This is a genomic window from Streptomyces sp. NPDC059875, assembly GCF_042731085.1.
GTDB lineage: Bacteria > Actinomycetota > Actinomycetes > Streptomycetales > Streptomycetaceae > Streptomyces.
Window position 1 is genome coordinate 1 of the sequence record NZ_JBHWJZ010000008.1, and the last position, 54,781, is coordinate 54,781.

Genomic DNA, 54,781 nt, shown 5'->3' on the forward strand with positions numbered 1-54,781 from the left:
AGGCTCCCAGTAGACGACTGGGTTGATAGGCCGGATGTGGAAGCCCAGTAATGGGTGGAGCTGACCGGTACTAATAGGCCGAGGGCTTGTCCTCAGTTGCTCGCGTCCACTGTGTTAGTTCTGAAGTAACGACCGTGATTATGCCCGGTTGGTCAACTTCATAGTGTTTCGGTGGTCATAGCGTTAGGGAAACGCCCGGTTACATTCCGAACCCGGAAGCTAAGCCTTTCAGCGCCGATGGTACTGCAGGGGGGACCCTGTGGGAGAGTAGGACGCCGCCGAACAATCATTGTGGGAAAGCCCCGCACCTTCTGGTGCGGGGCTTTTCTGCGTTCTGGATCAATCCGTGCGAGTTTCCTTCGCCGTTCATATCCGCTGGCCGTGCCGCTGCGATGCATGGTTCACTGCTGGGCTGTGGCGATATGGCGGCGTAAACAGAAGACCAGCGGAGCCGGACCTCTCCCGGGCGAGGCGCCCCCGTGTCCTTGCTGCGGTGGGTCTTTGGATGCCTCGGACCCTCGATTCAATATCTCCTTGCCGCAGCCTGTCGCAGCCCTGAGCGAAGCCGAGTACGAGCGGCACGTTCAGCTGGCCAACGACGCGGTCGTCGTGACCGACAACCTCGGTGGGTTCGCCCGAGCGCTCCTGCCCATCGGTCTCGACGACAACAGGACGACGACCATTGGCGTGTGGGTCTCGGTCGAGAGGGATGTCTTCGACCACATCGTCAGGGTCGGACGCGGAGAACTCGACTTCGACGAGATGCAGTTCGACGGGCGGCTCGCCAACGAGCTCGACCCGTGGGGAGACGAGATTTTGGGCAGGCCCCTCTCTGCCGGCGTCGACGTCCCTTCGAACGGGCGGCGCCGTATGCCTCACATCAAGTCGAGCCCTGACGCCCTCCTGACGCGCATTCTGACCCAACGCTGGGCTGCGGCGGACGTCCTGACCGGTTCGATGGCCTGGGCAGTCGACTACGACCCTCTGGCTCCCCGCGTCCATCACGGCCACTGAGTGAGCCTGCGCGTCCACGCGGGACGGTTCTCTCAGTACCAGAACGCCTTCACCACGGAGTGCTGCGCGTGGGCCGCGCGGTTGTAGAAGGCGCGGAGAGCCGTGTGGTGGGTGAGGTAGGTGGCCATGGCCGCTGCCTCCGGTTCGTCCCAGAGGGCGTACGGAGCCGTGAGGGCGGGGCCCGCCACATCCCACAGGGTGTCGAAGGCGGCATCTGTGAGGAGGTCCGCGGCCGTTGTCACCTCGGGTGGGGTGAGGATGGCGAACGGGGGCTGCTGGTTGGCGGGGTCGTGGATGATGCGGCCGCCGTAGACCGGGAGTTCGTGGGCGGGTGTGGCGCCGGCGCGGTAGAGGTCGTGGAGGGGACCGAAGTCCTTTTCGATCGACTCGGCGATGCCGGCCGCGTATTCGGCCTCGAGGTTCTCCCAGGCCGCCCGCATGTAGTCCGTCAGCCAGGCGTGGTCGTCCTGGATCTCGTGCTCCGCCGTGGCGCGGAGGTGCATGTGGAAGCTCATGGCCGGCTCGGCGTCACGAGTTGGGTGTCGTACGCCAGGATCACTGCTTGGACGCGGTCCCGGGCGCCCGTTTTCGCGAGGATGCGGCTGACGTGGGTCTTCACTGTCGATTCCGCGAGGTGGAGGCGGGTCGCGATCTCCGTGTTCGTCCAGCCCTGGGCGATGACCGTGAGGATCTCGCGTTCCCGGTCCGTGAGGGCCGACAGGCGGGGGTCCTCCCGGGGTGGGCCCGCGGCGGTCGGCAGGTGGTGGATGTACGCGTCCAGGAGGCGGCGGGTCAGGCTGGGGGCCACCACCGCGTCGCCGCTCGCGACCGCGCGGATGCCGGACAGGAGCTCCTCGGGCTGGGCGTCCTTGACCAGGAAGCCGCTCGCGCCGGCGCGCAGGCCCTCGTAGGCGTACTCGTCGAGGTCGAAGGTCGTGACGATCAGGACCCGGGTGCGGGCGCCGGTGGCGATGATGCGGCGGGTGGCCTCGATGCCGTCGAGGCCGGGCATCCGGATGTCCATCAGGACCACGTCGGGACGGTGCCGGTCCACCAGGCGGATCGCCTCGGTGCCGTTGGGCGCCTCGCCGACGACGGTCATGTCGTCCTGGCTCTCCAACAGCATGCGGAAGCCGAAGCGTTGCATCGGCTGGTCGTCCGCGATCAGCACCGTCGTCACGAGGGTGAGTCCTCCACGGGGAGTCGGAGTCGTACGCGCCAGCCGCCGGTCGGCAGCGGGCCCGCTTCGAGTGTGCCGTCGTAGAGCTTCGCACGCTCGCGCATGCCGGTCACTCCTTGGCCGGTGCCGGTGATGCCGTTCCCTTCGGTCCGTCCCGTGTCCGTCGTCTCGACCGTCAACTCGTCTTGCTCGTAGGAGAGAAGGACCGTCGACTCGGTCCCCGGGCCCGCGTGCTTCAGGGTGTTCGTCAGGGCCTCCTGGACGACCCGGTAGACCGTCAGCTGGGCGCCTGTAGCCAGGGGTCGGGCGTCGCCACGGATCTCGAGCCGTACCGGCAGGCCCGCTGTCCGTACGCCGGCGATCAGCGCGTCCAGGTCGTCGAGGGTGGGCTGCGGGTCGCGTACCGCCTCGCCGCGCAGGAGGCGGCGGAGTTCGGCGAGGGCCTGGCGGCTGGTGGTGCCGATGGCGTCGAGGGCCTCGGCGGCGCGCTCGGGGTTCTTCGCGGCCGCGTACTTGCCGCCGTCCGCGAGGCCGGTGATGACCGAGAGGTTGTGGCCGATGATGTCGTGCATCTCGCGGGCGATCCGGGTGCGTTCGGCCGCCGCCGCCAGCTGGGCCTGCTGGTCGCGCTCCACTTCGAGGCGGCGGGCCCGGTCGACGAGGGCGGCCGTGTAGTCCTTGCGGGAGCGGACCGCGATGCCGAGCAGGGCGACCATCGCGTACGCCCACAGGGTGGGGACGACCTGCTGGTCCCAACTGCCCTGGGGGTGGCGGATCGCGCCCACGACCAGGGGCGGGGTGAGCAGGGCGAGCGTCCACAGGAGAGTGCGCTGGGGCAGCCGTAGCGCGATGTGGAAGACCACGACCAGTTGGAGGAGGCCGGCCTGGAGGAAGGCGCCGGTCCAGTTGCTGACGAGGGACGCGCACGCCATCACGGCGAGGACGGCCATCGGGTGCCGGCGCCGCCACAGCAGCGGGAGGCAGAAGGTCAGGCTCATGGCCACGACCAGCCAGACCGGTACGGACGGGTCCCGGGCGATGTTCCGCCAGCCGCCCGCCGCGTCGACGAGGGCCGCCGCCGTCCAGAAGGCGGTGAGCAGCCCGTCCCAGACCCAGGGGCGGCGGGCGTCGAAGGCTCGTGCGCGCTGGGTCTGCCGCTGGATGTACCGGCTGAGCGGCTCCTCCTGAGTGGTCACCCGCTCATCCTCGTACGTCATGGGCTAGACGTCTCGGCGCTTCAGCAGCAGCGCCGGGACGATCAGGGCTGCCGCCGCCCACAGGCACAGGGCGAGCAGTGCGCCGCCCGGGGAGGCCGCGTTGGGCATCGGGTCGGCGGAGCCGAGGGCTCCGGCGGCCTGGGTGGGGAAGTACGTGATCGCGGTCTCGACGGCGTCGTACGGGAGCATGCCGAGGACCTCCGGCAGGATCATCACGCCGCCGATGAAGGCCCCGATTCCGCCCGGCACCGAGCGCAGCGCGGCGCCGAGGCCGAGGGCGATGAGGCTGAGGAGCGTGACGCCTGCGGCGTTGCCCGCGATGGCGGCGAGGACGCCGTCGTCGGTGAGGGAGGCCGCCTGGTCGGTGTCGGAGAGGAAGATCTGGGCGGTGAGGAAGGTGATCAGGGCGGTCACGAAGGAGACCGTGAAGACGACCGCCGTGAAGACGGCGGCCTTCGCCCACAGGACCGGCGTCCGGCGCGGTACGGCGGTCAGCGAGGCTCTGATCATGCCGGTGGAGTACTCGCCGGCGGTGACCAGGATGCCGAGGACGGCCAGGCAGATCCCGCCGAGCTGGGAGCCGTAGAGGGTGAGGACGACCGTGTCGACGTCGGAGTCGCCGCCGTCGGCGGTGTAGGTGGCGCCCATGAGGATACCGACGCCGAGGAGGAACGCGACCGAGGCGAGGACGGTGATCCAGGTCGAGCGGACCGTCCACAGCTTGTGCCATTCGGAGCGCAGGACGCGGGTGGGGGTGACCCGGTATGCGGTCGGTGTGCTCGTGGTCATGCTGCGGCTCCCTGGTATTCGACCGAGTCGTGGGTGAGGTCCATGAACGCCTGCTCCAGTGAGGCGGTCTGCGGGGTGAGTTCGAAGAGCGGTACGCCGTGGGCGGCGGCCGTGCGGCCGATGTCCGCGGCTTCGATGCCGGTGATGCGGAGGGTGTCCGGGGCCGCCGTCGTGACACCGGCCTCGGGGAGCAGTTCGCGCAGCCGCGCCGGCTCCGGGGTGACGACCTTGACGGAGGCGCCGCCTGACTCCCGTACGAGCGCGTCGACGGTGGTGTCCGCGAGGAGCCGGCCCTTGCCGATGACGATCAGGTGGTCGGCCGTCAGCGCCATCTCGCTCATCAGGTGGGAGGAGACGAGGACCGTACGGCCCTCGGCGGCGAGGGACTTGAGCAGCGTACGGATCCACAGCACGCCCTCGGGGTCGAGGCCGTTGACGGGCTCGTCGAGGACGACCGTCTCCGGGTCGCCGAGGAGCGCGGCGGCGATGCCGAGGCGCTGACCCATGCCCAGCGAGAAGCCCTTGACGCGGCGGCGGGCGACCTCGGTGAGGCCGGTGAGGCCGAGGACGTGATCGACGCGGGAGCGCGGGATGCCGTGGGTGTGCGCGAGCGCCATGAGGTGGTGGTGGGCGGAGCGGCCGGGGTGGATCGATCGGGCCTCGAGGAGCGCGCCGACCTGGGTGAGGGGTGCGGGGTGGGTGGCGTAGGCGCGGCCGCCGATCGTGGAACGGCCGCGGGTGGGGGCGTCCAGGCCGAGGAGCATGCGCATGGTGGTGGACTTGCCGGCGCCGTTGGGGCCGAGGAAGCCGGTGACCGCGCCGGGGCGGACGGTGAAGCTGAGGTCCTGGACGACGGTCCTGGCGCCGTACCGCTTGGTGAGTTCGTGTGCTCGGATCATGTCCACGACGCTACGGAGCGGGCGGCGGCCGATCGTCCGACCGTGGGCGGGAGCGGGGCGGCTGACGTAGTACTGGGGTACGACGGGGAGAAACGGCTTGTCGGGGGTGGCGGGCGGCGGTGAGGATCGGCGGCATGGACTATCTGATTCGCGCGATCCGCGCCGACGAGTGGGAGAAGGCCCGGGAGATCCGGCTCGCCGCTCTCCGGGACCCGGTGGCGCATCTCGCCTTCCTGGACACCTACGAGGCCGCCGTCGCCCGACCGGACTCCTTCTGGCAGGAGCGGACGGAGGGCGCTTCCGAGAGCGGGACGAGCGTCCGGCAGTTCGTGGGGGAGGCCCGGGACGGGAGCTGGGCGGGCACGATCTCGGTGCTGGTGGAACGGCCGTCGGACGAGGTGCGGTTCGGGGCGCCCGCGAAGGTCGACCAGACGCACATCGTGGGCGTGTACGTACGGCCGGAGGCGCGCGGGAGCGGGCTGACGGAGCAGCTGTTCCGGGCGGGTGTGGAGTGGTCCTGGTCGCTGCCGGAGCCAGCCGTGCGGCGGGTGCGGCTGTACGTGCACGAGAACAACGCGCGGGCCGCCGCTTTCTACCGGCGGTTCGGTTTCGCTGCGACGGGGGAGAGCGTGGCGATGCCGGGGGACGAGGGGGCGCGGGAGCTGGAGTACGAGTACCCGCGGCCGTTGGCCTAGGGCCTGTCCGGCCCTAGCTCCGGAGGGCCGGTACCTGGGCAACTCGTGGCTCCATCGCTCGGCGACCCGACCTACCCGCCGTGCCCCGGCGGTTCAGGGCTGGGGCAGTGGCTCCGGCCAGCGGGCGCGGGCCTGTTCCTGGGAGCGGAGCAGGACCAGGGTCGGCAAACCCTGGTCCTGGCCGCTTGCCAGCAGCTCCGGGAGCCGGGGAAGGGGAGCCACGGCGGCGACGTCGTCGAGGACGAGCGTCAGTGGTGGGTCGAGCCGACCGTCGGATGACCGTGCGGCCATGCGGCGGCCGTGCTCGACCACGCTTGCGGTGAGGGCGGTGAGCAGAGGCATCGCGCCGGGGCGGGTGCGCGGGTCCTCGATGGGTTCACCCACCACATAGAGAGTGCCCCCCTCCGCCACGAAAGATTCCAGCGTCAGGGAATCCGTTCGATTCGGGGTGCAGGCGTCCCTGATGTGGATCGAGGAGAGCGCGGAGAGCGCCCGGGCGGTCAACTCCTGGGCGATCTCGCGCCGTTCCGGATGCGCGGTGAGCGCGGACTCGAGGAGTCCGGCGTGGCCGGAGGCGGCCTTGGGGTGCGTACGGAGGATCCGTACGGGTTCGTGGGCGCCGGCGCCCTGGGCCCAGCGGTGGACCTGCTTGAAGGGGCGGTCGTCCAGGGCGGCGGCGTGCAGCCAGCAGCGCAGGAGCGTTTCGGCAGTGTCGGCCACCGCGGCGTCCAGGCGGGACGGCGGGCGTACGGGGGCGAGCAGGGCGACCGCCCGTTCCTGGGCCGTGGCCGGGTCCTCGCAGCCGGCGGACGGGGACCAGTGGAGGCGGGCGGGGGTGTCGCAGAGGTGGCCGGGGTCGTAGACGAGGACGGGGCCGAGCTTGCCGCGGGCGTCCTTGGTGCCGGCCCAGAGGGTGGGGTCGGAGGTGACGACGAGGACGGCGCCCTCGGCGTCCTGGACGGCCTGGAGCGCGGCGGGGCGGCGGGTGTCGGGGGAGCCGTAGAGGAGGCGGGGGGTGCGGGGCGCCGGGACGACGGCCTCGGTCGTGGGCGGCGGGGCGGCGGCCACCGGCGGGGGTGAGGCGGCTGGTGCGGCGGGCTGTGTGAGGGGCTGGGTGAGGGGCGGTGAGACCGGCTGGGCGGCGGACTGGGCGAGGGCTTCCGGTACGGCGGCGGCCACGGGCTGAGCCACCGGGGCCGGGGCGACCGGCTGCGCGACCGGGGCCTGGGCCTCCACGGCGACCGCGTAGGGCCGCTCCGTAGCCGCCGTACGGGACGCGGCCCGTCTGTTCGCTCGTACCGTTCTCCACCGCGCCAGCGTGCCCACCACGAACACCGTGAGGACCACGAGCACCATCAGTTCGCCGATGAGCAGCCCCCAGAACAGCCCGTACCCCGACAGCTCGCCCGCCGGAGTGTCGGGCCACGCGCCCGGCAGGTCCTGCGGGCTGCCGATCAGGGCGCGGACGGCCATCGGGGTCTTCGTGAAGGTGACCCCGGCCGGCCAGGCGCCCTTGGAGAGCAGGCCGGCCAGGCCGGTCGCCGTCCACACGAGCACGGTCAGCCCGAGGACGAAACCGACGAGGCCGACGACCAGTCCGTCCGGGATACCTCCTTGCCGCTGGTCCTTCTGCACGTCATGCCACCGTCGACTGGGAAGGGTCGTTCAGCTGCCGCTCGATCAGGGCCGCGCGCTGTTCCGTCTCCCACTCCAGTTCCGGGTCGATGGCCGGGTCGACGGACGGGTCGACGGACGACTCCGTCATGGCGCGGTCGGTGTAGACGAGCGGCCGTTCCTTCTCGGTGATGAGGTGTTTGACCACCTGCACATTGCCGTTGACGTCCCAGACGGCGATACCGGGGGTGAGGGTCGGGATGATCTCGACCGCCCACCGTGGCAGGCCGAGCACCCGCCCGGTGGCCCGGGCCTCGTCGGCTTTCTGGGCATAAATGGTCCGGGTGGACGCCATCTTGAGGATGGCCGCGGCCTCCCGGGCCGCCGCTCCGTCGACGACGTCCGAGAGGTGGTGCACGACCGCGACGAAGGACAGGCCGAGCCGGCGGCCGAACTTCAGCAGGCGCTGGAACAGCTGGGCCACGAAGGGGCTGTTGATGATGTGCCAGGCCTCCTCGACCAGGAAGATGCGCTTCTTCCGGTCGGGGCGGATCCAGGTGTGCTCCAGCCACACGCCGACGATCGCCATGAGGATCGGCATGGCGATCGAGTTCCGGTCGATGTGGGACAGGTCGAAGACGATGAGCGGCGCGTCGAGGTCGATGCCGACGGTCGTCGGGCCGTCGAACATCCCGCGCAGGTCGCCGTCGACCAGCCGGTCCAGGACGAGCGCGACGTCCAGACCCCAGGCGCGTACGTCGTCTATGTCGACGTTCATCGCCTCGGCCGACTCCGCCTCCGGGTGGCGGAGCTGTTCGACGATGTCGGTGAGGATGGGCTGGCGGTCGGTGATGTGCTCGTTGACGTACGCGTGGGCGACCTTGAGCGCGAAGCCCGAGCGCTCGTCGAGGCCGTGGCCCATCGCGACCTCGATGATCGTACGGAGCAGGGCGAGCTGCCCGGTCGTGGTGATCGACGGGTCGAGCGGGTTGAGCCGGATGCCGGCGTCGACGGCGACCATGGGGTCGAGGCGGATGGGGGTTATCCCCAGCTCCTGCGCGATGAGGTTCCATTCGCCGACGCCGTCCTCGCCCTGGGCGTCGAGGACGACGACCTGGCGGTCGCGGAACCGCAGCTGCCGTAGGACGTACGTCTTCTCCAGCGCGGACTTGCCGTTGCCGGACTCGCCGAGGACCAGCCAGTGGGGGGCCGGGAGCTGCTGTCCGTACAGCTGGAACGGGTCGTAGATGTAGCCCTTGCCGCTGTAGACCTCGCGGCCGATGATCACGCCGGAGTCGCCGAGACCGGGGGCGGCGGTGGGCAGATAGACGGCCTGGGCCTGGCCGGTCGAGGTGCGGACGGGCAGACGGGTCGTCTCCACCTTGCCGAAGACGAAGGACGTGAAGGCTTCGGTGAGGGCGGAGAGTGGATCTCGCATCAGTCTGGCCCCTTTAGCGGCGGATGCCGGTCGCGAACGGCAAGGTGTTCACAAAGGCCCGGTGGTGCTCGCGGTCGCACCACTCCAGCTTCAGGTACGACTTGCCGGCGGAGGCCCTGATCGTGCGCTTGTCCCTGGCCAGGGCTTCGGGCGAGCGCGACGACACCGTGATGTACCCGACGAGGTTGACGCCCGCGGCGCCGCTGGCGAGATCTTCACCCCGCTGGTCGAGTCGGCCGTGCGCGGCGATGTCGCGGGGGTCGACCGTCCGGTTCATCTTGGCGGCGCGGGAGGCGTCCGCCTCGTCATTCGTCTTCTCGGTGAGCATGCGCTCGATGGCGACCTCGGTGGGTTCGAGGTCCATCGTCACGGCGACCGTACGGATCACGTCGGGGGTGTGGACGAGGAGCGGGGCGAGGAAGTTGACGCCGACGGGGGTCATCGGCCACTCCTTCACCCAGGCGGTGGCGTGGCACCAGGGGGCGCGGGTGGAGGACTCGCGGGTCTTGGCCTGGAGGTAGGTGGGTTCCATGGCGTCGAGTTCGGCGGGCCAAGCGTTTCGTTTCGTCATGGCCTGGATGTGGTCGATGGGGTGGTCCGGGTCGTACATGGAGTGCACGAGGGAGGCGAGCCGGGACTGCCCGAGGGGCTGGCGTACGCGGATGTCGGCCTCGGCCAGGCGGGCGCAGATGTCGGTGAGCTCGCGGGCCATGACGACGGCGAGGCCGGCGTCGCGGTCGAGCTTGCGGGCGCCGGAGGTGTGGCGGGCGGCGCGGGCCATCGCGTTGGCCTCGGCGGCGAGTTCGCGGGTGTAGTGCATGCAGGCCACGAGGTAGGCGCGGTGCTGCTCGCTGGAGGTGGAGACCATCGACTGGAGCTGTTCGTACGACTCCTGGAGCCAGGCCGGGGCGTGCGGGTCGCCGCGCTGGCCGACGTCCTTGGCGTGTGCGTCGGGGTCGGCGGGGAGGGTGCGGGCGAGCATCTGGAGGCGGGTGACGAAGCCGTCCCCGTTGGCGACGTGCTTCAGGAGCGTGCCGAAACGGTCCACCAGCGCTTCCTGGTCCTCGCTGTCGCGCAGGCCGACGCCGGGGCCCTCGATCTCGATGGCGGCGGTGACGGTGCGGCGGTCGGCGTGGAGGAGTACGGCGATCTCGTCGGGGCCGAAGGGCGCGGCGAGCCAGTTGATCCGGCCGATGCCGGGCGGCGGGCCGATCTCGACCTCACGGCCGTCGAGCCGGGTGCCGGACTCGGCGGCGGCGGAGCGGTAGGCGGTGCCGCGCTTCAGGCTCCGCTTGTAACTGCGATTGATTTCAAACCATTTGTAGAACGTGCGGTGCTTGTACGGGACGTACACGGCGGCGAGCGCCAGGACGGGGAAGCCGACGAGCAGCACGATCCGCAGGGTGAGGGCGGGGACGAGGAGTCCGCTCATCATGCCGAGGAACGCACCGGCGATGATCAGGGCGATCTCGCCGGTCTCGCGGTTCTTGCCGACGATCGCGTTCGGCCGGGCACGACCGATGAGATACGTGCGGCGGGGCGTGACCGGCTGGGACTGGGTCGTCAACGCCCTCCACCTCCAGAGTTCTTGCGGTTGCTGTGCGGGGTGCCTGATGTGGGGCTGCTGCTACGCGGCGGGGGTGCGGCGGAGGGGACAGATCCGCCGCCGCCCCCGGCCGAGCCCCCGCGGCTGCTGTGGGCGGCGACTCCGCCCGCGAGGGGGTTGGCGGGCCGTGCGGTGCTGCCGCTGTTCGGGGACTGGGTTCCGCCGCCGTCGCCGCGGGCGCTGTGGGTCTTGATGCCCTGGGAGACGAGGGAGGCGGGGGAGGAGATGACGGCGGCGGCGGCGTTCTCGCCGGCGCGGTGGAGGCGGTTGTTGCGGGAGGCGACGATCTCGTCGCCGAAGCCGGGGACGAAGCGGTAGATCATCGCGGAGGCGAAGATGGCGAGCAGGATGATCGCGAGTCCGGAGACGACGGCGGAGAACGAGTCGGGCCCGGTCCCGGAGGAGAGCGCTCCGGCGAGGCCGAGGACGATGACGATCACGGGCTTGACGAGGATCACCGCGATCATGATCCCGGCCCAGCGGCGGACGTGGCCCCACATGTTCTTGTCGACGAGCCCGGAGTAGACGACGACGCCGAGGAGGGCGCCGACGTAGAGCAGGACGGCGCGCAGGAACAGCTCGAGGTAGAGCACACCGGCGGCGAGGACGCTCACCAGCGACACGATGATCAGCATGATGGGCCCGCCACCGATGCTGTCGCCCTTCTGGAGGGCCGCCTTGAAGTTGCCGAAGAAGACGTCGGTCTGCTGGCCGGTGCCGGAGGCGATGACCTCGGTGACGGCGTCGGTGGCGTTGACGACGGTGTAGAGGATGAGCGGGGTGAAGGCGGAGGCGAGGACGGTCAGCCAGAGGAAGCCGATGGCCTCGGAGATGGCGGTGGTGAGGGGGACGCCGCGGATGGCGCGCTTGGCGACGGCGAGGAGCCAGAGGAGGAGGGTGAGGAAGGTGGCGGCGGCGAAGACGATGGCGTAGCGGCCGAGGAACTCGAGGTTGGTGAAGTCGACGTCGGCGGTCTCTTTGACGGCCTGGGAGAGCTTGTCGACGATGGCGACGGCGGCGTCGGCGCAGCCGCGGGCGAGGGAGGAGAGGGGGTCGAGGGCGGTGGTGGGGTCGTCCAGACCGGTACGACCACCGGAGCCGGCGTTCTCACCCTCCTCGCAGTAGTCCCTGGCCTGGCCGACGATGAAGTCGCACGGGTTGTTGCTGGCGCTCGGCGTGGGGGTGGGAGTCGGGGCCGCGTGGGCCCGCGTCGCCATGAGAACGAGCGCTGTGGGAAGAGCGGCAGCGATCGTGCTGAGCGAGCGGAGTCGGCTAGCGGGCATAAGTGAACCCTCCGTATCCCTCTACGGCTTTGGCGATGTCGTCCGCCGTGGAGGCACGGTTGTCACCGTTGACCGGAGTCGGGCCTTCGGCCTGCGTCGACGAGGCGATCTTCCAGTCGTTTTCGACCCACTTCAGCTTCTGGGTAATGGTGAACCAGGTGGTGGTGACCGGCTTGGTCGAACCCTCGCCGGCCAGGCCGACGAGCCCGGTGCACCAGACCTCCACAGTGGCGGAGTCGTTCGTGAAGTCCCGCACCTTCGCGCCGACCGGGATGGTGCGCGACACGAACGTCAGTCCGGCCGGTGCGGCGCCGTTCGCGTCGAGACCGACGTTCGCCATGAACCCCGGTGAGTAGGACTCGTCCAGTCTCTTCAGCAGGTCGGGAACGACGGCGGGGTCGTGAACGGCCTCGACGATGCCCCGCCGTGCTCCGGCCTGGAACATGTCGACGGAACCCAGCGCCACCGCATAGTTCGACGCCGCGCTCTGCGCACCCTGCTCGTCCCGGGCGAAGCCCGTCGGGATCTCGCCGTTCTTGCCCGTCACCGGGCGGACGCCCGTCGCTGCCGTCGGGGCCGGGTTGCCCGGGTTGTTGGTGGAGGACGAGGCGTTGTCGCCGTCGCCCGTGCCCGCGTCGCCTCTGTTCGCGAAGGCGATCGCGGCGATCAGGAGGACCACCACGCCCACGACCGTGATGAGCGACCGCGAGTTGCGGGCCGGGGGGCGGCGGGCGCCGCCGTAGACGTCGCCGGTGCCGCCCTCGGGGAGGCGCGTGCGGGTCTGGCCCGAGCCGCCGAAGCCGTCGTTGTCGTCGCCGAGGCTCATGGCAAGCACGCCCTCTCAACCGTGTGGTGACTGGACATCAGGAAAGGAATCGACCTCGGTGGTTAGACGGCCATCCCGTACACGATCGTGAACAGCGTCCCCAGCGATCCGATGATGAAGACTCCGGTCAGACCGGCCACGATCAGCCCCTTGCCCTGCTCGGCGCTGAAGGTGTCCCTGAGGGCGGTCGCGCCGATGCGCTGCTTTGCCGCACCCCAGATGGCGATGCCGAGGCAGAGAAGGATGGCCACGGCCATCACGACCTCGATCATCACCTTGGCTTCATTGCCCAGGCTCCCGAAAGGGCCCCAGTTGGGGGCGATTCCACCGATGATGGTGGTGATGTCGCCTTCTTCGGCCGCCAGGTACATGTAACTCACCGCCCCTGTTGGGTAGTTCGTCGCCCCTGCCGGATGGCATGGGTCATCGCCCTATCTTCGCTGATGAAACCGCTCGCGTGTGACGGCTTGACGGCTCTCTTTACCCGATTCCCGCACACATGGCCGAACCGACCGCCTTGACCTGCGACGGCGTGGCCGGTTTCTATGCGAAGAAGCGTATGGTCACTCTGTGTATCACGGAGGGTGACTCCGGGCAATGACTGTCGTTGTTGCACTCTTGGGGTGGTGGCGGGCCCTGGTCAGGCGTATGAGCCGATCAGGCGCGACAGGTGACGGCCCGCCAGGAGCAGAGGCGTCTCCGAGCGGGTGATCTGGGCGGAGACCTCGGCGCCCTCCAGGGTGTTGATGACTGTGGCCGCGAGGGACTCGGCCTCGGGGTCGGGGAAGCCGCAGCCGAGGAGTTTGTCGGCGACCAGCCGCTGCCAAGACCGCAGGGCCTCGGCGCAGGCGCGTTGGATCGGGTTGTCCGTGCCGAGGGTCTCCAGGGCGGCCGCGGTGACCGGGCAGCCGTCGGTCCAGCCGGAGGCGCGGAGTTCGGTGGCCAGCAGGCGGGCGCAGGCGTCGACCGCGGCGCCGGGGGCGTCCTCGCTGTCCAGGGCGGTGCGCAGCAGGGCGGCGAACTCCTCGCGGCCGTGCTCCATCGCCGCCACCGCCACCGCTTCCTTTCCGCCGGGGAAGAAGTGGTAGACGGAGCCGAGGGTGGCCTCCGCCTCCTGGGCGATCTGTTTGATGCCCGTGCCGACGTAGCCCTGGCGCTGGATGAGGCGGGAGGCGGCGACGACGATCCGGTCGCGGGTGCCGCTGGTGCTGCTCGCGCTGCTGGTCTGCATGCGGCGAGTCTAGTCAGTCGTTAATTAGAGCGTTCGTTTTAGAGCTGTGCTAGCTTCGGTCCCGTCGCTGGATAGAGCGTTCGTTCTAGTCCTCGAGAAGGGGATTTCCGCATGCGCAAGAACTCCGTCACCGTCATCGGGCTCGGGCCCATGGGTCGCGCCATGGCCGGCGCCTACCTCGACCAGGGTTACGACGTCACCCTCTGGAACCGCACCGCCTCCCGTGCCGACGAGCTCGTGCGCCGCGGCGCCGTTCTCGCCGCCTCGCCCGCCGAGGCCATCGCCGCCAACGAGGTCGTGGTGCTCAGCCTCACCGACTACGAGGCGCTGTACGCCGTACTGGACGGCGTCGACCCCGCGGTCCTGGCCGGCCGCGTCCTGGTCAACCTCAGCTCCGACACCCCGCGCCGGGCCCAGGAGGCCGCCGACTGGGCGCGGGAGCGCGGCGCCGTCCAGCTCACCGGCGGCGTGCTCGTGCCGCCCTCCGGCATCGGCAGCCCCGGCTCCTCCACCTTCTACAGCGGCCCGCGCGAGGTCTTCGAGGCCCACCGCCCCACCCTCGAGGTGCTCACCGGCACCGACTACCGAGGCGAGGACCCCGGACTCGCCGCGCTCTTCTACCAGCTCAACATGGTCATGTTCTGGACCGCCCTGAGCTCCTACTGGCAGGCCCTCGCCCTCGCCGACGCGCACGGCATCAAGGCCGCCGACCTCCTCCCGCACGCCCTCGGCGCCCTGGACCTGAAGCAGTTCCTGGAGTTCTACGCACCCCGCGTCGACGCGGGCGACCACTCCGGGGACGTCGACCGGCTGGCGATGGGGCTCGCCAGCGCCGAGCACGTCCTGCACACCGTCCTCGATGCCGGCGTCGACGGGACGCTTCCGGCCGCCGTCGTCGACCTCTTCCGGCGCGGGGTCGAGGCGGGACACGGCGGCGACAGCAGCTCGAGCCTCGTCGAGGTGCTCAAGCGGCCCGCGAGCTGAGTACCCGTCCTCACCGAAGGTGAGTAGGACGGCAGAAGCGCGGGGGGCCGTCGGCGCGGTCCACTGGGGACATGACGACGAATCCGTTCCCGCGGACCCCCGCCGGTCCCCGAGCCGCCGGTGCCCGACCCGCCGCGCGCGCCTGGCGGGTCGCCGCGCCGCAGCCGGGCGACCGTGACGGCAACGCGTGCGTGCCCGGCGCCGTCGCCGGCGCGATCGCCGTCCTGACCCATGTCTTCTGGATGCTCGTCCTCGGCTTCTCCACCATGGCCACCGACGGTTGCGGCCCCGACGACTGCGCGCCGTCCGTCACGGTCCCACTCACCGTCATGTACGCCGCCCATGGCGCGATCTACGTCCTCACCCCGCTCGCCGTGATCGCCTCCCTCGTCCTTCCCTGGCGGCGCCGCTGGCGCCGCACGCGCGTGTGGCTGGCCGTCCTCTCCCTCCTCCCGCAGGCCGCGATCGTCGGCAGCCTCACCGCCCTGCTCGCCCTCGCAGAGTGAGCGGCGCGTCACGGAACGCCCCCGCGGGCCGCCCCGCCGCCTAGACTGACCCGGGGCGTACTGCCAGGAGCCGAGGGGTGGTTGACGGTGCGTAAGGCGCGCAAGGCGTGGCTGGTGGCCGCTGGGGTCTTCGGGGTGTGCCTCAGCTTCGTCGCGCTGCTCGTCGTGGGGACCTACTCCGCCGCCGCCGGCCTTCTCGGTGGTGCGGGGGACGCCAAGAACGGCACCGTCGGGCTGGCCAAGGGGGCCGTGCCCGCCGCGTACCAGGGGCTGGTGCAGAAGTGGGGGAACCTCTGCCCCGCCATCAATCCCGCCCTGCTCGCCGCGCAGCTCTACCAGGAGAGCGGCTGGAACCCGCGGATCGTCTCGCCCGCCAACGCCATGGGCATCGCCCAGTTCATCCCCGGCACCTGGGCCGGTCACGGGATCGACGGCGACAAGGACGGCGACCGGGACGTCTGGGACCCGGCGGACGCGATCCCGTCCGCCGCCTCGTACGACTGCGAGCTCGCCGGCTATGTGAAGAAGGTGCCGGGCGATCCGACGAACAACATGCTCGCCGCGTACAACGCGGGGGCGTACCGGGTCATAAAGTCCGGCGGGGTGCCGCGGATCAGCGAGACGCAGAACTACGTACGGATCATCCGCTCCCTGGAGAAGAGCTTCGCGCGGCCCCTCGGCCGGGTCGACCCCTCGCGGCAGGCCGCCGGGGCGATCCACTTCGCGCAGGAGAAGCTCGGCACGCCCTATCTCTGGGGCGGTACGGGAACGGCGGCGCAGAATGGCCGATTCGACTGCTCCGGGCTGACGCAGGCCGCGTACCGGACCGTCGCGATCGAACTTCCCCGCGTCGCCAACGACCAGTACAACGCCGGGCCCCATCCCTCCCGGGACGAACTGCTCCCCGGCGACCTCGTGTTCTTCTCCGACGACCTGACCAATTCGCGTGCCATCAGGCACGTCGGTATCTACGTCGGCGGCGGCTACATGATCGACGCGCCGCGCACCGGCGCCGTCATCCGCTTCACCAAGATGGACACGCCGGACTACTTCGGTGCGACCCGGGTCACCCAGGAGGGCGCGGCGGCGCTCCCGACCCACCTGCCGCAGCGCTGACGTTCTGTCGGACATGGCCGGAACTCTCCGTAAAGCACAGGCCCTGAGCTGCGACGACGTGTCACTCTTCGGTAACGTCGTGGCGATCTTCGAGGAAGAGCGGAACGCACGCCTCAGGAGGTTCGTTCCCTGAGTCGACCGCCCACGGTCGACTCACGTGACAAGGCAAGGGGCCGCAGCAGATGGCTGGACTCGCATCGGACGGTTCGAACCCCGATGTCAGCCTGCTCTACGACATCAACGGGCTGGCGCGGGAAGCCCCGCCGTGGTTCGACCGTGTCATGGAGTTCGTCGGCGAGTACGGGATCATGCTCGGCCTCGTCCTCGTCGCGCTCTGGTGCTGGTGGAGCGTCCGCCGGCGCGGCACCCTCACCGACTCCGTCGCCGCCGTCACCGGTCTGGTCTGGGCCCCGCTGGCCGCCGGTGTCGCGCTGCTCGTCAACATCCCCATCCGGGGCTTCGTCGAGCGGCCCCGGCCGTTCAAGGACCATCAGGGTCTCGACGTCCTCGTCGACGGCAAGACCGACTTCTCCTTCGTCAGCGACCACGCCACCCTGGCGATGGCCATCGCCGTCGGGCTCTTCGTCGCGCACCGGAAGTTCGGCCTCGCCGCCATCGGCCTCGCCTTCGCCGAGGGCTTCTGCCGCGTCTACATGGGCGTGCACTACCCGACCGACGTCATCGGCGGCTTCGCCCTCGGTACGGCGGTGGCGCTGCTCCTCGCGCCCGTCGCCCACGCCCTGCTGACCCCGGTCGTCTCCGCCGTCGCCCGCTCCCGGCGCGGGGCGTGGCTGGTCCGGTCCCGGAGCGCCGCCGAGCGGTGCCCGCTCCCCGAGACGCTCGACATCCCCGAGCCGCGCATCGGGTCCGGCGAGAACGACCTGGCCGCCTGAACGACCCGGCTGCGTGCGGGCCGGCAGGACCGGCCGGTCTAGGCGGTCTGCTGCCGCTCCGTCGCCGTGTGCATCGAAGCGTCCGACCTGGCCTTCTCCCGTGATCTTCGCGCCGGCCCCGTCCAGCCACAGCTGCACCGGGCGATCGCGAACGCTCCGCGCTCCGTCGTGGTCGTGTCATGCGGGGCCTGCTGATGCACGGATCCACCGTACTGCGCGTGACGGGTGGCCCGGGACCGTCGTTAGGCGGGTCGGGCGGTCCCGGACAAGCAGCGGTACGGCGTTGGGGGTTGGCAGGCGATGGTGGTGCAGCGGTACGGGCGTGGGGGCGGCTCCCTCGCCGTCGCGGCGGCCCTGGTCGGGGCCGTGGCCACGGGCGGGTGCTCCGCCCCCGAGGACCCCAAGCCGGGTGGCGACCCGACGAAGACCGTGCGGGGCGCGTCCGAGGTGCTGACCCGGGCCGGTACCGCCAAGGCGAGCACGAGCATGGAGATGGCGGCCGGCGGGACGCGGGTCACGATCCGCGGCGAGGGCGGGTACGACTTCCGCCGGCGCACCGGCCGTCTCCAGGTCGTGCTCCCCAAGGACGCCGCCGGGGCCTCCGAGCACCGGCCCATCACCGAGCTCCTCGCGCCCGGCGCTCTCTACATGAAGAACCGCGGCGCCGGCGTTCCGGCCGACAAGTGGGTGCGGGTGGACACCACCACCCTCGACGACGGCAACCTCGTCACCGGCGGGGCCACCGACCCGGCCGCCGCCGCCGAGCTGCTGCGGGGCGCACAGCAGGTGACGTACGTCGGCGAGGTCGACCTGGCAGGGGTGAAAGTCAGCCACTACCGCGGGGTCACGGACATCGCCGTGGCAGCCCGGGCCGCCTCGCCGCAGGTGCGCGGGGCGCTGGCCGCGGCGGCGAAAGGGTTCGCCAAGGACACCGTGCCCTTCGACGCGTATCTGGACCACGACGGCCGGCTGCGCAAGGTGCGCCACCAGTTCAGCTTCGCCAACAAGGGGCGGACGGTGGCCGTCGCGTCGACGACCTTGCTCTACGGGTTCGGCACCGCCGTCGACGTACGGCTGCCGAGCCGGAAGGACATCTACGCCGGGAAGATCGAGGCGTAGCCGGGGTCGCGCGCAGGCCATTCCCAAATGGTCCGGACGTGTCATGCGCGGTGCGTGGTGCGCTCCCTACGCTGGGAGACCGACGCCGGCAGGAAGAGGTGAATGCGCGTGGCTCCGCCCAGTACCGCGACGATGCCCACTGACCAGGACTGCGTCGCTCTCGCCGAGATCGAGCTGTGCGGTGAACTGATCATCGCGGCGTCGGCCACCGACGGGGAGCGGCTCAGCGTCGACCGTATCGACGAGGTGTTGAGGGTCGCGGCGGAGCGAGCCGACCACTGCTGATCGGCCGTGCCGATCGACCGGGGCCGGTCGCCGGCCCCGGTCTCTCAGGTACGCATCATCCGCGCGATGGCCTTGGTGGCCTCCTCGACCTTCGCCTCGATCTCGTCGCCGCCCTTCATCGCCGCGTCGGCGACGCAGTGGCGCAGGTGCTCCTCCAGGAGCTGGAGCGCGAAGGACTGCAGGGCCTTCGTGGAGGCCGAGACCTGGGTGAGTATGTCGATGCAGTACGTGTCCTCGTCGACCATCCGCTGCAGACCGCGGATCTGGCCCTCGATCCGGCGGAGCCGCTTGAGGTGCTCGTCCTTCTGCTTGTGGTAGCCGTGCGTCGGCGTGTGGGCCTCTGCCGGCTCGACGGTGTCGGGGGTGGTGACCTCGGCCGCCTCGGTGGTCGTCATCGCGTCCTCCCGTTGTCCAGAAAGGGTGTGTATACCCCTCGTGGGTATATGGTACCGATCCCCGCCGGTCCGGGCGGGGGCCCGTGCAGATCACTGTGCCTGATGGGCGACACTGAAGGGACGCCGGTTAGCCGTGGCCGGATGATGCGCCTAGCATCAGCCTGACCGATTCCAGTACCCCGAGGACCCCACGTGCGATTTCGTCTGACCCCCAGGGAGACGAGCTTCTACGACATGTTCGCCGCGTCCGCGGACAACATCGTCACGGGCTCCAAGCTCCTTATGGAACTGCTCGGAGCGGACTCCTCCGCCCGGGCCGAGATCGCGGAGCGGATGCGGGCAGCGGAACACGCCGGTGACGATGCCACCCACGCGATCTTCCACCAGCTCAACTCCTCTTTCATCACGCCGTTCGACCGTGAGGACATCTACAACCTCGCGTCCTCCCTCGACGACATCATGGACTTCATGGAGGAGGCCGTCGACCTGGTCGTCCTCTATAACGTCGAAGAGCTCCCCAAGGGTGTCGAGCAGCAGATCGAGGTGCTGGCCCGCGCTGCCGTGCTGACGGCGGAGGCGATGCCGAACCTGCGGACGATGGACAACCTCACCGAGTACTGGATCGAGGTCAACCGGCTCGAGAACCAGGCCGACCAGATTCACCGCAAGCTTCTGGCGACGCTCTTCAACGGCAAGTACGACGCCATCGAGGTGCTCAAGCTGAAGCAGATCGTGGACGTCCTGGAAGAGGCGGCCGACGCATTCGAGCACGTGGCGAACACGGTGGAGACCATCGCGGTCAAGGAGTCCTGAGGCTTCGTGGACACCTTTGCGCTGATCGTGACCATCGGTGTCGCGCTCGGCTTCACGTACACCAACGGTTTTCACGACTCCGCGAACGCCATCGCCACCTCGGTCTCGACCCGCGCGCTGACGCCGCGGGCCGCGCTCGCGATGGCCGCCGTGATGAACCTCGCCGGAGCGTTCCTCGGCAGCGGGGTCGCCAAGACGGTGAGCGAGGGCCTGATCGAGACGCCGCACGGCGACAAGGGGATGGGGATCCTCTTCGCCGCGCTCGTCGGCGCGATCATCTGGAACCTGGTGACCTGGTACTTCGGTCTGCCGTCCTCCTCCTCGCACGCGCTGTTCGGCGGCATGGTGGGCGCGGCGCTGGCCGGCGGTACCGAGGTGATCTGGTCGGGCGTGCTCGACAAGGTCGTCATCCCGATGTTCGTCTCGCCGGTCGTCGGTCTGGCCGCCGGTTACCTGGTCATGTGCGCGATCATGTGGATGTTCCGCAAGTCGAACCCGCACAAGGCGAAGCGCGGTTTCCGTATCGCCCAGACGGTGTCGGCGGCGGGCATGGCCCTCGGTCACGGTCTGCAGGACGCGCAGAAGACGATGGGCATCGTGGTGATGGCGCTCGTCATCGCGGACGTGCAGCAGTCGGGCGACGACATCCCGGTGTGGGTGAAGATCGCGTGCGCCGTGATGCTGTCGCTCGGTACGTACGCGGGTGGCTGGCGGATCATGCGGACGCTCGGCCGGAAGATCATCGAGCTGGACCCGCCGCAGGGGTTCGCGGCGGAGACGACGGGGGCGTCGATCATGTTCGGTTCCGCGTTCCTCTTCCACGCGCCGATCTCGACGACGCACGTCATCACGTCCGCGATCATGGGTGTGGGTTCGACGAAGCGTGTGAACGCGGTGCGGTGGGGGGTCGCGAAGAACATCGTCCTGGGGTGGTTCATCACGATGCCGGCAGCCGCGATCGTGGCGGCGCTCAGCTTCTACGTGGTGCAGCTGTTCTTCGGCTGACAGGCCGCGAGGCCCCTGGGCGGAAATGGTTGGGCCCGGCTCTCCTGTAGGAGAGCCGGGCCCTTCGTCTTGCGGTGGCACCGCCATGCAGCACCGCAGGACGCCACGCGGCGGAGCCGCATGGTCTGTGGGCTATCCGAAGCGGCCGGAGATGTAGTCCTCGGTCGCCTGGACGCTCGGGTTGGAGAAGATGCGCTCGGTGTCGTCCAGCTCGATGAGCTTGCCCGGCTGGCCCACGGCCGCCAGGTTGAAGAACGCCGTACGGTCCGAGACGCGGGCGGCCTGCTGCATGTTGTGCGTCACGATGACGATCGTGAAGCGCTCCTTCAGCTCGCCGATCAGGTCCTCGATCGCCAGGGTCGAGATCGGGTCGAGGGCCGAGCAGGGCTCGTCCATCAGCAGGACGTCGGGCTCGACCGCGATCGCGCGGGCGATGCACAGACGCTGCTGCTGACCGCCGGAGAGACCGGAGCCCGGCTTGTTCAGGCGGTCCTTGACCTCGTTCCAGAGGTTCGCGCCCTTGAGGGAACGCTCGACGATGTCGTTGAGCTGGGACTTCTTGTACTTGCCGTTCAGCCGCAGGCCCGCCGCCACGTTGTCGAAGATCGACATCGTCGGGAACGGGTTCGGGCGCTGGAACACCATGCCGACCGTGCGGCGCACCGCGACCGGGTCGACGTGGGAGCCGTACAGGTTCTCGTCGTCCAGCATCACCTTGCCCTCGACGCGGCCACCGGGGGTGACCTCGTGCATGCGGTTCAGGGTGCGCAGGAAGGTGGACTTGCCGCAGCCGGAGGGGCCGATGAAGGCCGTCACCGAGCGGGGCTCGACGGTCATGGAGATGTCGTCGATCGCCTTGTGGGCGCCGTAGTACGCGGAGAGGCCGCTGACGTCGATTCGCTTGGCCATATCAATTCACTTCCAGAGGTGGTCGCTGGTCAGCGGCCGGTCTTGGGGGCCTTCCAGCGGGCGATGCCGCGGGCCACCAGGTTGAGGATCATGACGAAGGCGATCAGGACGAGCGCGGCGGCCCAGGCGCGGGCCACGGCGGCGTCGGTGCCGACCGCGTACTGCTCGTACACGTAGAGCGGCAGGGAGGACTGAGCGCCTTCGAAGGGGTTCGGGTTGATGAGCTTCGTACCGAACACGAGGAGCAGGACGGGGGCCGTCTCGCCGGTGATGCGGGCGACCGCGAGCATGACGCCCGTGGTGATGCCGCCGATCGCGGTGGGCAGGACCACCTTCAGGATCGTGCGCCACTTCGGGATGCCGAGGGCGAGGGAGGCCTCGCGCAGCTCGTTCGGGACGAGCTTGAGCATCTCCTCGGTGGAGCGGACCACGACCGGCATCATCAGGATCGCGAGGGCCATCGCGCCGGCGAATCCGGAGGGCCCGAAGCCCAGCATCAGATTCCAGGTGGCGAGGATGAACAGACCCGCGACGATCGACGGGATGCCCGTCATGACGTCGACGAAGAAGGTGACGGCCTGGGCGAGCTTCCCGCCGCCGTACTCGACGAGGTAGACCGCGGTCAGCAGACCGATCGGCGCGGCGATCAGGGTCGCGATGGCGACCTGCTCGATCGTGCCGAGCAGCGCGTGGTAGACACCGCCGCCGGCCTCGGCGTCGAGGACGCCGTTCATCGAGTGGCTGAGGAAGTACGGGTCGAGTACTTCCAGGCCCTTGCTGATCGTGACCCAGGCGAGGGAGAGCAGCGGGATGACGGCCAGGATGAAGCAGACCCAGACGAGGCTGGTGGCGACCCGGTCCTTGGCCTGGCGGGAGCCCTCGACCTTGGAGGTGATCGCGTACGTCGCGAGGACGAAGAACAGCGCGGCGATCAGGCCCCACTGGATGCGGCTGTGCCAGCCGGCCGCGAGACCGAGGCCGACAGCGGCGGCGATCGACCCTATGGCGGTGGCGAACGGGGTCCAGCGGGGGAGCCGGGCGTGCTTGAGCGGGTCGTGCGTGACGACGCTCTTCACGGGCGGGCGGTCCTGTATGGCGTGGCTCATGCGTTGGCCCCCGAGTACTCCTTGCGGCGGGCGATGATCCACCGGGCCGCGCCGTTGACCAGCAGGGTGATGACGAAGAGGACCAGGCCGGAGGCGATCAGCGCGTCACGGCCGAACTCGTTGGCCTCGTTGAACTTCGCGGCGATGTTCTGGGCGAAGGTGCCGCCGCCCGGGTCGAGGAGGTGGCCCGAGAGGACGAAGCTGGGGGAGAGGACGACGGCGACGGCCATCGTCTCGCCGAGTGCGCGGCCCAGGCCCAGCATCGAGGCGGAGATGATGCCCGAGCGGCCGAAGGGGAGGACCGACATGCGGATGACCTCCCAGCGCGTGGCGCCGAGGGCGAGGGCGGCCTCTTCGTGCATCTTCGGGACCTGGAGGAAGACCTCGCGGGTCACGTTGGTGATGATCGGCAGGATCATGATCGCCAGCAGGATGCCCACGGTGAACATGTTGCGGGCGACGCCGTCGCTGGCCTTGTCGAAGATGTACGTCCAGCCCAGGTACTCGTCGAGCCACTGGTTCAGGCCGTCCAGGTACGGGACCAGGAAGATCGCGCCCCAGAGGCCGTAGATGATGCTGGGCACGGCGGCGAGCAGGTCGACCACGTACGCGAGCGGCTTGGCCAGCTTGCGCGGGGCGTAGTGCGAGATGAACAGCGCGATGCCGATCGCGACCGGCACGGCGATGACCATGGCGATGATCGACGAGACGACCGTGCCGAACGCCAGGACGGCGATGCCGAAGACGGGCGGGCTGCCGGCCGGGTTCCACTCGAAGGTGGTGAAGAAGTTCGTGGAGTCCTGGGAGATCGCGAGGACGGCGCGGTAGGTGAGGAAGCCCGCGATCGCGGCCATGATCACCAGGAGCGTGATGCCGGATCCGCGGGACAGACCGAGGAAGACCCGGTCTCCGGGACGGGTCGCGCCGTTGGCGCGCCCCTTTTCTATGGGTGGTGTGGTTGTCGTAACCATTCTGACTCTCCGGTCTGCGGAGCCTGTACGAGGTGTACGGGGCTCCTGGCGGCGGTGCACCGGATGCCGGGGCCGGTCCGTCGGTGGTGGCTGACGGACCGGCTCCGGCCGGGGATCAGGACAGGGTGGGGACGATCTCGCGGACCTTGGTCGCGATCTCGGCCGGCATCGGGGCGTAGCCCGCGTCGGAGAGGACCTTCTGGCCGTCCTCGCTGATCGCGTAGTTCAGGAACGCCTTCAGGGTCGGCAGGGTCTCCGCCTTGTTGCCCTTGTCGCAGGCGATCTGGTACGTGACCAGGACGAGCGGGTAGGCGCCCTCGGCCTTGGTCGCGTAGTCGAGGGAGAGGGCCATGTCGCTGCCGGTGCCCTTGACCTTGGCGGCGGCGATGGCCTTGGAGGCGTTCTCCGTGGTGGCGGCGACCGGGGCGGCGGCACCGGTGTTCACCGAGACCGTGGAGATCTTGTTGGCGGTGGCGTAGGAGAGCTCGAAGTAGCCGATGGAGCCCTCGGCGTCCTTGACCGCGGTGGCGACACCGGAGGAGCCGTTGGCGGCCTGGCCACCCGGGGCGGGCCACGACTTCGACTTCGGGTCGTGCTTCCAGTCGGCCGGGGCCGCGGTGGAGAGGTACTTGCCCAGGTTCTGGGTGGTGCCCGACTCGTCGGAGCGGTGGAACGCCTGGATGTTGCTGTCCGGCAGCTTGGCGCCCGGGTTCAGCTTGGCGATCGCCGGGTCGTTCCACTTCTTGATGTCGGTGTTGAAGATCTTGGCGATGGTGGAGGCGTCCAGGACGAGGTTGTCCACGCCGTCCAGCTTGTAACCGATGGCGATGGGGCCACCGACCATCGGGAGGTTGACGCCCTTGCCGGTCTTGCAGATCTTCGCGGACTCGGCGACCTCCTCCTCCTTCAGCGCGGAGTCGGAGCCGGCGAAGGCGACCTGGCCCTGGTTGAACTTGGTGATACCGCCGCCGGAGCCGATGGCCTGGTAGTTGACCTCGACGCCGTCACAGGCGGCCTGGAAGTTCTTGACCCACAGGTCCATGGCGTTCTTCTGAGCGGAGGAGCCCGCGGCGAGGAGCTGGCCCTTGGCGCCGTCGCACTTGATGTTCGACGCCGCGGCGGAGGTCTTGTCACCGTTCGGGGTCTCGCCGGTGTTGTTGTCCGAACCACACGCCGAGAGGACGAGGGCGCCGGAAACGACGAGGGCACCGATCGCGGAGGCGCGAAGCCCGTTCTTGCGCGAAAGCTTCACTTTCGGGTGTTCCTTCCAGAAGCCGCCTGCCGGGGACCGGGTGTCCTGAACGTTCTACGGCGGCGTGTGTCGGGGCTGTGGGTGCAGCGCTGTGCGTGTGCACCTTGTACGGCCGAAATTAGGCAGATCAGGTGAAGCGGCCGACGGGGGAGAGTGAACGGAAAGTGAACCGTGCCGGAAGGCGCGGTGCGGGGCCCTTGGGCGGGCGGCGACCGGGGGCCCGAAGGGGGCGCCGGGGGGCGGGTGGGCGTCATCCCACGAGCGCGTCCAGGAGTTCCCTGTCTCGCGGCTGGGTCAGGCGGCGGCGGGCCTCCGGCGGTGTCAGCCAGGTCATGCGGTCGATCTCCCTCGACGGGGTGAACGTGCCGCCCAGGGACTCGGCCGACCAGTACGTGACCTCCTTCGGGCGGCCGTTCGCCAGGTAGCGGGCCGTGGGGAGGCGGGGGCCCAGGACGCAGGACTGGCCCGTCTCCTCCCGTACCTCACGGATCGCACACTCCTCGGCGGTCTCGCCGCGCTTCAGCTTTCCCTTCGGGTGCGACCAGTCGTCGTACTTGGGCCGGTGGACCAGGGCGATCTCGATGCCCTGGCCCGTCGGAGCGGGGCGCCACAGGACGCACCCCGCCGCGAGGATCACGGGACCGGCGCCGTGGTGGGCTGCCAGGCGCGTTGGAAGGCGAAGCGGGCGGCCTCGACCTCGTGGCGCTGGTCCGCGTGGAGGACGCCGAGGGCGTACGCGGTGGCCGGGGCGATCCGGGGGGTGCGGGCCGCCGTGGCGGCCGCGGCGGCGGCCTCGGAGGCGTCGCGGTGGCGGTCGAGGGCGTGGCCCGCCTCGCGGAGGACCGGGTCGGGGTCGGTGCCGTGCAGGACCTCGCAGGCGTACCGGTGGAGGCGCAGCAGCAGCCGGGTCTGGTGCCAGGGCGCGTCCTGGGCCTCGCCGGCCGCGAGCGCCAGGGCGTCCGCGTTGTACGGGTGGGCCGCGCGGGCCAGCGGCAGCCCGGCCACGGCCTCCGCGAGGCGGAGCTCGACGACCGTGGCCGGTGCGTCGAGGACCTCGATCGCCGGGGCCGCCCCGGCGGGCCCCAGCGGTACCTCGGAGGCGAGGAGCGCGACGGCGTCCGCCACCGCGTGGAAGCGGGAGGAGCCCAGCGCCTGCAGGGCCGCCGAGTGGGCTCGCGTACGGGCCAGGGTGAGCTGGCGTTCGAGCAGGGCGCCCGCGCGGGCGGCGCCGACCGTCATGCCCGGGCCTTCGGCGCCGCGCGCGGCGGGCACCGGCCCGGTGCCGCCGCTCGACAGGCGGGACAGCGCGTCCAGCAGTCGGACGAGCCGGGAGGCGCAGGCGTGCTCCAGGGCGAGCGTCCCCGACAGCCAGGCGAGCTCCGTGCGCAGCTGGTCGGCCCAGGCGGCGTCGAGGAGCGGCCGGAAGGTGTGCAGGGTCCCGCTGATGCGGCGGGCGGCCGCCCGGAGGGACCGGGCGGCCTCCTCCGAGCCCGTCGTGTCCGCGCCGCTCTCGGTGTGCAGCCGCAGGCCGCGCAGGAAGTCGCCGGCCCGCGCCTGGAGGTAGGGGGAGAGGACCTCTCCCGCGGTGACGCCCGTGGCGGCGGAAAGGTGGTCAGGGTTGTGCACGCCGGCGCCTCCGCGCGTCGATGAGCATCTCCTGGACGTGCCGCAGCGGCTGGCCCTCCGGGTCGGTCGCGTGCCGCGTCCAGTTCCCGTCCGGACCGAGGTGCCAGGAGGAGGTGGTGTCGGACATTCCGGTCTCCAGGAGCCGGGTCAGGGCTGCCCGGTGGGCCGGGTCGGAGACCCGGACCAGGGCCTCGATGCGTCGGTCCAGGTTCCGGTGCATCATGTCGGCGCTGCCCAGCCAGACCTCGGGCTCGCCGCCGTTGCCGAAGGCGAAGACCCGGGAGTGCTCCAGGAAGCGGCCGAGGATCGAGCGGACCCGGATGTTCTCGGAGAGGCCGGCGACGCCCGGGCGGATCGCGCAGATGCCGCGGACCCAGATGTCGACCGGGACGCCCGCCTGCGAGGCCCGGTAGCAGGCGTCGATGATGGCCTCGTCGACCATCGAGTTGACCTTGATCCGGACGTAGGCCGGCCGGCCCGCCCGGTGGTGGGCGATCTCCTTGTGGATCCGGGAGACCAGCCCGTCCCGGAGGGACTTGGGCGCGGTGAGCAGCCGGCGGTAGGTCTCGCGGCGCGAGTAGCCGGAGAGCCGGTTGAACAGGTCGGAGAGGTCGGCGCCGACCTGCGGGTCCGCGGTGAGCAGGCCGAGGTCCTCGTAGAGCCGGGCCGTCTTGGGGTGGTAGTTGCCGGTGCCGACGTGCGAGTAGCGGCGCAGCACCTCGCCCTCCTGCCGGACGACCAGCGACAGCTTGCAGTGCGTCTTGAGGCCGACGAGACCGTAGACGACGTGGCAGCCGGCCTCCTCCAGCTTCCGCGCCCACTTGATGTTGGCCTGCTCGTCGAAGCGGGCCTTGATCTCGACGAGGACGAGGACCTGCTTGCCGCTCTCGGCGGCGTCGATCAGCGCGTCGACTATGGGGGACTTGCCGGAGGTCCGGTACAGCGTCTGCTTGATCGCGAGGACGTCCGGGTCGGCGGCCGCCTGCTCCAGGAACGCCTGGACGGAGGTGGAGAAGGAGTCGTACGGGTGGTGCAGCAGCACGTCCCGCTCGCGCAGCGCCATGAAGATGTCGGGGGCGGAGGCCGACTCGACCTCGGCGAGGTCCCGGTGGGTGCCGGCGACGAACTTGGGGTACTTCAGCTCGGGCCGGTCCAGGGAGGCGATTCCGAAGAGGCCGGTGAGGTCGAGCGGGCCGGGCAGCGGGTAGACCTCGGCGTCGGAGACCTTCAGCTCGCGGACGAGCAGGTCGAGGACGTACGGGTCGATGGACTCCTCGACCTCCAGGCGGACCGGCGGGCCGAAGCGGCGGCGCAGGAGCTCCTTCTCCAGGGCCTGGAGCAGGTTCTCGGCGTCGTCCTCCTCGACCTCGAGGTCCTCGTTCCGGGTCACCCGGAACATGTGGTGGGCCAGCACCTCCATGCCGGGGAAGAGCTCTTCCAGGTGCGCCGCGATGACGTCCTCCAGCGGGACGTAGCGCTGCGGGGAGGCCTCCAGGAAGCGGGAGAGCAGCGGGGGCACCTTGACGCGGGCGAAGTGGCGGTGGCCGCTGACCGGATTGCGTACGACCACGGCGAGGTTCAGGGACAGGCCGGAGATGTACGGGAAGGGGTGCGCGGGGTCCACGGCCAGCGGGGTGAGGACCGGGAAGATCTGCTGCCGGAACAGGGTGAAGAGGCGCGCCTGCTCCTTCTCGGTCAGGTCGGGCCAGCGGATCAGGTGGATGCCCTCGTCGGCCAGGGCCGGGCTGACGTCCTGCTGGTAGCAGGCGGCGTGCCGGGCCATGAGCTCGCGCGAGCGGGTCCAGATCAGGTCGAGCACCTCGCGGGGCTGCAGTCCGGAGGCGGAGCGCGTGGCGACGCCGGTGGCGATCCGGCGCTTCAGGCCGGCGACGCGCACCATGAAGAACTCGTCGAGGTTCGACGCGAAGATGGCGAGGAAGTTAGCCCGTTCGAGGAGGGGTGTGGTGGGATCCTCGGCCAGTTCGAGGACCCTTTCGTTGAACGCGAGCCAGCTGCGTTCGCGGTCGAGGAAGCGGCCCTGGGGGAGCTCGCCCTCGGCGCTGTCGTCCTCGTACGCGTCGAGGTCGGTGTCCAGCTCGGGCGCGAGGTCCGAGGCCGGGCCCGCGTTGACGGCGTGGGAGCGGTGCGCGGCTATGGAACCGACGGACGGCTGGGCGGTCGGCTCGCCGTTCTCGGCGCTCTTCGCGGACGTCTTCGCGGACGGCTTTGCGGGCGTCTTCGCGGACGTCTTGGCGTTCTTCGCGGACGGCGTGGCGGAGGACTGGACCGGGACCTCGGCAGGCTGCTGGCTCATGGCCCCATTCTTCCGCGCGAAGGGGTGGTCGGGCGCGTCGGAGCGGGCCGTGGGCGAGGGAAGTCTCCCTTTGGGGAGCCCCTTGGCGAGAGGAGGCACGGCGGGCTTCATTGCGTGAGCGTCGCAAGCGCGTCTGAATGGCCGGTAACGACGACATGACGTGCGGGAATCGGGGGCGGGGCCCCTCAAGGGCCCCGCCGACCGATTCTCGGTGGCTTGATTCCTACGTTACGTGTGCCGGGCGGCGGCTACGGGTGCCGGGTGCGCAGGACACGGAAGGCGGCGAGCAGGGCGAGGGCGGCGAGGGCGAGGACGATGCCGGTCTCGATGAGCTGGGTGGGCCAGAAGTGGGTGGAGGGGTGGTAGTCGACGTACTGGCCGGTGACGCCCTTGCCGGCGTAGCAGGTGTCGGCGTTCTGCGACCCGTCGTAGCAGGACCATTCGGCGATGCGGCGCCCGTCCGCGGTGAGCAGGCCCATGTCCATCATCAGTCCGTCGGCGGGGATGAGGAGGGGCCCCGACTGCGAGCTGATCGGTCCGGTGACGGTCCGTACCGGCAGGAAGTCCCAGCGCAGCGCGCCGAGCACGGCGAGGACCAGGCCGGTGAACAGGCCGGTCGCCGTCATGGCGACGAGTGTGCGCCGGATCAGCTGCCCGAGGAGCGCGCCCACGGCGACGGCGAGGAGCACGTACGCGACGAGGACAATTCCGGTCGCCTCGTACGGGCCGCGGTCCGACCAGTTCAGCTGCCAGGTGCCCGAGACCCGGCCCCAGCCGATCCGGTAGATCACCATGAGGGCGAGGGTGACCACGAGCGCGGCGGCGGCCGCGGTGAGGATCTTCGCGCGGAGCCACTGCGTGGGGGTGACGGACTGGGTGAGCGCGAGCCGGTACGTGCCGCTCTCCAGCTCGCGGGCGATCAGCGGGCCCGCGACGAAGGCCCCGACGACGAGGGGCAGGAGGACCATGCCGATGCCGGCGTACTCCATGGCCAGGCGCAGGATGCCGAACCCGCGGTTGTCGTCGGAGGGGATGCTGTAGCCGTCCTCCACGTACGTGTCCGCGGTGGAGGCGTCCCACAGCCGCAGCCCTGCGAGGACGGCGAGGGACAGGGCCGTCGCGGCCGCCGCCACCCACAGGGCCCGCCGGTGCTGGCGGACCGTCACCCAGTGGGTGCCCTTCAATGTGACGGCGCTCATGCGGAGGCTCCTTCGGGGGTGGTGCGGGAGACGCGGAGGTGGGCGAGGAGGAGGTCTTCGAGGGACGGGGCCGTCGCTTCCCAAGGCCCTTCGACCGGACCCTCCCGCCGGATGAGCGCGGTGAGTTGGCGTCCCGTCGTGCGGGATTCGATCACGCGGTGCGGGGCGAGGTCGGCGACCGGGCCCCGGAGCAGGGTGTGCGCGGCGAGGAGGTCGTCGATGGCGCCGTCGAGGCGGACGCAGCCGCCCTCGACGAGGAGCAGGTGGTCGCAGGCGCCCTCCAGCTCGCCGAGGATGTGCGAGGACATGACGACCGTCGTGCCGCGTTCGGCGGCGTCGGCCATCAGGACCCCCATGAGCTGGTGGCGGGCGAGCGGGTCCAGGTCGGCCATCGGCTCGTCGAGGAGCATCAGTTCCGGCCGCTTGCCGAGGGCCAGGGCGAGCGCGACGCGGGTGCGCTGGCCGCCGGAGAGCGTGCGGACGCGGGCGGCGGGGTCGAGCTCGGCGGTGATCCGCTCGGCGATGGCCCCGTCCCAGCGGCCGGGGTTGAGCTCGCGGCCCATCCTGAGCGTCTCGGCGACGGTGAGCTGCGGGTAGAGCGGCTTGTCCTGGGCGACGTATGCGAGGTTCTCGCGGGCGGGGGCGTGGATCGTGCCCTCGGTGGGCCTGATCAGTCCGGCGGCGAGGGCGAGGAGCGTGGACTTGCCGGCTCCGTTGGGGCCGACGACGGCGCAGACGCGGCCGGTGGGGAGGCTGAAGGAGCAGTCCTTCAGGGCCCAGCCGGCCCCCCGTCCGCCGTACCGCTTGCCGAGGCCCTCGGTGCTCAGGGCCGTACCACTGGTCATGCGTCCCCCTCGAAGAATTCCTTCAGTACGGAAGTGAAGAGCGCGGCCACGTCCTCGCGCTCCAGGCCGTCCTCCCGCGCCCGGCGCGCCCAGTCGGCGAGTTCGCCGCGCAGGGGCGAGTCGGCGGGGCCGGTCCCGAGCGTCGCGCGGACGAAGGTGCCGAGGCCGCGGCGGGCCTCGACGAGTCCTTCGCGCTCCAGCTCGCGGTAGGCCTTGAGGACCGTGTTCGGGTTGATGGCCGTCGCCTCGACGACCTCGCGCGCGGTGGGCAGGCGGTCGCCGGGTTCCAGGACGCCCATGCGCAGGGCCTGTTTGGTCTGCTGGACGATCTGGAGGTAGGTGGCGACTCCACTGCGCCGGTCGATCCGGTACTCGAGCACGTTCCCCTTCACCACCCTTTCACTAATCAAGTAGTGAAAGGGTGGTGGAAAGAAGGGGCGGTGTCAACCGCCCCCTTCTCACCGCGTGTTCAGGACTCCGTCAGGTCCGTTCAGGACTCCGTGCGGTACATCAGGTCCACCTCGTGCGTGACGAAGCCCAGCCGCTCGTACACCGTGACCGCCGCCGTGTTGTCCGCGTCCACGTAGAGCATCGCCGTCGGCAGTGTCTGCGCCGCCAGGTGCCGCAGCCCGATCGCAGTGAGCGCCTTGCCGAGGCCGCTGCCCTGGGCCTCCGGCAGGATCCCGACCACGTACACCTCGCCGAGCTGCTCCTCGGCGTGCACCTTCGTCCAGTGGAAGCCGATCAGCCGGCCGTCCTTCTCCGCGAGGAAGAAGCCCTTCGGGTCGAACCACGGCTCGGACATGCGGTCGTCCAGGTCCCGCTGGGTGAGCGAACCCTGCTCGGGGTGGTGGGCGAAGGCGGCCGCGTTGACGGCGAGCCAGGCCGTGTCGTCCTGGCCGGGTACGAACGTACGGACGGTGACGCCCTCGGGCAGTACCGGCTCGGGGATGTCGAGCGGCACCAACGGGCGGCGCAGCTGGCGCAGTTCGCGGAACAGGGTCAGGCCGAGCACCTGGGCCAGGTGCCGGGCCGCGGACTTCCCGCCGTGCGCCCACACCCGCAGCCGCTTCCCCGAAGCCGCGAGCAACGCCGTCCCGAGCGCCCGCCCGTGGCCGCGGCCGCGGTGCGAGGGGTGCACGACCAGCTCGGCCGCCGGGGCCTCCACCGGGTCGGTGTCCTCCAGCTGGGCGTAGCCGTAGAGGTGTGATCCGACGGTGAGCAGGAAGTGCCGTACGCCCTCGCGCCTGCCGTGCCGCAGATACAGCCGCCCCTGCTCGGACACGGCGTGCATGCCGTCGGCGCGGTCGGCTGCTTCCAGCAGGTCGAGGACGTCCTGGACCTGCTCGGGGGAGAGCTCGTCGAGGGTGAGGATCTGCCGGCCGGGTTCGAGGGCCGGTGCCGCGTCAGGAGTCATGCCTCCGAGCCTACGGCCAGGAGTCATGCCTCCGAGGCTACGGAATCAACCTAGTTGTAACCCGGTACCCCCTGTTGCGCTACGCGCGTTGACTCTAGGCTGCGCTGGCTGGTCAGCAGTCGAGTTGGCGCCCCACGAGGGGCGCGGGGACAAGGGGAGCAATGGGAGCGACACCGAAGAAGAAGAGGACGGCGCGGCGGATACTCGCCGTGGGTGCGGGGCTCGCCACGGTCGGCGCGCTCGTCGCCGCGCTGCCCGCGGGCGCCTCGGGCACCAAGGACAGCGGCGGCGGCCACGGGCGCTACGTCGACGTCCAGCTGCTCTCCTTCAACGACCTGCACGGCAACCTGGAGCCGCCGACCGGCTCGTCCGGGCGGGTCACGCACACCAACGAGGACGGCACCACCAGGACCATCGACGCCGGTGGCGTCGAGTACCTCGCCACGCATCTGCGGCAGGCCCGCGAGGGCAACCGGTACTCCGTCACCGCCGCGGCGGGCGACATGATCGGCGCTTCCCCGCTGGTCTCCGGGCTCTTCCACGACGAGCCGACCATCGAGGCGCTCAACCGCCTGAAGCTCGACGTGAGCTCCGTGGGCAACCACGAGTTCGACGAGGGCGCGCGCGAGCTCGCCCGCATGCAGGACGGCGGCTGTCACCCGACCGCCGGCTGCTTCGAGGAGGGCGAGGAGTTCGAGGGCGCGAACTTCCCGTACCTCGCGGCCAACGTGACGAACGAGAAGACCGGCAAGCCGCTGCTCGACCCGTACTTCGTCTGGGAGCGCAACGGGGTCAAGATCGGCTTCATCGGCGTGACCCTGGAGGGCACGGCGAACATCGTCTCGGCCGAGGGCATCAAGGGCCTGAAGTTCGGCGACGAGGTCGAGACGATCAACAAGTACACCAAGATCCTCGAGCGCAAGGGCGTCAAGTCGATCGTCGCGCTGCTCCACGAGGGCGGTGCGCCGGCCTCGGGCTCGTACAACTACGACTGCGACAGCCCCGGCCCCGGCGACGGCATCTCCGGTCCGATCGTGGACATCGCCAAGAACGTCAGCCCGCAGGTCGACGCCCTGGTCACCGGTCACACGCACCAGGCGTACGCGTGCACCATCGCGGACCCGGCGGGCAAGCCGCGCACGGTCACCTCGGCGGCCTCCTTCGGCAAGCTGTACACGGACACGACGCTCACCTACGACCGTCGCTCCAAGGACATCGTCCGGACCGCCGTCGCCTCCGCGAACCACGTCGTCACCCGTGACGTGGCGAAGGCCGAGGACATGACCCGGCTGATCGACCGCTGGAAGACGCTGGCCGCCCCGATCGCGAGCCGTCCGGTCGGTTACATCTCCGGCGACGTCGACAACCCCTTCGACGCGCCCGAGAAGCCTCTGGGCAACCTGATCGCCGACGCGCAGCTCGAGGGCATGGCCCCGGCCGACAAGGGCGGCGCGCAGCTCGCGCTGATGAACCCGGGCGGTGTCCGCGCGCCGCTGGTCCACAAGGCGTCCGGCGCCGAGGGCGACGGGGTCGTGACCTACGGCGAGGCGTACACGGTCCAGCCGTTCACCAACATGATGACGGCGGTCGACCTGACCGGCGCGCAGCTCATCACCGCGCTCCAGCAGCAGGTCAGCGGCGCCAACCAGGCGGCCCCGAAGATCCTCCAGGTGTCGAAGGGCTTCACGTACACCCTGGACATGACGAAGACCGGCGCCGACCGGATCGTCACCTCCTCGGTGAAGCTGAACGGCGAGGCGATCGACCCGTCGAAGACCTACCGGGTCGCGATGAACGAGTTCCTGGCCGGTGGCGGTGACGGCTTCGCCGTCCTGAAGGAGCACAAGAACAAGCTGGTCGGCGCGTCCGACCTGGACCTGTTCACCGCCTACCTGGGGGCCCACTCCACCGCGAGCGCCCCGCTGGCCCCGCCGGCCACGGGCCGGATCACGGTCGTGAAGTAGTTCCTCACGGAGCGGGGGCGGCGGATCGTTTCGACGGTCCGCCGCCCCTTTTTTCGCAGGCGCGGCACTCTGGCGCAGCTTGACGTGTACGCGCCATACTCCGCGCATGGACCGAAGAAGCTTTCTCGCGGGAGCCGCGGCAGCCGGTGCCGTCCTCCTGGTCGGGGCCCCCTCCGCACGGGCGCTCGCGACCCAGGACTGGATGGCCGGCCACGGCGACCCCACCCCGCTCCAGAAGCTCACCATCCCCGGCACCCACGACTCCGGCGCCCGCTTCGGCGGCCCCTGGTCCGAGTGCCAGAACACCACCATCGCGCAGCAGCTCGCCTCCGGAATCCGGTTCCTCGACATCCGCTGCCGGGTCACCGGCGGCTCCTTCGCCATCCACCACGGCGCCTCGTACCAGAACATGATGTTCGGCGACGTCCTCATCGCCTGCCGCGACTTCCTCGCCGCCCACCCCTCCGAGACCGTCCTCATGCGGGTCAAGCAGGAGTACTCGTCGGACTCCGACGCGACCTTCGGCGCGATCTTCACCGACTACCTCGACAACCGGGGCTGGCGCTCCCTCTTCCGCATCGGCGACACGCTCCCCACCCTGGGCCAGGCCCGCGGCAAGGTCGTCCTCATCGCCGACAACGGCGGACTGCCCGGCCTCAAGTGGTGGGACGGCGGGGCCATCGCGATCCAGGACGACTGGAACGCCCTGCCCAACGCCAAGTACCCCAAGATCGAGGCCCACTTCCGCAAGGCCGTCGAGCAGCCCGGCAAGCTGTACATCAACTTCGTCAGCACGTCCGCCTCACTGCCGCCGCGCTGGAACTCCGACAACCTCAACCCGCGCGTCCACGGCTTCCTCGACTCCACGGCGAGCGGCTGGAAGGGCCTCGGCATCGTCCCCATGGACTACCCGAACACCCGCTCAGGACTGGTCGAGTCCCTCATCCGCCACAACTGACGGCGGAGGCGTCGGCGCGCCCGGCAGACGCACGACCGCCGCCGTGCCGCCGCCCTCCGCCGCCGTCAGCACCACCGTGCCGCCCGCCTGCTGCACCGTACGGGCCACGATCGAGAGGCCCAGACCCGAGCCGGGCAGGCTACGGGCCGAGGGGGAGCGCCAGAAGCGGTCGAAGACATGGGGGAGTTCCTCGGGCGCGATGCCGGGACCGTGATCGCGGACCGTCAGCTCGCCGCGCATCAGGGTCACCTCGACCGTGCCCCGGGGCGGCGAGAACTTCACCGCGTTGTCCAGGACGTTCACCAGCGCACGCTCGAGACCCGCCGGCTCCGCCCGCACGTACCAGGGCGCCAGATCGGTACGGAAGGTCAGCTCGGGGCCGCGCAGCCGCGCCCGGTCGAGGGCCGAGCGCAGGATCGTGTGGAGCGGTACGACCTCCAGCGGGCCCGGCTGCACCGCGTCCGGGCGGGCCAGCTCCTGAAGGTCGCCGATCAGCGCGGCCAGCTCCGTCATCTGCGCCTTCACCGAGGCAATCAGCGCCCGCCGGTCCTCGGGCGGCAGGGCCCGGCCGGTCTCCTCGCTGCGCGCGAGCAGCTCGACGTTCGTCCGCAGCGAGGTCAGCGGGGTCCGCAGCTCGTGGCCCGCGTCCGCGATCAGCTGCGCCTGACGGTCCCGGGAGACGGCCAGCGCGGCCGTCATCGCGTTGAAGGAGCGCGAGAGCCGGGCGATCTCGTCCTCGCCCTCGACCGGGATGCGCACCGTCAGATCCTCGGTCGCGGCCACGTGCTCGACCGCGCCCGTCAGCCGGTTCACCGGCTCGAGCCCGGTCCGCGCCACCCACAGCCCGGCCGCCCCGGCGCCGACGACACCGATCCCCGAGACCAGCAGCAGCACCCAGCGCAGGGTGGACATCGAGTTGTCGATCTCCGACAGGGGTCGCGCGACGGAGACCCCGATCCCGAGCGGGCCCTGCTGCTCGGGATACGTGTAGACCCGCATCTCGGCGCCGTTGTCCGCCTTCGTCGTGTGCAGCGCGTACGGCAACTGCCCGCGCGCCACCGCCAGGTCGCTCGCCTCCGCCCGCACCGGAGACGCCCCGGACGTGCAGACCGTCCCGTTGGTCAGGATGATCTGGACCGTGTACGAACCGGCCGTCGCGACCGGCGTCTCGCTCTGCTCCCGGCACGTGGCGAGCAGCGCCTGCACCGAACCCGCGTCCAGCCGGCTGCTGCGCAGCGAGGAGTCCAGCTCCGCCTCCAGCTGCGCCCGCGTCACGAACCAGCACGCCAGCGACACCGCCGCCACCGCCACCGCGACCGCCGTCGCCGTCAGGAGTGCCAGCCGCGACCGCAGCGGCCGCGACCGGAACCACACCACAGGACCGCTCACTCCGGGCCTCCGCCGCGCAGGACGTACCCCACGCCCCGCACCGTGTGCACCAGGCGGGGCTCGCCGCCCGCCTCCGTCTTCCGCCGCAGATACATCACGTACACGTCCAGCGAGTTCGAGCTCGGCTCGAAGTCGAAGCCCCACACCGCCTTCAGGATCTGCTCCCGCGTCAGCACCTGGCGCGGATGCGCCAGGAACATCTCCAGGAGCGTGAACTCCGTCCGGGTCAGCTCCACCGGCCGCCCGCTCCGCGTCACCTCGCGGGTCGCCAGGTCCATCCGCAGATCGCCGAAGCTCAGTACATCGCCCTCGGGCTGCGGCTCGCCGGCCGACGCGTACGAGCTGCGCCGCAGCAGGGCCCGGATCCGCGCGAACAGCTCGTCCAGCTCGAAGGGCTTCACCAGGTAGTCGTCGGCGCCCGCGTCGAGCCCCGTCACCCGGTCGCCGACCGTGTCCCGCGCGGTGAGCATCAGGATCGGCACGGTCGAACCGGAGGCCCGGATGCGGCGAGCCGCCGTCAGGCCGTCCATGCGCGGCATCTGGATGTCGAGGACCACGAGGTCGGGGGCGTACGACTCCATCCGGGCGAGGGCGTCGACGCCGTCGACGGCCTCCTGGGTCCCGTACCCCTCGAAGGCGAGACTGCGCCGCAGCGCCTCCCGCACGGCGGGCTCGTCGTCGACGATGAGGATGCGGTCGCCTTCATTCACCGGGCCAGTCATGGGGCCAGCCTCGCACGTGTTCAGTTGCCGTCGCCGGACCGGAGGTTGTCCAGGTCGGCCTTGAGGGTGTTGACCGGGATGGCGAATCCGAGGCCGACGCTGCCGGCCGAGGAACCGCTCGAAGCGCTCGGCGAATACATGGCCGAATTGATCCCGATGATCTCGCCGTTCATATTGATCAGCGCGCCGCCGGAATTCCCCGGATTGAGCGAGGCGTCCGTCTGGATCGCCTTGTACGTCGTCTTCGACGAGCCGGTGTCGCCGTTGAACTGCTGCCCGCCGAACTCGAAGGGCCAGCCCTGCCGCGGGTCGTACTGCGGTTGCTGCTGCTGGTCCTGGCCGTCGTCCTTGGCCACGGTCACATCGCGGTCGAGGGCGGAGACGATGCCACTGGTGACCGTGCCGGTCAGGCCCTCGGGGGAGCCGATCGCCACGACCTCGTCGCCGACCTTCACGTTGTCGGAGTTCCCGAGCGTCGCCGCCTTCAGGCCCGACGCGCCCTCCAGCTTGATCAGGGCCAGGTCCTTGTCGGGGTCCGTGCCGACGACCTTCGCCTCGTAGGACTTCCCGTTGGACAGCTGCACGCTGATCGAGGAGGCGCCGGAGATCACATGGTTGTTGGTGACGATCTCGCCGTCGCCGGTGATGATCACGCCGGAGCCGGTGGACTTGCCGGAGGTCGAGGTCGCGGAGATCTCCACGATCGACGGGGAGACGGCCTCGGCGACCCCGGCGACCGTGCCCTTGCTGCTCGTGGACACGTTCGTCCCGCTCACGCCGGTCGCGCTCGTCGTGGTGTCCGCGGTGAGCTGCTGGACCAGCGTCGCGGTGCCGCCGCCGACGGCCGCCGCGGCGATCGCCACCGCCGCCAGGAGACCCACGCCCCGCTTGGCGCGCCTGCGCGGCTCGGGGGCCGCGTGGGCGGGGCCGGGGGCGGCGGGCGCGACCGGGGGCGGCACGTGTCCACCGGACGGCCAGATCGTCGTACCCGGCTCCGTGGTGACCGGCTGCGTCGGGTCGTACGGCGGGTGCGGAGGCTGCGGCGGGTAGTACGGCTGCTGCGGCTGCTGCTGGTAGTCCGTCATGGCTACGACTCTCGGAGCCGTTCATGAGAGCTCTCTGAGGACGGCCTGAGAAGCCCGACAGAACCCTGTATGCCCTAAATAAAGACCGTCGGGATCAAGGTCGTCGCGAGGTCTAGCCGTGGCAGCCGCAGGAACGGCGGACGACCAGCGCCGAGGGGAACTGCTTCACCCGCTCGCGCTTCGAGCCGGCCACCCGCAGGGAGTCGTCGAGGACGAGATCCACCGCCGCCCGGGCCATCGCGGGCCGGTCCGAGGAGATCGTCGTCAGCGGCGGGTCCGTGAGGGCCGCCTCCTTCACGTCGTCGAAGCCCGCCACCGCCAGCTCGGTCGGCACGTCGATGCGCAGCTCGCGGGCCGCGCGCAGCACGCCGAAGGCCTGGTCGTCGGTGGAGCAGAAGATGGCCGGCGGCCGGTCCGGGCCGGAGAGGATCTTCAGGGCGACCTGGTACGCGTCGTAGCGGTTGTACGGGGCCTCGAACAGCCGGCCCTCGACCGACCGCCCGGACTCGAGCATCGCGCGCCGCCAGCCCTCGACGTGGTCGGCGACCGGGTCGCCGACCGCCGGGGTGTTCGGCACACCGCCGAGGCACGCCACGTACGGGTGCCCGTGCTCCAAGAGGTGCCGCGTGGCGAGCTGGGCGCCGCCGATGTCGTCCGTGACGACGGCGACGTCGTCCAGCGCCTCGGGCCGCTCGTGCAGCAGCACGACCCGGGCGTCCCAGGCCTCGATCTCGCTCGCGGCCCGCTCGCTCATGCCCTGGCTGACCAGGATCAGGCCGGAGACGCGCATCCCGAGGAAGGCGCGGAGATAGTGGACCTCGCGCTCGTCCCGATAGTCCGAATTGCCGACCAGGACCATCTTCCCGCGCTCGGCGGCGGCCTGTTCGACGGCGTGCGCCATCTCCCCGAAGAACGGCTGGCGCGCGTCCGGGACGATCATGCCTATGAGATCCGTGCGGCGGGACGCCATCGCCTGGGCCACCCGGTCGGGCCGGTAGCCCAGCTCCTTGATGGCGGCGAGGACACGCTCGCGCGTGGCCGGGGCAACCGGCCGGGGTCCGTTGTTGATGACGTAACTCACGACCGCGGTCGAAGTACCCGCCAGTCGAGCTACGTCATCCCGCGTCACCTTGGCCACGCGCGGCAGTCTACGCGGGGTGACCTACCTACCGGCAGGTCGCACTGTGGCATCCACCACGTCCAGGTCCTCCGACGGAGTGACATCCCGGGCGGCGCCCTTGACCCGGGCCTCTTCCTTGGCCCGCGCCTCCTCCGCCGCGCGCTCCACCTTCTCCGGGGTGACGAAGCGGTAGCCGACGTTGCGGACGGTGCCGATCAGCGACTCGTGCTCGGGGCCGAGCTTCGCCCGCAGACGCCGGACGTGGACGTCCACCGTTCGGGTGCCGCCGAAGTAGTCGTACCCCCAGACCTCCTGGAGGAGCTGGGCGCGGGTGAAGACCCGGCCCGGGTGCTGCGCGAGGTACTTCAGGAGCTCGAACTCCTTGAAGGTGAGGTCCAGGACCCGGCCCTTGAGCTTGGCGCTGTACGTCGCCTCGTCCACCGACAGATCGCCGTTGCGGATCTCCATCGGGGAGTCGTCGGAGACGATCTGCTGGCGGCCCATCGCGAGCCGCAGCCGGGCCTCGACCTCGGCCGGACCCGCGGTGTCGAGGAGGACGTCGTCGATGCCCCAGTCGGCGGTGACGGCCGCGAGACCGCCCTCCGTGACGACGAGGATCAGCGGACAGCCGGGCCCGGTGGAGCGGAGCAGCTGACAGAGGCTGCGCACCTGCGGGAGGTCGCGCCGGCCGTCGATCAGGATGACGTCCGCGCCGGGGGTGTCCACAAGCGCGGGACCCTCGGCGGGGGCCACCCGCACGTTGTGCAGCAGCAGGCCGAGTGCGGGAAGCACCTCGGTCGACGGCTGGAGTGCGTTGGTCAGGAGCAGCAGTGAGCTCATCGGCCCCCACCTGCCCCGGTGGTCGACTCGGTCGTCTGTCGGTCGTGCTCGGTTCGCTCGTCCATGACGTCGGTTCCTCCTCGGTCCCTGCGAGGACTACGGCACTGCTTCGTACGCATCACTGCTGGCTCTCGCGCCCTGAGAGCTTTCGTTCATCCGTCCGTAACAACGGTCCGGAAACACAAAAGGACCCGGGGGCTGCGTTGCCCGGATCCTCTGGCAAGCAGAATAGCCCACATGAGTTCCGAGGCAGAGGGCCGATTTCACATCGTGGATGTTTCCTCGACCACATCCGGCTCCCAGCGTGCCACTTTGCTCACCGAAGACGGTGTTCGTATCGAGGCTGTTTACGAACCGTGTACGCGCGGAGTCACCGATACGGCTGTCGTCCTGGCACACGGGTTCACCGGGTCGGCCGACCGGCCCGCCGTCCGCCGGGCCGCGGCCGCCCTCGCGCGGCAGGCGGCCGTCGTCACCTTCTCCTTCCGCGGCCACGGCCGATCGGGTGGCCGCTCCACCGTCGGCGACCGGGAGGTCCTCGACCTCGCGGCCGCGGTGCGCTGGGCCCGCGAGCTGGGCCACGCGCGCGTGGCGACCGTCGGCTTCTCCATGGGCGGCTCGATCGTCCTGCGCCACGCGGCTCTGGAACGGGACACGGGCGGGCACACCGACGCGGTCGCCGCGGTCAGCGCCCCCGCCCGCTGGTACTACCGGGGTACGCCCCCGATGCGACGCGTCCACTGGGTCATCACCCGGCCGATGGGCCGCCTGGTCGGCCGCTACGGGCTCCGGACGCGGATCGACAACCGCGACTGGGATCCCGTACCGCTGTCGCCCGTGGAGGCGGCCCCGCTGATCGCGCCCACCCCGCTGCTGATCGTGCACGGCGACCGCGACCCGTACTTCCCGCTCGACCACCCCCGGATGCTGGCGGCGGCCGCCGGCTGCGAGCTGTGGCTGGAGCGCGGCATGGGCCACGCCGAGAACGCGGCCGACGAGGAGCTGCTGCGCCGTCTGGGGGACTGGCTCACGCGCCGATAGCCCATCATGGACAGCGGCGCGCACACGAACGAAGGGAGCGCCGTTATGGCAGCGGGAACCATCCGCTACTGGGCCGCGGCCAAGGCCGCCGCCGGTGTCGCCGAGGAGCCGTACACCGCCGACACCCTGGCCGAGGCGCTGGAGGCGGCCCGCGAGAAGCACCCGGGCGAGCTCGTCCGCGTACTCCAGCGGTGTTCGTTCCTCATCGACGGTGACCCCGTCGGGACCCGCGCGCATGAGACCGTACGCCTTGCCGAGGGCGGCACGGTCGAGGTGCTCCCGCCGTTCGCAGGAGGGTGAACCGCACAGCATGAGCAGCGATCAGCAGCAGCCGTACGATCCGGGCCACGACCCGTACGCAGGGCAGCAGTACGGCTACCAGGACCCGCAGGTCACCCAGACGTGGGAGGGCCAGACCTGGGACACGCAGTACCAGCCGGTGGTCCGGCCCGCGGGCGGGCAGGCGCCGCAGCCGGTGACGTACGACACCACGTATCTGCCGCCGCAGGGCTCCGGCTCCCACCCGCTGCCCCCGGAGACGCCGGCTCCTTACGACGCGTCCGCCTACGAGCGGGCCGCGTACGACGCCGCCGCGTACGGCGCCCCGGCCCCGGCCCCTGTCGCGGAGCCGCAGGCCGCCGCCGACGCCACCCCGTACAGCTCGCCGACCACGGGCGGCAACACCCGTGTCACCGACGCCCAGCGCGCCAGGGCCGAGGGCCGCTCGCCGATCATCGAGCCCGGGATGCAGCCGGCCGCCCTCACCGCGGGCCTCGGCATCCTGCTCGCCGCGGGCGCGGCCGTCGGCCCGTACGGGCTGCTCGTGCCGCTCGTGCTGCTCCAGGCCGTCACCGCGGCCGGCTGGTTCCGGCTCAACGGCATGTGGCCGGCCCGCCAGGGCATCGCCCTGGCCTTCGCGGGCGGCCTGACCGCCGACGTCGCGCTGCTCGCCGCCGGCCGGGAGAACGCCCCCGCCGCGATCATGGGCACCCTCGGCGTCTGGGTCCTCCTCACCCTCGTCCTCCAGCTGCGCAGCCACGCCGACCCGGACGAGCGCATGTACGGCCTGATGGCGACCGTCGCCTCGGCCGCGCTGACCATCGTGGCCACCGGGCACCTCGGCGCCGCCCCCGACGCCGTGGTCGTCGGCGGGGTCGCCGTCGCCGCCGCCGTGCTCGCCCGGGCGCTGCCGCTGCCGGGCCCGGCCTCCGTCGTCGTGGCGCTCCTCGCCGCCGCGGGCGCCGGCATCGCGGCCGGCGGGCTCACCGACCTGGGCGCCTCCGGGGCGCTGCTCGGCCTCGGGGCCGGGGTGTGCGCGCTGGTCGGGCTGCGGGCCGCGAGCTACGACTACCCGTCCCGCTTCGTCCACATGACCGCCGGGGTCGCGCTCCCGCTGACCGTCGCCGCCCCCGCCGTCTATCTGCTGGGCCGCGCGCTCGCCTGACCCCTGGCAGCTCCCGGGAACCATCCGGCCCCCCGACGCGTCGATCTTCGTGTCGGGGGGCCGGAGACTTTCTTGGGGGCGGACAGGCCATGCGGGCACTGCGCATACTGCTGATCGTGGCCATCGTGCTCGGTGGGCTCTTCGTGGGAGTCGACCGCCTCGCGGTCGCCTACGCCGAGTCCGAGGCCGCCGACCGGGTCCGGCTCGGCCCCGCGCGGGCCGGCTCGACGGACGTCGACATCAAGGGCTTCCCCTTCCTGACCCAGGCGATGGACAAGCGGTTCGACGAGGTCGACGTGGTGCTGACCGGGGTCGACGCCACGGCCGGCGGCCGGAAGATCCGGATCGGCGAGCTGACCGCGGCGCTCCACGACGTGACGCTGAACGAGGACTACACGAGCGCCCGCGCGGGCACCGTCAGCGGGACCGCGCTGATCTCGTACGCGGACCTCGCCGCGGCCTCCGAGCGCGAGGTGAAGGTCGCCTACGGCGGCAACGGCAAGGTGAAGGTCACGGGCGCGGTCGAGATCCTGGGTCGTACGCTCACCCGCAGCGTCGTCTCGTCGGTGACGCTCGTCGACGGGGACACGATCCGGGTGCGGGCCGACGAGGTGCCCGGTGACGGCATTCCCGGCCTCGAGGGTCTGGTCCGGAAGCGCACGGACTTCGACCGGGAGATCGGCGGGCTGCCGGCGGGCATGAAGCTGGAGAAGGTCGAGGCCCGCGAGGACGGGGTGGCCATCACCGTGACCGGCAAGGACGTCGTCCTGGCGGGCTGATCCGCCCCCTTGGTCCGGCGCCACGGGTGCGCTCGGCCACATGCTGAGACGGCCGTGTCCGATCCGTAGAAGCGGAACCTGGACACCTCGGTCCGGAGCCGGGCCGGAGCCCCTTTCCGTGTGATCACGTCCCACATCTCGGACGATCGCGTCTCAAAATACGACACACCGGTGACACGGCTGCCTGTCCGTCCCTACGATCGTGGCCATGAAGCGACAGGCGGATCTCACGAAGCGGCGGGCAGTAGACCTGTGCCGCGTCGCCGCCATGCTCTGTCGCTCCATTTGAGCGGGACGCCCGACTCCCGTATTCCTCAGGCCCTTCGACGATCCGTCGGGGCCACCCCTCGTGTAGCCGTACGCGCCTCGTACACCGCGATGACGCGTACCCGCACCACCCCGCGCCACACCGCCGAACACTGCCCCGGAGGAGAAACAGCATGAGCCGCAGCGACGTCCTGGTAGACGCCGACTGGGTCGAGGCGAACCTCGACAACCCGCAGGTCGCCGTCGTCGAGGTCGACGAGGACACCTCGGCCTACGAGAAGAACCACATCCGCAACGCGATCCGGATCGACTGGACCAAGGACCTGCAGGACCCGGTCCGCCGCGACTTCATCGACCAGGAGGGCTTCGAGAAGCTCCTCTCGGCCAAGGGCATCGCGAACGACACCACGGTCGTCCTCTACGGCGGCAACAACAACTGGTTCGCCTCCTACGCCTACTGGTACTTCAAGCTCTACGGCCACCAGGACGTGAAGCTCCTCGACGGCGGCCGCAAGAAGTGGGAGCTCGACTCCCGCGACCTCGTCGCCGAGGTGCCGGCCCGCCCGGCCACCGAGTACAAGGCCAAGGCCCAGGACACCTCGATCCGCGCCTTCCGCGACGACGTCGTCAAGGCGATCGGTGCCCAGAACCTCGTCGACGTGCGCTCGCCCGACGAGTTCTCCGGCAAGCTGCTCGCCCCGGCCCACCTCCCGCAGGAGCAGTCGCAGCGCCCCGGCCACGTGCCGAGCGCCCGCAACATCCCGTGGTCGAAGAACGCCAACGACGACGGCACCTTCAAGTCGGATGACGAGCTCAAGGCCCTCTACGAGGACGAGCAGGTCGACCTGGCGAAGGACACCATCGCCTACTGCCGCATCGGTGAGCGCTCCGCGCTGACCTGGTTCGTGCTGCACGAGCTGCTCGGCGTCGAGAACGTCAAGAACTACGACGGCTCGTGGACCGAGTACGGCTCCCTGGTCGGCGTGCCGATCGAGCTCGGCGCCAACAAGTAATCCTCCGGACCCCTCCCCGGACCTCCCGACCCGTAAGGACAGAAGACATGTGCGGTGCGCAGCCCGGCGGCCCCGACGCCTCGACGATCAAGCCCGGTGAGACCACCATCCAGGGCTACGTGACCAAGGACGGCCAGCCCGTCACCGGTTACGTCCGCCTCCTGGACTCGACCGGCGAGTTCACCGCGGAGGTCCCGACCTCCGCAACCGGCCAGTTCCGCTTCTACGCGGCCGAGGGCACCTGGACGGTCCGCGCCCTGGTCCCCGGCGGCACCGCCGACCGCCAGGTCGTGGCCCAGCACGGTGGTCTCGCGGAGGTCGCCATCGCGGTGTGATCTCCTGACGCGCCTCTCGCGCCGCTCGGCGCGGGGGCGCCTCACGGGCTTCGAGCAGCTGCGTCGGCCTCCGGCCGCCGGAGTCGGCGCAGCGCGAAGCCCCATCTACCGGCCGAAGGGCCGTGCCTCCTGGCGGGTTGGACGCCTATTCCAGGACTTGAGGCACGGCCCTTCGGTCTTCCTGTGCCGGCAAGGCCGCTTCGGGGCGCTGCTCGATGAGTCGGCGACGAGGAGGGCGGACATTTTCCGTAGCGCATGCACGGTGGATGGGAACGCGCGTTTGAGCTGTCGCTTGTTGTGGTGCATGCGTGCGGTAGTGGTGTGTTTGTGCGGGCGGTGGTGGCACGGTGGGCGGTGTGAAGCTCATGGTGCGGGTGCAGGGATTGCCGACGCCTTTGCGGGCGGGGGCACTTGGGGCATGCGCCCGCCGGGTGCTGCTGGCGGCCTGGCATGGCTGACTCCGCGCTGCGGGCGATCGCTCCGGCGTTCGTCGTTCCGGGACCGTCGGGTGTGGCGATCCGTACGCGCCTCAACGACCTTGCCCCTGGGGACGAGGAGGTCCTTGAGCTGGCGGGTGCGCATCTGGGTTCGCTCGCGTCGAGAGACCTGAAGTCCCGCTGTGAGGACGGGCTGGTGGGGCACTCGGCTGAGTCGTGGGCGGCGCGGAAGCGGGAGCTCACCCCGGTCTCGTCGTCGCGTTGGGCAGGGGCGATCACGAAGGCCACGCATGATCAGTGGGCGCTGGCCCGCAGGTGTCAGCTCGCTTACATCCAGGTTCTTGAGGCCGGCATCCGTACGATCAAGCACCGCCTGTCCCTCGCCGTCGGGCAGAGGGGCTCCAAGCATGCCCCGGGCGGATACCGGACCCGGCGGGAGTGGCACGCGAAGTCGCGGCGCCTGCGGGTGCTGGAGAACCGGCTGGCCGCCGCACGGGCCGACCGGGAGGCGGGTGTCGTGCATGTGGTACGCGGCGGGAAGCGCCTGGCCCGCATTCGGCACCACCTTGAGGCCGCGCAGCTCACTGAGGTCGAGTGGCGTACGCGGTGGGAAGCCGAGCGTTGGTTCTGCCAGGCGGACGGGGAGTCGGGGAAGCGGTACGGCAACGAGACCATCCGCGTTACTCCCGACGGCGAGGTATCGATCAAGCTCCCCACCCCGCTCAAGCATCTGGCAAACGTCAGCCATGGCCGGTACGTGCTCACATCGCGGGTGCGGTTCGTGCACCGGGGCGGCGAGTGGGCAGACCGGGTGGAGGCGAACCGGGCGGTCGCGTACCGCATCCACTACGACGTTCAGCGTGGGCGCTGGTACCTCACCGCCTCCTGGCAGAATCCCCCGGCCCGGACGGTCCCGCTGTCCGCCGCACTGGGCGGCGGTGTGATCGGGGTGGACATGAACGCCGACCACCTCGCCGCCTGGCGTCTCGATGTCCACGGCAACCCGATCGGCAACCCTCGTCGCTTCTTCTACGACCTGACCGGGTCGGCCGATCACCGCGACGCCCAGGTCCGCCACACCCTCACCCGGCTCCTGCATTGGGCACGAGCCTGCCGCGTGAAAGCCATTGCCGTCGAAGACCTGGACTTCAGGGCGGAGAAGACACGTGAGAAGCACGGCCGCAAGAAGCAGTTCCGGCGCGTGATCTCCGGAATGCCGACCGGCAAGCTGCGGGCGCGGTTGGCTTCGATGGCGGACGCCACCGGCATCGACATCATTGCCGTCGATCCGGCCTACACCAGCCGGTGGGGAGCCCAGCACTGGCAGAAGCCCCTCACCAGCAAGTCACGGAAGACCACCCGTCACGATGCGGCGAGCATCGCGATCGGAAGGCGCGCCCAAGGGCATCCGATCCGGCGACGGACGGCACCGCCCCCACATGACCAGAGCGATCGTGTGGGGCATCGGACCGTCCAGGCCCGACCGGGCTCTCTTGGGCGTGAGGAACCTCGCCCCCGCGTCCCCGGACCGCGCACACGATGCGCGCCGCCCGGACGCGGAGCGAACGCGGGGAACCAGAACGCCCTACACCGTTCGGGACGTTCGGCTGAGCAACAGGCCTGGCAACAGGACTCACTCCCGCTCAGTCCTCGGGAACGGTTGGACGCCACCGTAGGCGGCGCGTCGCAGACAGCCCCCTGGCAACGGTTGAGATCAGCTCGATGAACCGCCGGATGCGGGCACGCATGTCCGGTGAAGCGAGAGGAGGGCCGGGTGACCCGGCCCTCCTCTTCGATCCTGGGGTCCGGGGGGAAGCCCCCGGACCGGGGTCCTACGAGCGGGCCAGGGATTCCTGCTGCCGGCTCGGGGTCTCGTCCGCGTCGAGCTGCTTCGGGGAGCGGCTCGGGGCGGGGTAGGCGAGGTGGGCGAGGCGGGACTGCTCCTGGCGCAGGTGCATGAACGACTCGAGGATGTATCCCACGAGGAGCACGAGCACCGCGATGGTCATGATCGCTGCGGCGAGGATGGCCGTGGGGAAGCGGGGCACCGTGCCCGTGTTGATGTAGTCGACGATGACCGGCGTGCCGAGGCCCAGGGAGACGAGGGCGAGCAGGCCGGCGAGCACGCTGTGGAAGAGCGAGGGACGCTGACGGCGGGCCAGGCCGAGGATCATCTTGAGGATGCGCCAGCCGTCCCGGTAGGTGCGCAGCTTGCTCTCGCTGCCGGCCGGGCGGTCCTTGAAGTCGACGGGGATCTCCGCCGTGGGGAGCCGCAGGTTCAGCGCGTGGACCGTCATCTCGGTCTCGGTCTCGAACTCGTGCGACAGCGCCGGGAAGGACTTGATGAAGCGGCGCGAGAAGACGCGGTAGCCGCTCAGCATGTCGGTGACGTCGTTGCCGAAGAGGGTGCGGACCGCGCCCGTGAGCATCTTGTTGCCGACCGCGTGACCAGGGCGGTAGGCGCCCTCGACCGTCTCGCGGCGGGCGCCGACGACGTGGTCGTACGGGCCCTCGAAGAGCAGGTCGACCATCTCGCGCGCCCGCGAGGCGTCGTAGGTGTCGTCGCCGTCGATGATGAGCAGAGCGTCCGCGTCGACGTCGGCGAAGGCCCGACGGATGACGTTGCCCTTGCCCTTGCGACGCTCGTGCCGCACCGTCGCGCCGGCCTCCAGCGCGACCTCCACCGTGCGGTCGGTCGAGGCGTTGTCGTAGACGTATATCTCCGCCTCGGGGAGCGCCGCACGCAGGTCACGGACCACCTTGCCGATGGCCGCCTCCTCGTTGTAGCAGGGGACGACGCAGGCGATCGTGGGTCTCATCTCTTGGTCCTTCGGCTGGTCGTTTACCCACGACGCGAGCGGGGCATGTTGATACGACGAGTGGTCATGGTGTGGAGACGTGTGAGAATACCCTGCGGCTACTCTCTTTTTCATGTCCGCACAAGTCTCCCTCCGCCTCCGTCTGCGTGACGTCATCCGTGCTCTGTGGCGGGAAGTAGCCAAGTTCGGGGTCGTCGGGGCGCTCGCCTTCGTCGTGGACGCCGGCGGCTACAACCTCCTGGTCTTCGGCCTTCCGGGTGCGGTGGACGGGCCCATGGCGTCCCTGCCGGTCCTGGCCTCGGTGGTCGCCACGGCCGCGGCGATGGTCGTCAGCTGGGTCGGCAACCGGCACTGGACGTATCGGGAGCAGCGCACGGAGACGACGCCGCGCGAGGTCGTCGTGTTCGTCCTCGTAAATCTTGCCGGGATCGTTATCACGGCCGCACCGGTCTTCCTGTCGCGGGAGCTGGGATTCGACTCGGCGCTCACCGACAACGTCACCCGTCTCTTCGGCTGGGCGGTGGCCACATTGGTCCGGTTCGTCGTCTACCGCCGCTACGTGTTCCAGGCCGCGTGACAGCAGCCCGTTCGTGCCCACCGGATGCACGTTCGGTGGGTGAAGCGTGTCGACCTTGTGCTGTTAGGCTCCGGCTCCATGAGACCTGAGCGACCCGTGCGACCGATCTCGCGGATGTGGTCAAATCTGTCGGATCGAAAGCTGTGGCCGTGGGTTCTCGCCGCCATCGCCGTGTTCTGCGGCTGGGGCACCGCCCTCCTCTTCTCGCCCGGCTTCCTGAGCCTGGACAGCTCCGACCAGCTCCAGCAGGCGCTGGGCAACCAGACCATGACGGACTGGCACCCGCCCGTGATGGCGCTGCTGTGGCGCGCGCTCATCGACGTGACCGGTCGCGCCGGGGCCATGGCCGCGCTGCAGTCCGCGGTCCTGTGGTCGGCGCTGTGGGTCATCGCCTGGCGGGTCTGGGTCCGCACCGGTAAGCGGGTCGGCTCCCTCGCGATCCTCGCGATCGGCCTCGCCCCGTTCGTCATGAACTTCACCGGGGTGGTGTGGAAGGACGTCCAGATGGCGTTCGCCCTCCTCGCCGCCTGCGCCGTCGCCTTCGTCGCCCGGGATCTGCCGGCCGACCGCACCCGTACGCGCTGGGCGCTGCTGGTCCTCGGCGTGCTCCTGATCGCCTATGCGCTGCTGGTCCGCAAGAACGCGGTGCTGGCCGGCATCCCGGTCTTCTTCATGCTCGTCCGCGCCCTGTGGCGCGCGCCCGGTCGGCGGAAGTGGCTGATCTCGGCCGGCGCGCTGATCGCCGCCTTCGCCGTGTCGAGCGGGGTCGTCTCGGGCATCGCCAAGCCGGTGGAGACCCGCCAGTTCTCGCAGATCCTGCTGGACGACCTGGTGCACGTGCTGACCGTGAACGAGGTGCGCGAGGCGGCCGGGAAGGCCGCGACGACGCCGGACTTCCAGCAGAACATGGTCATCACGGCCAAGGCGTGCCTGCCCGAGAAGAACCTGTCCGACGCCTACTGGCGGTGCTACCCGCGCGACAAGTCGGCGGGTCTGGCGGACCTGGGCCGGCACGCGGACGAGCTGACCTCCATGTGGGTCAGCGAGATGCCGAGCCACCTGCCCCAGTACGCCGAGTACCGCTTGCAGGTCTTCTCGAAGGTGCTGTTCCAGGGCCGATACACGTTCCAGAACGGCAGCCTGGCGGACATCCCCGGAATCGGCGAGCCGGACGAGCGCCGCAAGGCGATCCTCCGCTACTACGTCGTCGGCATGGGCGAGGACCTGCCGTTCCTCTTCGCCGGCTGGTTCTGGCTGGCCGTCGGCCTCACGCTGACGTTCCGGCCGGGCCGCGGGCTGTACGCGATGCCGGTCCGGGTGCTGGGGATCAGCGGGGTGGCGTACTTCGCCGGCTACCTGCCGACGGTGCCTGCCGGTGACTTCCGGTACTTCTACTGGCCCGCGCTCGCCGGCACGCTCGGCCTCCTGCTGCTGTGGCTGGGGCGGTCGGCGAAGGCCGGTACCGGCGGGCAGGACGCCGCCGAGGCCCAGGCCGACCTCGTCACGCCGCGCGAGCGGGACGGCGAGGGAGCGGCTCCGGCCGCCGACCTGTCCGGGGTCGACGTCCGGTCGTAATCTGAGGGTATGTACGCGCGGCGGCGCCACACCTACTTCTGGATGATGGGCATCTGCCTGGTGCTCTTCGTGGGGGCGTGGGCCGTCGTGCGGCTGTTCTCGATGCCGGTCGCGATCGGGATGTGCGTGGTCGCCATGGTGATCCCGCCGCTCGCCGCGATGATCGCGAATCGGCGGGGGCCCGAGGACCGCTGGTGGGACGACCCGTCCGGAGACCCGCAGTCCGACGAGTGGTGGGACGAGCTCGACGGCAAGAAGCGCGGGGAGCACGGGGAGCGCTGACCCGGCGACGACGCCGAGAGCTGTGACTCAGTAGACGAGCGCCTGGGTGCCGTCCGTCATGGCCTCCTGGACGAAGACCTGCGCGCCGGCGATCCGTACGCCCTCCAGGACGTCCTTCTCCGTGATCTCGCGGCGTGCCGCGCACTGCGTGCAGAGCGTGATCCGCCCGGCCGCCAGGATCGACTCGATCAGGTCCGGCAGCGGCGCGGCATGCGGCAGCTCGAACTCGGCCGCGCGCCCGGGGAGCGCGAACCACGACGACTCGCCCGTCAGCCAGAGCGAGACCTCGACCCCGCTGGCCACGGCGACCGCGGCGACGGTGAAGGCCTGGGAGCAGCGTTCGGGGGCGTCGGCCCCGGCGGTCACCTTGATCACGAGCTTCTTCGCCATATACCGAACTGTAATGCGAGCCACTGCAACCCCATGCACCACTCGCGGGTCAGTTGGGTGCGCGGGTTACGGAATCTGCGCTTCAGGTCTCGTGGGGGGACCCTTTGGAAGCCAAGGAAACTACGGAAAACCCGGGAATCGCACCGGAGTCGGCGTCGGCGTCGGTGCCGGCTTCGGACGCGGAACCGGTCGCGGAGCCGGTTGCCCCGGTCGCGGAGCCGGTCGCGGAGCCGGACCCGCTGCCGGACCCGGTGCCGGCCTGGGACGCGGAGGCGGTTGCGGAGACGCCGCGCCGCGGCCGGGTCGGCCGTACCGTCGCGTTGATCGCCGTCGCCGCCGTCCTCGGCATCGTCGGCGGTACGGCGGTGGGGTACGGCATCCAGGCCGAGCGCGAGCCGACGCCGCTGCCCGCTCTGAACCAGCCGGACCTCGCCTACCCGAAGCCGCTCCCGAAGGGCCAGAAGCCGGCGCCGCTGACCGCTGCCGAGGACCGCAAGGTCAAGACGGACGGCGATCTGCGCAAGCTGCTGGTGCCCCGGCCCGCGGGAGCGAAGGACACGGTGTTCGGTGACCGCGACGGGTGGATGACGGTGCCCGCGTACGCCAGGGATTTCGACAATCCCGGTGGCGCGCTGAACCATCAGCTGGGCAACAGAGTGCGGCGCATCGCGACCACGTCCTGGCAGACCGGCAAGTACCGCACGACCGAGATCGCCCTGGTCCAGTACCGCTCCAGTGATTTCGACGGCGCGCAGGACCACGCCGACAGCCAGATGGACTACATGCCCGACGAGGAGTACGCCCGGTCCGAGGGCGAGCCGATCAAGGGCTCCGCCAACGGCCGTTACTACCTGTTCCCGGTGGAGCGGAAGGCGGGCTACCTGGACTCGTACCACGCCCGGGCGTACTTCCACCGCGGCGACATCATGGTCGCGATCTTCATCAACGACACCGAAAAGATCTCCGCGAGGGACATCAGTTCGGTGGCCGAGAAGCAGCTGGGGCGCCTGTGAGCGAGGACCTGAACACCGTGACCGAGTCGGACAACCCCTTCGCCGCGCCCGTGGACGTGCCCGAGGCCGATCCTCGGAAGCCTCGCCGTGGGCGCAAGCTGCTGACCGTCGTCCTTCCCGCCGTCCTCGTCCTCGGGGCGATCGGCGGCGGCGTCACGTACACCGCCGTCACTGTCGACTCCGCCGACCGCAGCGCGGAGACGATCACCTGGGCAGCGCTCGAGACGTCAGCGGAGGACGAGGACCCGGCCGCCCTGAGCGTGACGCGTGGCAAGGCGTCGACGCCGATGAGCAAGCTGCTCCTGCCCGTGCCTGAGGGGTACGAGCTCGGCCCCGACACCGAGTCGTACGGCAACGACGACGAGCTGAGCGAGCAGGAGGCCCGCGCGCTGCTGAAGCAGGAGGGCAAGGGGCTCGCAGGCAAGAAGCGCCGCGAGTACGAGAAGGAGGTCGAGAAGCTCGGCCTCAAGGGCATCGCGGTCCGCTCCTTCGCGGCGCAGGACGGCAACACGGTCGTGTACGTCCGCATCACGCAGATGAAGGACAAGAAACAGCTCCGTGAGGCGTTCGCGGTCAGCAAGCGCCTCTTCGAACTCTTCGAGTTCCCCAAGGGGCCGAAGATCAGCGGCCACAAGAACTCCGCCTGCTTCATGCTTCCGCCGGACGAGGACCTGGACAAGGACGAGAAGGGCAAGCAGCTGGAGGAGATGACCTGCATGGCGTACGACTCCGAGGTCACGGTCACGGTCACCGTCGCCGGCGCCAAGCCGTTCGACAAGTCCGAGGTCGCCGACCTGGTCAAGAAGCAGCTGGACCACATCAAGTCCCCGGGGGAGTACGTATGACGACCGAGCAGCAGATGGAGACGGAGAGGGATGAGGCGGCGGAGGCGGAGGCGGAGGCCGCTCCTGCGCTGGCCGCCGAGTCCCTGCCCGCGCAGCCCGAGTCCCTGCCCGCGCAGCCCGAGTCCCTGCCCGCGCAGCCCGAGCCCGCCAAGCCCTCCCGCAAGCCGCTCCTCTGGGCCGTCGCCCGCTTGACCGCCGCCGTGCTCGTGTGCGCCGGCATCGGGACCGGGACCGCCCTCGGGATCACCTCCATGGAGCGCACCGACGTGCCCGGTCTCGCGACCGAGAGCGACGGCCGCTGGGCGTACCCGAAGATCAGCCTTCCCGCCCTCCCGGTCGGCGTGCCGAGGCCCTTCACCGAGGGCAACACCGGCGAGATCCACCACGCCGACCTGCGCAAGCTCCTCCTGCCCGCTCCGGCCGGAGCCACGCCCGACCCGAAGCTGAACGGCAGCTGGGTCAGCGTGGACCAGTTCCTGTCCCAGTACCGAAAGGACGACCGGGTCAAGCTGTCCGTGCCGCTCGCCGAGTCCGCCCTCCGGCACATCGCCGCCCGGGGCTGGACCATGCCGGACGGCACCACGACCCGGATCCACCTGCTCCGGTTCAACTCGGTTGCCTTCGCGGAGGCCTTCAAGGACGACGCGCTCGAGGCCGGCACCGTTGACGGCCCGCTCCTCGACGGGGTCGAGGGGGTCCAGATCGACGGCGAGTTCCCGAGCGACATCCGTGTGCCGTTCACGGTCCCGTACGCCTTCGTGGAGCTGCCGCAGAACGCCGACCAGACCCGCTGGGCCTACATCCAGGCCGGTGACACCCTCGCGCTGATCACCCAGTCCCGTAAGGGGGAGGCGCTCACGGTCCCGTTCCAGCAGACCGTCGCGCTGCAGAACCAGCTCCTGGGCTGACCGGACAGCCCTGGACCCACCTCACAGAGAGGGCCGGGCCCCCGCAGACTAAGCTGGGGTCCGGCCCGTTCTGCCTTCACCGCTCATTCGAGGAGCACCTGTGATCATCTTCTTCGAAGCCCTCCTGGCCCTGGTCTGCGTCGCCGTGCTCGCGTTCACCGGTCTGGCCGTGAAGAAGCTGTACCAGGGCCAGCGCTAATCACCTCTACGGAACGACAGAGCTGCTCATGATCGAGATCCCGTCCGACCTCAACCCGGACCTCGTCCCCCTCGTGTTCCTCCTCGGAACATGGGAGGGCGCGGGCGTAGCCGACTTCCCCGGCGAGGAGAAGTGCAACTTCGGCCAGTCCGTGACCTTCAGCCACGACGGCCGTGACTTCATCGAGTACCACTCGCACTCGTGGGTCCTGGACAGCGAGGGCAACCAGGTC

The 54,781-nt window shown here is 70.5% G+C and carries 57 protein-coding genes, 2 rRNA genes and 1 pseudogene (1 of these 60 cut by a window edge); 29 read left to right on the plus strand and 31 right to left on the minus strand.

Going from position 1 to position 54,781, the window contains the following annotated elements:
- The 3 genes from ACFV9D_RS11990 to ACFV9D_RS12000 form a co-directional block, all read left to right on the plus strand.
- A 23S ribosomal RNA gene (locus ACFV9D_RS11990) occupies positions 1 to 94 on the plus strand; the annotation flags it as partial.
- A gap of 73 nt (positions 95 to 167) precedes the next feature.
- A 5S ribosomal RNA gene (gene rrf / locus ACFV9D_RS11995) occupies positions 168 to 284 on the plus strand.
- A gap of 112 nt (positions 285 to 396) precedes the next feature.
- A complete protein-coding gene (locus tag ACFV9D_RS12000; protein WP_385144357.1) occupies positions 397 to 1,014 on the plus strand; it encodes a DUF2199 domain-containing protein in 618 nt (205 codons plus the stop codon).
- A gap of 32 nt (positions 1,015 to 1,046) precedes the next feature.
- Here the strand turns inward: ACFV9D_RS12000 and ACFV9D_RS12005 are convergent, their stop codons facing one another.
- Genes ACFV9D_RS12005 through ACFV9D_RS12025 form a run of 5 tightly spaced genes read right to left on the minus strand, consistent with a single transcriptional unit; the run spans position 1,047 to position 5,099 of the window.
- Positions 1,047 to 1,517, minus strand: coding sequence for a DUF1877 family protein (locus tag ACFV9D_RS12005; protein WP_385144359.1), 471 nt, complete (start codon positions 1,515 to 1,517; stop codon positions 1,047 to 1,049).
- Positions 1,518 to 1,525: 8 nt separating this feature from the next.
- Entirely contained in the window at positions 1,526 to 2,194 is a 669-nt protein-coding gene (locus ACFV9D_RS12010; RefSeq protein WP_385144361.1) for a response regulator, read from the minus strand.
- Positions 2,191 to 3,411 (minus strand): sensor histidine kinase, encoded by a 1,221-nt coding sequence (locus ACFV9D_RS12015; RefSeq protein WP_385144363.1) that lies wholly within the window; start codon positions 3,409 to 3,411, stop codon positions 2,191 to 2,193. Before ACFV9D_RS12015 ends, ACFV9D_RS12010 begins: the two co-directional genes overlap by 4 nt.
- A gap of 3 nt (positions 3,412 to 3,414) precedes the next feature.
- Entirely contained in the window at positions 3,415 to 4,200 is a 786-nt protein-coding gene (locus ACFV9D_RS12020) for an ABC transporter permease (protein ID WP_385144365.1), read from the minus strand.
- Positions 4,197 to 5,099 carry an ATP-binding cassette domain-containing protein gene (locus ACFV9D_RS12025; RefSeq protein ID WP_385144367.1) on the minus strand — a complete coding sequence of 301 codons (903 nt, stop codon included), beginning with the start codon at positions 5,097 to 5,099 and terminating at the stop codon, positions 4,197 to 4,199. Before ACFV9D_RS12025 ends, ACFV9D_RS12020 begins: the two co-directional genes overlap by 4 nt.
- Before the next feature lie 134 nt (positions 5,100 to 5,233).
- Here ACFV9D_RS12025 and ACFV9D_RS12030 point away from each other — a divergent pair, with 134 nt between their 5' ends.
- Entirely contained in the window at positions 5,234 to 5,794 is a 561-nt protein-coding gene (locus tag ACFV9D_RS12030) for a GNAT family N-acetyltransferase (protein WP_385144369.1), read from the plus strand.
- Positions 5,795 to 5,887: 93 nt separating this feature from the next.
- Here the strand turns inward: ACFV9D_RS12030 and ACFV9D_RS12035 are convergent, their stop codons facing one another.
- From ACFV9D_RS12035 to ACFV9D_RS12065, 7 genes are all read right to left on the minus strand, one after another.
- Positions 5,888 to 7,429 (minus strand): type VI secretion protein, encoded by a 1,542-nt coding sequence (locus ACFV9D_RS12035; protein ID WP_385144371.1) that lies wholly within the window; start codon positions 7,427 to 7,429, stop codon positions 5,888 to 5,890.
- 1 nt (position 7,430) lies between these two features.
- Positions 7,431 to 8,846, minus strand: a complete 1,416-nt coding sequence (locus ACFV9D_RS12040) for an ATP-binding protein (RefSeq protein ID WP_385144373.1) — start codon at positions 8,844 to 8,846, stop codon at positions 7,431 to 7,433.
- Between the two features lie 13 nt (positions 8,847 to 8,859).
- A complete protein-coding gene (locus ACFV9D_RS12045; protein WP_385144374.1) occupies positions 8,860 to 10,413 on the minus strand; it encodes an SCO6880 family protein in 1,554 nt (517 codons plus the stop codon).
- Positions 10,410 to 11,735, minus strand: coding sequence for a hypothetical protein (locus ACFV9D_RS12050; protein ID WP_385144376.1), 1,326 nt, complete (start codon positions 11,733 to 11,735; stop codon positions 10,410 to 10,412). Before ACFV9D_RS12050 ends, ACFV9D_RS12045 begins: the two co-directional genes overlap by 4 nt.
- On the minus strand, positions 11,725 to 12,561 hold the full coding sequence (locus tag ACFV9D_RS12055; RefSeq protein ID WP_385144907.1) for a hypothetical protein: 837 nt from the start codon (positions 12,559 to 12,561) through the stop codon (positions 11,725 to 11,727). The genes ACFV9D_RS12050 and ACFV9D_RS12055 overlap by 11 nt, the downstream gene beginning before the upstream one ends.
- 62 nt (positions 12,562 to 12,623) lie before the next feature.
- Positions 12,624 to 12,932, minus strand: a complete 309-nt coding sequence (locus ACFV9D_RS12060) for a hypothetical protein (RefSeq protein WP_260230621.1) — start codon at positions 12,930 to 12,932, stop codon at positions 12,624 to 12,626.
- A 269-nt stretch (positions 12,933 to 13,201) separates the two neighbouring features.
- Positions 13,202 to 13,792, minus strand: coding sequence for a TetR/AcrR family transcriptional regulator (locus tag ACFV9D_RS12065; protein WP_385144378.1), 591 nt, complete (start codon positions 13,790 to 13,792; stop codon positions 13,202 to 13,204).
- Between the two features lie 111 nt (positions 13,793 to 13,903).
- Here ACFV9D_RS12065 and ACFV9D_RS12070 point away from each other — a divergent pair, with 111 nt between their 5' ends.
- The 6 genes from ACFV9D_RS12070 (at position 13,904) to ACFV9D_RS12095 (ending at position 18,695) form a co-directional block, all read left to right on the plus strand.
- Positions 13,904 to 14,776 carry an NAD(P)-dependent oxidoreductase gene (locus ACFV9D_RS12070; RefSeq protein WP_385144380.1) on the plus strand — a complete coding sequence of 291 codons (873 nt, stop codon included), beginning with the start codon at positions 13,904 to 13,906 and terminating at the stop codon, positions 14,774 to 14,776.
- A 71-nt stretch (positions 14,777 to 14,847) separates the two neighbouring features.
- Positions 14,848 to 15,282: a hypothetical protein gene (locus ACFV9D_RS12075; protein WP_385144382.1), complete on the plus strand. Its 435-nt coding sequence runs from the start codon at positions 14,848 to 14,850 to the stop codon at positions 15,280 to 15,282.
- 87 nt (positions 15,283 to 15,369) lie between these two features.
- Positions 15,370 to 16,398, plus strand: a complete 1,029-nt coding sequence (locus ACFV9D_RS12080; RefSeq protein WP_385144909.1) for an NlpC/P60 family protein — start codon at positions 15,370 to 15,372, stop codon at positions 16,396 to 16,398.
- A gap of 182 nt (positions 16,399 to 16,580) precedes the next feature.
- Positions 16,581 to 17,291 (plus strand): phosphatase PAP2 family protein, encoded by a 711-nt coding sequence (locus tag ACFV9D_RS12085; protein ID WP_385144384.1) that lies wholly within the window; start codon positions 16,581 to 16,583, stop codon positions 17,289 to 17,291.
- A 300-nt stretch (positions 17,292 to 17,591) separates the two neighbouring features.
- Positions 17,592 to 18,410: a hypothetical protein gene (locus tag ACFV9D_RS12090; RefSeq protein ID WP_385144386.1), complete on the plus strand. Its 819-nt coding sequence runs from the start codon at positions 17,592 to 17,594 to the stop codon at positions 18,408 to 18,410.
- 102 nt (positions 18,411 to 18,512) lie between these two features.
- Positions 18,513 to 18,695, plus strand: a complete 183-nt coding sequence (locus ACFV9D_RS12095) for a hypothetical protein (protein WP_385144388.1) — start codon at positions 18,513 to 18,515, stop codon at positions 18,693 to 18,695.
- Between the two features lie 44 nt (positions 18,696 to 18,739).
- Here ACFV9D_RS12095 and ACFV9D_RS12100 read toward each other — a convergent pair whose 3' ends face one another.
- Positions 18,740 to 19,090 (minus strand): metal-sensitive transcriptional regulator, encoded by a 351-nt coding sequence (locus tag ACFV9D_RS12100; protein ID WP_385144390.1) that lies wholly within the window; start codon positions 19,088 to 19,090, stop codon positions 18,740 to 18,742.
- A 192-nt stretch (positions 19,091 to 19,282) separates the two neighbouring features.
- Between ACFV9D_RS12100 and ACFV9D_RS12105 the strand changes: the two genes are divergently transcribed.
- Both ACFV9D_RS12105 and ACFV9D_RS12110 read left to right on the plus strand, forming a co-directional pair.
- Entirely contained in the window at positions 19,283 to 19,903 is a 621-nt protein-coding gene (locus tag ACFV9D_RS12105; RefSeq protein WP_385144392.1) for a DUF47 domain-containing protein, read from the plus strand.
- 6 nt (positions 19,904 to 19,909) lie between these two features.
- Positions 19,910 to 20,908 (plus strand): anion permease, encoded by a 999-nt coding sequence (locus tag ACFV9D_RS12110; protein WP_385144394.1) that lies wholly within the window; start codon positions 19,910 to 19,912, stop codon positions 20,906 to 20,908.
- 132 nt (positions 20,909 to 21,040) lie between these two features.
- Here ACFV9D_RS12110 and pstB read toward each other — a convergent pair whose 3' ends face one another.
- The 11 genes from pstB to mshD form a co-directional block, all read right to left on the minus strand.
- Entirely contained in the window at positions 21,041 to 21,817 is a 777-nt protein-coding gene (pstB, locus tag ACFV9D_RS12115) for a phosphate ABC transporter ATP-binding protein PstB (RefSeq protein ID WP_385144396.1), read from the minus strand.
- 29 nt (positions 21,818 to 21,846) lie between these two features.
- Positions 21,847 to 22,923 carry a phosphate ABC transporter permease PstA gene (gene pstA, locus ACFV9D_RS12120; RefSeq protein ID WP_385144398.1) on the minus strand — a complete coding sequence of 359 codons (1,077 nt, stop codon included), beginning with the start codon at positions 22,921 to 22,923 and terminating at the stop codon, positions 21,847 to 21,849.
- Positions 22,920 to 23,894 (minus strand): phosphate ABC transporter permease subunit PstC, encoded by a 975-nt coding sequence (gene pstC / locus ACFV9D_RS12125; protein ID WP_385144400.1) that lies wholly within the window; start codon positions 23,892 to 23,894, stop codon positions 22,920 to 22,922. The genes pstA and pstC overlap by 4 nt, the downstream gene beginning before the upstream one ends.
- 115 nt (positions 23,895 to 24,009) lie before the next feature.
- Positions 24,010 to 25,146: a phosphate ABC transporter substrate-binding protein PstS gene (pstS, locus tag ACFV9D_RS12130; protein ID WP_385144402.1), complete on the minus strand. Its 1,137-nt coding sequence runs from the start codon at positions 25,144 to 25,146 to the stop codon at positions 24,010 to 24,012.
- A gap of 250 nt (positions 25,147 to 25,396) precedes the next feature.
- Positions 25,397 to 25,783, minus strand: coding sequence for an NUDIX hydrolase (locus tag ACFV9D_RS12135; protein WP_385144404.1), 387 nt, complete (start codon positions 25,781 to 25,783; stop codon positions 25,397 to 25,399).
- Positions 25,780 to 26,772 (minus strand): CHAD domain-containing protein, encoded by a 993-nt coding sequence (locus ACFV9D_RS12140; RefSeq protein WP_385144406.1) that lies wholly within the window; start codon positions 26,770 to 26,772, stop codon positions 25,780 to 25,782. The genes ACFV9D_RS12135 and ACFV9D_RS12140 overlap by 4 nt, the downstream gene beginning before the upstream one ends.
- Positions 26,759 to 29,086 carry an RNA degradosome polyphosphate kinase gene (locus tag ACFV9D_RS12145; protein ID WP_385144408.1) on the minus strand — a complete coding sequence of 776 codons (2,328 nt, stop codon included), beginning with the start codon at positions 29,084 to 29,086 and terminating at the stop codon, positions 26,759 to 26,761. The genes ACFV9D_RS12140 and ACFV9D_RS12145 overlap by 14 nt, the downstream gene beginning before the upstream one ends.
- A 248-nt stretch (positions 29,087 to 29,334) precedes the next feature.
- Complete coding sequence (locus ACFV9D_RS12150) at positions 29,335 to 30,285, minus strand: ABC transporter permease (protein WP_385144410.1); 951 nt, start codon at positions 30,283 to 30,285, stop codon at positions 29,335 to 29,337.
- Positions 30,282 to 31,130: an ABC transporter ATP-binding protein gene (locus tag ACFV9D_RS12155; protein ID WP_385144412.1), complete on the minus strand. Its 849-nt coding sequence runs from the start codon at positions 31,128 to 31,130 to the stop codon at positions 30,282 to 30,284. The genes ACFV9D_RS12150 and ACFV9D_RS12155 overlap by 4 nt, the downstream gene beginning before the upstream one ends.
- On the minus strand, positions 31,127 to 31,510 hold the full coding sequence (locus ACFV9D_RS12160) for a GntR family transcriptional regulator (protein WP_385144911.1): 384 nt from the start codon (positions 31,508 to 31,510) through the stop codon (positions 31,127 to 31,129). The genes ACFV9D_RS12155 and ACFV9D_RS12160 overlap by 4 nt, the downstream gene beginning before the upstream one ends.
- A 110-nt stretch (positions 31,511 to 31,620) precedes the next feature.
- On the minus strand, positions 31,621 to 32,547 hold the full coding sequence (gene mshD, locus ACFV9D_RS12165) for a mycothiol synthase (protein WP_385144414.1): 927 nt from the start codon (positions 32,545 to 32,547) through the stop codon (positions 31,621 to 31,623).
- A gap of 161 nt (positions 32,548 to 32,708) precedes the next feature.
- Here mshD and ACFV9D_RS12170 point away from each other — a divergent pair, with 161 nt between their 5' ends.
- Positions 32,709 to 34,511: a bifunctional metallophosphatase/5'-nucleotidase gene (locus ACFV9D_RS12170; protein ID WP_385144416.1), complete on the plus strand. Its 1,803-nt coding sequence runs from the start codon at positions 32,709 to 32,711 to the stop codon at positions 34,509 to 34,511.
- A gap of 106 nt (positions 34,512 to 34,617) precedes the next feature.
- Entirely contained in the window at positions 34,618 to 35,469 is an 852-nt protein-coding gene (locus ACFV9D_RS12175; protein ID WP_385144418.1) for a phosphatidylinositol-specific phospholipase C, read from the plus strand.
- Here the strand turns inward: ACFV9D_RS12175 and ACFV9D_RS12180 are convergent.
- The 5 genes from ACFV9D_RS12180 to ACFV9D_RS12200 form a co-directional block, all read right to left on the minus strand.
- A complete protein-coding gene (locus tag ACFV9D_RS12180) occupies positions 35,434 to 36,858 on the minus strand; it encodes a sensor histidine kinase (RefSeq protein WP_385144420.1) in 1,425 nt (474 codons plus the stop codon). The two genes, ACFV9D_RS12175 and ACFV9D_RS12180, sit on opposite strands and share 36 nt — an antisense overlap.
- A complete protein-coding gene (locus ACFV9D_RS12185) occupies positions 36,855 to 37,580 on the minus strand; it encodes a response regulator transcription factor (RefSeq protein WP_385144422.1) in 726 nt (241 codons plus the stop codon). The genes ACFV9D_RS12180 and ACFV9D_RS12185 overlap by 4 nt, the downstream gene beginning before the upstream one ends.
- Before the next feature lie 20 nt (positions 37,581 to 37,600).
- The gene (locus ACFV9D_RS12190; protein ID WP_385144424.1) at positions 37,601 to 38,665 is read right to left on the minus strand and encodes a S1C family serine protease; all 1,065 of its coding nucleotides are present in this window, start codon (positions 38,663 to 38,665) and stop codon (positions 37,601 to 37,603) included.
- A 112-nt stretch (positions 38,666 to 38,777) separates the two neighbouring features.
- Positions 38,778 to 39,803 carry a LacI family DNA-binding transcriptional regulator gene (locus ACFV9D_RS12195; protein WP_385144426.1) on the minus strand — a complete coding sequence of 342 codons (1,026 nt, stop codon included), beginning with the start codon at positions 39,801 to 39,803 and terminating at the stop codon, positions 38,778 to 38,780.
- Between the two features lie 24 nt (positions 39,804 to 39,827).
- Entirely contained in the window at positions 39,828 to 40,625 is a 798-nt protein-coding gene (locus ACFV9D_RS12200; protein WP_385144428.1) for a response regulator transcription factor, read from the minus strand.
- 237 nt (positions 40,626 to 40,862) lie between these two features.
- Here ACFV9D_RS12200 and ACFV9D_RS12205 point away from each other — a divergent pair, with 237 nt between their 5' ends.
- The 8 genes and pseudogenes from ACFV9D_RS12205 to ACFV9D_RS12240 form a co-directional block, all read left to right on the plus strand.
- Positions 40,863 to 41,666, plus strand: a complete 804-nt coding sequence (locus ACFV9D_RS12205; protein WP_385144430.1) for an alpha/beta hydrolase — start codon at positions 40,863 to 40,865, stop codon at positions 41,664 to 41,666.
- Positions 41,667 to 41,711: 45 nt separating this feature from the next.
- The gene (locus tag ACFV9D_RS12210; RefSeq protein ID WP_385144432.1) at positions 41,712 to 41,966 is read left to right on the plus strand and encodes a MoaD/ThiS family protein; all 255 of its coding nucleotides are present in this window, start codon (positions 41,712 to 41,714) and stop codon (positions 41,964 to 41,966) included.
- Positions 41,902 to 43,110 (plus strand): hypothetical protein, encoded by a 1,209-nt coding sequence (locus ACFV9D_RS12215; RefSeq protein ID WP_385144434.1) that lies wholly within the window; start codon positions 41,902 to 41,904, stop codon positions 43,108 to 43,110. Before ACFV9D_RS12210 ends, ACFV9D_RS12215 begins: the two co-directional genes overlap by 65 nt.
- Before the next feature lie 89 nt (positions 43,111 to 43,199).
- Entirely contained in the window at positions 43,200 to 43,889 is a 690-nt protein-coding gene (locus ACFV9D_RS12220; protein WP_385144436.1) for a DUF2993 domain-containing protein, read from the plus strand.
- A 208-nt stretch (positions 43,890 to 44,097) separates the two neighbouring features.
- Entirely contained in the window at positions 44,098 to 44,178 is an 81-nt protein-coding gene (locus ACFV9D_RS12225; RefSeq protein ID WP_385144913.1) for a putative leader peptide, read from the plus strand.
- 151 nt (positions 44,179 to 44,329) lie between these two features.
- Positions 44,330 to 45,169, plus strand: a complete 840-nt coding sequence (locus tag ACFV9D_RS12230) for a sulfurtransferase (RefSeq protein WP_385144438.1) — start codon at positions 44,330 to 44,332, stop codon at positions 45,167 to 45,169.
- Between the two features lie 47 nt (positions 45,170 to 45,216).
- The gene (locus ACFV9D_RS12235; RefSeq protein ID WP_265867432.1) at positions 45,217 to 45,504 is read left to right on the plus strand and encodes a DUF1416 domain-containing protein; all 288 of its coding nucleotides are present in this window, start codon (positions 45,217 to 45,219) and stop codon (positions 45,502 to 45,504) included.
- Between the two features lie 450 nt (positions 45,505 to 45,954).
- Positions 45,955 to 47,589 (plus strand): annotated as a pseudogene (locus ACFV9D_RS12240) (hypothetical protein); the annotation flags it as partial.
- Between the two features lie 184 nt (positions 47,590 to 47,773).
- Here the strand turns inward: ACFV9D_RS12240 and ACFV9D_RS12245 are convergent.
- On the minus strand, positions 47,774 to 48,760 hold the full coding sequence (locus ACFV9D_RS12245; protein ID WP_385144440.1) for a glycosyltransferase: 987 nt from the start codon (positions 48,758 to 48,760) through the stop codon (positions 47,774 to 47,776).
- Between the two features lie 112 nt (positions 48,761 to 48,872).
- Between ACFV9D_RS12245 and ACFV9D_RS12250 the strand changes: the two genes are divergently transcribed.
- The 3 genes from ACFV9D_RS12250 (at position 48,873) to ACFV9D_RS12260 (ending at position 51,194) form a co-directional block, all read left to right on the plus strand.
- Positions 48,873 to 49,337, plus strand: a complete 465-nt coding sequence (locus ACFV9D_RS12250) for a GtrA family protein (protein WP_385144442.1) — start codon at positions 48,873 to 48,875, stop codon at positions 49,335 to 49,337.
- Between the two features lie 78 nt (positions 49,338 to 49,415).
- Positions 49,416 to 50,912 carry a hypothetical protein gene (locus ACFV9D_RS12255; protein ID WP_385144444.1) on the plus strand — a complete coding sequence of 499 codons (1,497 nt, stop codon included), beginning with the start codon at positions 49,416 to 49,418 and terminating at the stop codon, positions 50,910 to 50,912.
- A gap of 9 nt (positions 50,913 to 50,921) precedes the next feature.
- A complete protein-coding gene (locus ACFV9D_RS12260; RefSeq protein ID WP_385144446.1) occupies positions 50,922 to 51,194 on the plus strand; it encodes a DUF3099 domain-containing protein in 273 nt (90 codons plus the stop codon).
- Positions 51,195 to 51,221: 27 nt separating this feature from the next.
- Here the strand turns inward: ACFV9D_RS12260 and ACFV9D_RS12265 are convergent, their stop codons facing one another.
- A complete protein-coding gene (locus ACFV9D_RS12265) occupies positions 51,222 to 51,584 on the minus strand; it encodes a DsrE family protein (RefSeq protein WP_385144448.1) in 363 nt (120 codons plus the stop codon).
- A gap of 164 nt (positions 51,585 to 51,748) precedes the next feature.
- Between ACFV9D_RS12265 and ACFV9D_RS12270 the strand changes: the two genes are divergently transcribed.
- From ACFV9D_RS12270 to ACFV9D_RS12285, 4 genes are all read left to right on the plus strand, one after another.
- A complete protein-coding gene (locus tag ACFV9D_RS12270) occupies positions 51,749 to 52,597 on the plus strand; it encodes a hypothetical protein (protein ID WP_385144450.1) in 849 nt (282 codons plus the stop codon).
- On the plus strand, positions 52,594 to 53,442 hold the full coding sequence (locus ACFV9D_RS12275; protein ID WP_385144452.1) for a hypothetical protein: 849 nt from the start codon (positions 52,594 to 52,596) through the stop codon (positions 53,440 to 53,442). The genes ACFV9D_RS12270 and ACFV9D_RS12275 overlap by 4 nt, the downstream gene beginning before the upstream one ends.
- Positions 53,439 to 54,350 (plus strand): hypothetical protein, encoded by a 912-nt coding sequence (locus ACFV9D_RS12280; protein ID WP_385144454.1) that lies wholly within the window; start codon positions 53,439 to 53,441, stop codon positions 54,348 to 54,350. The genes ACFV9D_RS12275 and ACFV9D_RS12280 overlap by 4 nt, the downstream gene beginning before the upstream one ends.
- 227 nt (positions 54,351 to 54,577) lie before the next feature.
- On the plus strand, positions 54,578 to 54,781 hold the beginning of the coding sequence (locus tag ACFV9D_RS12285; RefSeq protein ID WP_385144456.1) for an FABP family protein. Its footprint extends 369 nt past the window's final position; 204 of the gene's 573 nt are visible here — the first part of the coding sequence; the start codon lies at positions 54,578 to 54,580; its stop codon lies off the right edge, out of view.

Coding starts and splice junctions, on each gene's coding strand:
- ACFV9D_RS12040 (WP_385144373.1), bottom strand. CDS start 8,846: ATGCGAGATCCACTCTCCGCCCTCACCGAAGCCTTCACGTCCTTCGTC.
- ACFV9D_RS12005 (WP_385144359.1), bottom strand. CDS start 1,517: ATGCACCTCCGCGCCACGGCGGAGCACGAGATCCAGGACGACCACGCC.
- ACFV9D_RS12200 (WP_385144428.1), bottom strand. CDS start 40,625: ATGAGCTCACTGCTGCTCCTGACCAACGCACTCCAGCCGTCGACCGAG.
- ACFV9D_RS12190 (WP_385144424.1), bottom strand. CDS start 38,665: ATGACGGACTACCAGCAGCAGCCGCAGCAGCCGTACTACCCGCCGCAG.
- ACFV9D_RS12100 (WP_385144390.1), bottom strand. CDS start 19,090: ATGACGACCACCGAGGCGGCCGAGGTCACCACCCCCGACACCGTCGAG.
- ACFV9D_RS12260 (WP_385144446.1), top strand. CDS start 50,922: ATGTACGCGCGGCGGCGCCACACCTACTTCTGGATGATGGGCATCTGC.
- ACFV9D_RS12235 (WP_265867432.1), top strand. CDS start 45,217: ATGTGCGGTGCGCAGCCCGGCGGCCCCGACGCCTCGACGATCAAGCCC.
- mshD (WP_385144414.1), bottom strand. CDS start 32,547: ATGACTCCTGACGCGGCACCGGCCCTCGAACCCGGCCGGCAGATCCTC.
- ACFV9D_RS12015 (WP_385144363.1), bottom strand. CDS start 3,411: ATGACGTACGAGGATGAGCGGGTGACCACTCAGGAGGAGCCGCTCAGC.
- ACFV9D_RS12155 (WP_385144412.1), bottom strand. CDS start 31,130: ATGACCAGTGGTACGGCCCTGAGCACCGAGGGCCTCGGCAAGCGGTAC.
- ACFV9D_RS12075 (WP_385144382.1), top strand. CDS start 14,848: ATGACGACGAATCCGTTCCCGCGGACCCCCGCCGGTCCCCGAGCCGCC.
- ACFV9D_RS12245 (WP_385144440.1), bottom strand. CDS start 48,760: ATGAGACCCACGATCGCCTGCGTCGTCCCCTGCTACAACGAGGAGGCG.
- pstB (WP_385144396.1), bottom strand. CDS start 21,817: ATGGCCAAGCGAATCGACGTCAGCGGCCTCTCCGCGTACTACGGCGCC.
- ACFV9D_RS12215 (WP_385144434.1), top strand. CDS start 41,902: ATGAGACCGTACGCCTTGCCGAGGGCGGCACGGTCGAGGTGCTCCCGC.
- ACFV9D_RS12055 (WP_385144907.1), bottom strand. CDS start 12,561: ATGAGCCTCGGCGACGACAACGACGGCTTCGGCGGCTCGGGCCAGACC.
- ACFV9D_RS12250 (WP_385144442.1), top strand. CDS start 48,873: ATGTCCGCACAAGTCTCCCTCCGCCTCCGTCTGCGTGACGTCATCCGT.
- ACFV9D_RS12060 (WP_260230621.1), bottom strand. CDS start 12,932: ATGTACCTGGCGGCCGAAGAAGGCGACATCACCACCATCATCGGTGGA.
- ACFV9D_RS12050 (WP_385144376.1), bottom strand. CDS start 11,735: ATGCCCGCTAGCCGACTCCGCTCGCTCAGCACGATCGCTGCCGCTCTT.
- ACFV9D_RS12175 (WP_385144418.1), top strand. CDS start 34,618: ATGGACCGAAGAAGCTTTCTCGCGGGAGCCGCGGCAGCCGGTGCCGTC.
- ACFV9D_RS12030 (WP_385144369.1), top strand. CDS start 5,234: ATGGACTATCTGATTCGCGCGATCCGCGCCGACGAGTGGGAGAAGGCC.
- ACFV9D_RS12185 (WP_385144422.1), bottom strand. CDS start 37,580: ATGACTGGCCCGGTGAATGAAGGCGACCGCATCCTCATCGTCGACGAC.
- ACFV9D_RS12170 (WP_385144416.1), top strand. CDS start 32,709: ATGGGAGCGACACCGAAGAAGAAGAGGACGGCGCGGCGGATACTCGCC.
- ACFV9D_RS12065 (WP_385144378.1), bottom strand. CDS start 13,792: ATGCAGACCAGCAGCGCGAGCAGCACCAGCGGCACCCGCGACCGGATC.
- ACFV9D_RS12205 (WP_385144430.1), top strand. CDS start 40,863: ATGAGTTCCGAGGCAGAGGGCCGATTTCACATCGTGGATGTTTCCTCG.
- ACFV9D_RS12220 (WP_385144436.1), top strand. CDS start 43,200: ATGCGGGCACTGCGCATACTGCTGATCGTGGCCATCGTGCTCGGTGGG.
- ACFV9D_RS12095 (WP_385144388.1), top strand. CDS start 18,513: ATGCGCGTGGCTCCGCCCAGTACCGCGACGATGCCCACTGACCAGGAC.
- ACFV9D_RS12265 (WP_385144448.1), bottom strand. CDS start 51,584: ATGGCGAAGAAGCTCGTGATCAAGGTGACCGCCGGGGCCGACGCCCCC.
- pstC (WP_385144400.1), bottom strand. CDS start 23,894: ATGGTTACGACAACCACACCACCCATAGAAAAGGGGCGCGCCAACGGC.
- ACFV9D_RS12020 (WP_385144365.1), bottom strand. CDS start 4,200: ATGACCACGAGCACACCGACCGCATACCGGGTCACCCCCACCCGCGTC.
- ACFV9D_RS12210 (WP_385144432.1), top strand. CDS start 41,712: ATGGCAGCGGGAACCATCCGCTACTGGGCCGCGGCCAAGGCCGCCGCC.
- ACFV9D_RS12150 (WP_385144410.1), bottom strand. CDS start 30,285: ATGAGCGCCGTCACATTGAAGGGCACCCACTGGGTGACGGTCCGCCAG.
- ACFV9D_RS12000 (WP_385144357.1), top strand. CDS start 397: ATGGTTCACTGCTGGGCTGTGGCGATATGGCGGCGTAAACAGAAGACC.
- ACFV9D_RS12255 (WP_385144444.1), top strand. CDS start 49,416: ATGAGACCTGAGCGACCCGTGCGACCGATCTCGCGGATGTGGTCAAAT.
- ACFV9D_RS12145 (WP_385144408.1), bottom strand. CDS start 29,086: ATGAGCCAGCAGCCTGCCGAGGTCCCGGTCCAGTCCTCCGCCACGCCG.
- ACFV9D_RS12025 (WP_385144367.1), bottom strand. CDS start 5,099: ATGATCCGAGCACACGAACTCACCAAGCGGTACGGCGCCAGGACCGTC.
- ACFV9D_RS12085 (WP_385144384.1), top strand. CDS start 16,581: ATGGCTGGACTCGCATCGGACGGTTCGAACCCCGATGTCAGCCTGCTC.
- ACFV9D_RS12090 (WP_385144386.1), top strand. CDS start 17,592: ATGGTGGTGCAGCGGTACGGGCGTGGGGGCGGCTCCCTCGCCGTCGCG.
- ACFV9D_RS12230 (WP_385144438.1), top strand. CDS start 44,330: ATGAGCCGCAGCGACGTCCTGGTAGACGCCGACTGGGTCGAGGCGAAC.
- ACFV9D_RS12280 (WP_385144454.1), top strand. CDS start 53,439: ATGACGACCGAGCAGCAGATGGAGACGGAGAGGGATGAGGCGGCGGAG.
- ACFV9D_RS12070 (WP_385144380.1), top strand. CDS start 13,904: ATGCGCAAGAACTCCGTCACCGTCATCGGGCTCGGGCCCATGGGTCGC.
- pstA (WP_385144398.1), bottom strand. CDS start 22,923: ATGAGCCACGCCATACAGGACCGCCCGCCCGTGAAGAGCGTCGTCACG.
- ACFV9D_RS12225 (WP_385144913.1), top strand. CDS start 44,098: ATGAAGCGACAGGCGGATCTCACGAAGCGGCGGGCAGTAGACCTGTGC.